The organism is Psychrobacter sp. Ps4, from assembly GCF_022129285.1.
In the GTDB taxonomy this organism is placed as follows: domain Bacteria; phylum Pseudomonadota; class Gammaproteobacteria; order Pseudomonadales; family Moraxellaceae; genus Psychrobacter; species Psychrobacter immobilis_A.
This window is the reverse complement of sequence record NZ_JADQAK010000005.1, coordinates 1-57,671: the sequence shown is the minus strand read 5'-3', so window position 1 is coordinate 57,671 and position 57,671 is coordinate 1. Positions and strand designations below refer to the sequence as shown.

General features: G+C 42.8%; 51 protein-coding genes and 2 tRNA genes (1 of these 53 running past the window's edge). 28 read left to right on the top strand and 25 right to left on the bottom strand.

Annotated elements, in window-relative coordinates:
- The 4 genes from I3252_RS04520 to I3252_RS04505 all read right to left on the bottom strand — a co-directional run.
- Window positions 1–580 carry the 5' portion of an NADP-dependent oxidoreductase gene (locus I3252_RS04520; protein ID WP_201552328.1) on the bottom strand. 425 nt of this gene lie to the left of the window's left edge, so the window shows 580 of its 1,005 coding nt (coding positions 1–580); the start codon lies at window positions 578–580; its stop codon lies beyond the left edge, outside the window.
- Between the two features lie 87 nt (window positions 581–667).
- Window positions 668–1,426 (bottom strand): endonuclease/exonuclease/phosphatase family protein, encoded by a 759-nt coding sequence (locus tag I3252_RS04515; RefSeq protein ID WP_045443058.1) that lies wholly within the window; start codon window positions 1,424–1,426, stop codon window positions 668–670.
- Between the two features lie 4 nt (window positions 1,427–1,430).
- On the bottom strand, window positions 1,431–2,090 hold the full coding sequence (locus tag I3252_RS04510) for a hypothetical protein (protein ID WP_201552326.1): 660 nt from the start codon (window positions 2,088–2,090) through the stop codon (window positions 1,431–1,433).
- 282 nt (window positions 2,091–2,372) lie between these two features.
- Window positions 2,373–3,485 carry a hypothetical protein gene (locus tag I3252_RS04505; protein WP_045454884.1) on the bottom strand — a complete coding sequence of 371 codons (1,113 nt, stop codon included), beginning with the start codon at window positions 3,483–3,485 and terminating at the stop codon, window positions 2,373–2,375.
- A 455-nt stretch (window positions 3,486–3,940) separates the two neighbouring features.
- On the opposite strand from I3252_RS04505, the gene I3252_RS04500 reads away from it, so the two are divergent.
- The 4 genes from I3252_RS04500 (at window position 3,941) to I3252_RS04485 (ending at window position 7,650) form a co-directional block, all read left to right on the top strand.
- Window positions 3,941–6,127, top strand: coding sequence for a M3 family metallopeptidase (locus I3252_RS04500; protein WP_238034356.1), 2,187 nt, complete (start codon window positions 3,941–3,943; stop codon window positions 6,125–6,127).
- Window positions 6,128–6,385: a YheV family putative metal-binding protein gene (locus tag I3252_RS04495; protein WP_045443046.1), complete on the top strand. Its 258-nt coding sequence runs from the start codon at window positions 6,128–6,130 to the stop codon at window positions 6,383–6,385.
- A gap of 113 nt (window positions 6,386–6,498) precedes the next feature.
- A complete protein-coding gene (locus I3252_RS04490) occupies window positions 6,499–7,023 on the top strand; it encodes a hypothetical protein (protein WP_238034355.1) in 525 nt (174 codons plus the stop codon).
- A gap of 33 nt (window positions 7,024–7,056) precedes the next feature.
- Window positions 7,057–7,650 carry a hypothetical protein gene (locus I3252_RS04485; protein ID WP_238034354.1) on the top strand — a complete coding sequence of 198 codons (594 nt, stop codon included), beginning with the start codon at window positions 7,057–7,059 and terminating at the stop codon, window positions 7,648–7,650.
- 109 nt (window positions 7,651–7,759) lie between these two features.
- Here I3252_RS04485 and pnp read toward each other — a convergent pair whose 3' ends face one another.
- The 14 genes from pnp to tpiA all read right to left on the bottom strand — a co-directional run bounded on the left by pnp (window position 7,760) and on the right by tpiA (window position 21,669).
- A complete protein-coding gene (gene pnp / locus I3252_RS04480) occupies window positions 7,760–9,862 on the bottom strand; it encodes a polyribonucleotide nucleotidyltransferase (RefSeq protein WP_238034353.1) in 2,103 nt (700 codons plus the stop codon).
- A 747-nt stretch (window positions 9,863–10,609) separates the two neighbouring features.
- Entirely contained in the window at window positions 10,610–10,876 is a 267-nt protein-coding gene (gene rpsO / locus I3252_RS04475) for a 30S ribosomal protein S15 (RefSeq protein ID WP_045443035.1), read from the bottom strand.
- Between the two features lie 367 nt (window positions 10,877–11,243).
- Entirely contained in the window at window positions 11,244–11,420 is a 177-nt protein-coding gene (locus I3252_RS04470; protein ID WP_167541661.1) for a hypothetical protein, read from the bottom strand.
- A gap of 135 nt (window positions 11,421–11,555) precedes the next feature.
- Window positions 11,556–11,717 carry a hypothetical protein gene (locus I3252_RS04465; protein ID WP_238034352.1) on the bottom strand — a complete coding sequence of 54 codons (162 nt, stop codon included), beginning with the start codon at window positions 11,715–11,717 and terminating at the stop codon, window positions 11,556–11,558.
- A gap of 75 nt (window positions 11,718–11,792) precedes the next feature.
- The gene (locus I3252_RS04460; protein ID WP_238034351.1) at window positions 11,793–12,317 is read right to left on the bottom strand and encodes a type 1 glutamine amidotransferase domain-containing protein; all 525 of its coding nucleotides are present in this window, start codon (window positions 12,315–12,317) and stop codon (window positions 11,793–11,795) included.
- 376 nt (window positions 12,318–12,693) lie between these two features.
- Window positions 12,694–13,773: a tRNA pseudouridine(55) synthase TruB gene (gene truB / locus I3252_RS04455; RefSeq protein WP_238034350.1), complete on the bottom strand. Its 1,080-nt coding sequence runs from the start codon at window positions 13,771–13,773 to the stop codon at window positions 12,694–12,696.
- Window positions 13,774–13,789: 16 nt separating this feature from the next.
- Window positions 13,790–14,194, bottom strand: coding sequence for a ribosome-binding factor A (locus tag I3252_RS04450; RefSeq protein WP_045443024.1), 405 nt, complete (start codon window positions 14,192–14,194; stop codon window positions 13,790–13,792).
- A gap of 203 nt (window positions 14,195–14,397) precedes the next feature.
- Window positions 14,398–17,124 carry a translation initiation factor IF-2 gene (infB, locus tag I3252_RS04445; RefSeq protein ID WP_238034349.1) on the bottom strand — a complete coding sequence of 909 codons (2,727 nt, stop codon included), beginning with the start codon at window positions 17,122–17,124 and terminating at the stop codon, window positions 14,398–14,400.
- A 151-nt stretch (window positions 17,125–17,275) separates the two neighbouring features.
- A complete protein-coding gene (nusA, locus tag I3252_RS04440; RefSeq protein WP_055123697.1) occupies window positions 17,276–18,760 on the bottom strand; it encodes a transcription termination factor NusA in 1,485 nt (494 codons plus the stop codon).
- A gap of 158 nt (window positions 18,761–18,918) precedes the next feature.
- The gene (gene rimP / locus I3252_RS04435) at window positions 18,919–19,419 is read right to left on the bottom strand and encodes a ribosome maturation factor RimP (protein WP_238034348.1); all 501 of its coding nucleotides are present in this window, start codon (window positions 19,417–19,419) and stop codon (window positions 18,919–18,921) included.
- A 442-nt stretch (window positions 19,420–19,861) separates the two neighbouring features.
- Window positions 19,862–19,938, bottom strand: a tRNA-Met gene (locus I3252_RS04430).
- A gap of 125 nt (window positions 19,939–20,063) precedes the next feature.
- Window positions 20,064–20,147, bottom strand: a tRNA-Leu gene (locus I3252_RS04425).
- A 186-nt stretch (window positions 20,148–20,333) separates the two neighbouring features.
- Window positions 20,334–20,642 carry a preprotein translocase subunit SecG gene (gene secG / locus I3252_RS04420; RefSeq protein ID WP_025652589.1) on the bottom strand — a complete coding sequence of 103 codons (309 nt, stop codon included), beginning with the start codon at window positions 20,640–20,642 and terminating at the stop codon, window positions 20,334–20,336.
- Between the two features lie 214 nt (window positions 20,643–20,856).
- Complete coding sequence (gene tpiA / locus I3252_RS04415; protein ID WP_238034347.1) at window positions 20,857–21,669, bottom strand: triose-phosphate isomerase; 813 nt, start codon at window positions 21,667–21,669, stop codon at window positions 20,857–20,859.
- A 627-nt stretch (window positions 21,670–22,296) separates the two neighbouring features.
- On the opposite strand from tpiA, the gene pilB reads away from it, so the two are divergent.
- The 4 genes from pilB to coaE all read left to right on the top strand — a co-directional run bounded on the left by pilB (window position 22,297) and on the right by coaE (window position 27,362).
- The gene (gene pilB, locus I3252_RS04410; RefSeq protein ID WP_238034346.1) at window positions 22,297–24,006 is read left to right on the top strand and encodes a type IV-A pilus assembly ATPase PilB; all 1,710 of its coding nucleotides are present in this window, start codon (window positions 22,297–22,299) and stop codon (window positions 24,004–24,006) included.
- A gap of 393 nt (window positions 24,007–24,399) precedes the next feature.
- Window positions 24,400–25,623: a type II secretion system F family protein gene (locus tag I3252_RS04405; RefSeq protein ID WP_201602652.1), complete on the top strand. Its 1,224-nt coding sequence runs from the start codon at window positions 24,400–24,402 to the stop codon at window positions 25,621–25,623.
- A 25-nt stretch (window positions 25,624–25,648) separates the two neighbouring features.
- Window positions 25,649–26,551, top strand: a complete 903-nt coding sequence (locus I3252_RS04400) for an A24 family peptidase (RefSeq protein WP_238034345.1) — start codon at window positions 25,649–25,651, stop codon at window positions 26,549–26,551.
- 124 nt (window positions 26,552–26,675) lie between these two features.
- Window positions 26,676–27,362, top strand: a complete 687-nt coding sequence (gene coaE / locus I3252_RS04395; protein ID WP_238034344.1) for a dephospho-CoA kinase — start codon at window positions 26,676–26,678, stop codon at window positions 27,360–27,362.
- On the opposite strand, the gene rlmB is transcribed toward coaE, so the two are convergent.
- Both rlmB and I3252_RS04385 read right to left on the bottom strand, forming a co-directional pair.
- The gene (gene rlmB, locus I3252_RS04390) at window positions 27,325–28,095 is read right to left on the bottom strand and encodes a 23S rRNA (guanosine(2251)-2'-O)-methyltransferase RlmB (protein WP_238034343.1); all 771 of its coding nucleotides are present in this window, start codon (window positions 28,093–28,095) and stop codon (window positions 27,325–27,327) included. The two genes, coaE and rlmB, sit on opposite strands and share 38 nt — an antisense overlap.
- 212 nt (window positions 28,096–28,307) lie before the next feature.
- Window positions 28,308–28,643: a pyrimidine/purine nucleoside phosphorylase gene (locus tag I3252_RS04385; protein WP_238034342.1), complete on the bottom strand. Its 336-nt coding sequence runs from the start codon at window positions 28,641–28,643 to the stop codon at window positions 28,308–28,310.
- A gap of 732 nt (window positions 28,644–29,375) precedes the next feature.
- On the opposite strand from I3252_RS04385, the gene recN reads away from it, so the two are divergent.
- From recN to I3252_RS04340, 9 genes are all read left to right on the top strand, one after another.
- Window positions 29,376–31,055, top strand: coding sequence for a DNA repair protein RecN (gene recN / locus I3252_RS04380; RefSeq protein ID WP_238034341.1), 1,680 nt, complete (start codon window positions 29,376–29,378; stop codon window positions 31,053–31,055).
- Window positions 31,056–31,202: 147 nt separating this feature from the next.
- Window positions 31,203–31,766 carry a YqgE/AlgH family protein gene (locus I3252_RS04375; RefSeq protein WP_238034340.1) on the top strand — a complete coding sequence of 188 codons (564 nt, stop codon included), beginning with the start codon at window positions 31,203–31,205 and terminating at the stop codon, window positions 31,764–31,766.
- A gap of 108 nt (window positions 31,767–31,874) precedes the next feature.
- Window positions 31,875–32,402: a Holliday junction resolvase RuvX gene (gene ruvX / locus I3252_RS04370; protein WP_201581214.1), complete on the top strand. Its 528-nt coding sequence runs from the start codon at window positions 31,875–31,877 to the stop codon at window positions 32,400–32,402.
- 92 nt (window positions 32,403–32,494) lie between these two features.
- The gene (locus I3252_RS04365; RefSeq protein ID WP_238034339.1) at window positions 32,495–32,974 is read left to right on the top strand and encodes a hypothetical protein; all 480 of its coding nucleotides are present in this window, start codon (window positions 32,495–32,497) and stop codon (window positions 32,972–32,974) included.
- 60 nt (window positions 32,975–33,034) lie between these two features.
- Window positions 33,035–33,361, top strand: a complete 327-nt coding sequence (tusA, locus tag I3252_RS04360) for a sulfurtransferase TusA (RefSeq protein WP_238034338.1) — start codon at window positions 33,035–33,037, stop codon at window positions 33,359–33,361.
- Window positions 33,362–33,481: 120 nt separating this feature from the next.
- Complete coding sequence (locus I3252_RS04355) at window positions 33,482–34,684, top strand: class I SAM-dependent methyltransferase (RefSeq protein ID WP_238034337.1); 1,203 nt, start codon at window positions 33,482–33,484, stop codon at window positions 34,682–34,684.
- A 24-nt stretch (window positions 34,685–34,708) separates the two neighbouring features.
- Window positions 34,709–35,647 (top strand): site-specific tyrosine recombinase XerD, encoded by a 939-nt coding sequence (gene xerD / locus I3252_RS04350; protein WP_087814894.1) that lies wholly within the window; start codon window positions 34,709–34,711, stop codon window positions 35,645–35,647.
- A 2-nt stretch (window positions 35,648–35,649) separates the two neighbouring features.
- Entirely contained in the window at window positions 35,650–36,786 is a 1,137-nt protein-coding gene (locus I3252_RS04345; RefSeq protein ID WP_226950278.1) for an SEC-C metal-binding domain-containing protein, read from the top strand.
- A gap of 140 nt (window positions 36,787–36,926) precedes the next feature.
- Window positions 36,927–37,535 carry a methyltransferase gene (locus I3252_RS04340; protein ID WP_193216891.1) on the top strand — a complete coding sequence of 203 codons (609 nt, stop codon included), beginning with the start codon at window positions 36,927–36,929 and terminating at the stop codon, window positions 37,533–37,535.
- A gap of 78 nt (window positions 37,536–37,613) precedes the next feature.
- On the opposite strand, the gene lptG is transcribed toward I3252_RS04340, so the two are convergent.
- Window positions 37,614–38,840: an LPS export ABC transporter permease LptG gene (gene lptG / locus I3252_RS04335; RefSeq protein ID WP_238034336.1), complete on the bottom strand. Its 1,227-nt coding sequence runs from the start codon at window positions 38,838–38,840 to the stop codon at window positions 37,614–37,616.
- Window positions 38,840–40,135: an LPS export ABC transporter permease LptF gene (gene lptF, locus I3252_RS04330; RefSeq protein WP_238034335.1), complete on the bottom strand. Its 1,296-nt coding sequence runs from the start codon at window positions 40,133–40,135 to the stop codon at window positions 38,840–38,842. Before lptF ends, lptG begins: the two co-directional genes overlap by 1 nt.
- 565 nt (window positions 40,136–40,700) lie before the next feature.
- Between lptF and I3252_RS04325 the strand changes: the two genes are divergently transcribed.
- The 5 genes from I3252_RS04325 (at window position 40,701) to sstT (I3252_RS04305) (ending at window position 46,553) form a co-directional block, all read left to right on the top strand.
- Window positions 40,701–41,321 (top strand): cysteine hydrolase family protein, encoded by a 621-nt coding sequence (locus tag I3252_RS04325; RefSeq protein WP_238034334.1) that lies wholly within the window; start codon window positions 40,701–40,703, stop codon window positions 41,319–41,321.
- A 190-nt stretch (window positions 41,322–41,511) separates the two neighbouring features.
- The gene (locus I3252_RS04320) at window positions 41,512–43,191 is read left to right on the top strand and encodes a leucyl aminopeptidase (RefSeq protein WP_201602616.1); all 1,680 of its coding nucleotides are present in this window, start codon (window positions 41,512–41,514) and stop codon (window positions 43,189–43,191) included.
- A 36-nt stretch (window positions 43,192–43,227) separates the two neighbouring features.
- Window positions 43,228–43,716 carry a DNA polymerase III subunit chi gene (locus I3252_RS04315; protein ID WP_238034333.1) on the top strand — a complete coding sequence of 163 codons (489 nt, stop codon included), beginning with the start codon at window positions 43,228–43,230 and terminating at the stop codon, window positions 43,714–43,716.
- Window positions 43,717–43,932: 216 nt separating this feature from the next.
- Window positions 43,933–45,135, top strand: coding sequence for a serine/threonine transporter SstT (gene sstT, locus I3252_RS04310; RefSeq protein ID WP_045442977.1), 1,203 nt, complete (start codon window positions 43,933–43,935; stop codon window positions 45,133–45,135).
- A 215-nt stretch (window positions 45,136–45,350) separates the two neighbouring features.
- Window positions 45,351–46,553: a serine/threonine transporter SstT gene (sstT, locus tag I3252_RS04305; RefSeq protein ID WP_060490156.1), complete on the top strand. Its 1,203-nt coding sequence runs from the start codon at window positions 45,351–45,353 to the stop codon at window positions 46,551–46,553.
- 93 nt (window positions 46,554–46,646) lie between these two features.
- Here sstT (I3252_RS04305) and I3252_RS04300 read toward each other — a convergent pair whose 3' ends face one another.
- Window positions 46,647–46,970 carry a chaperone modulator CbpM gene (locus I3252_RS04300; protein WP_060490155.1) on the bottom strand — a complete coding sequence of 108 codons (324 nt, stop codon included), beginning with the start codon at window positions 46,968–46,970 and terminating at the stop codon, window positions 46,647–46,649.
- A 92-nt stretch (window positions 46,971–47,062) separates the two neighbouring features.
- A complete protein-coding gene (locus tag I3252_RS04295) occupies window positions 47,063–48,046 on the bottom strand; it encodes a DnaJ C-terminal domain-containing protein (protein ID WP_045442971.1) in 984 nt (327 codons plus the stop codon).
- Between the two features lie 572 nt (window positions 48,047–48,618).
- On the opposite strand from I3252_RS04295, the gene I3252_RS04290 reads away from it, so the two are divergent.
- The gene (locus I3252_RS04290) at window positions 48,619–48,981 is read left to right on the top strand and encodes a septal ring lytic transglycosylase RlpA family protein (protein WP_045442968.1); all 363 of its coding nucleotides are present in this window, start codon (window positions 48,619–48,621) and stop codon (window positions 48,979–48,981) included.
- Between the two features lie 111 nt (window positions 48,982–49,092).
- Here the strand turns inward: I3252_RS04290 and I3252_RS04285 are convergent, their stop codons facing one another.
- Window positions 49,093–51,114 (bottom strand): ATP-binding cassette domain-containing protein, encoded by a 2,022-nt coding sequence (locus I3252_RS04285; protein WP_238034332.1) that lies wholly within the window; start codon window positions 51,112–51,114, stop codon window positions 49,093–49,095.
- A 467-nt stretch (window positions 51,115–51,581) separates the two neighbouring features.
- Between I3252_RS04285 and erpA the strand changes: the two genes are divergently transcribed.
- From erpA to mpl, 5 genes are all read left to right on the top strand, one after another.
- Complete coding sequence (gene erpA / locus I3252_RS04280) at window positions 51,582–51,962, top strand: iron-sulfur cluster insertion protein ErpA (RefSeq protein ID WP_045443732.1); 381 nt, start codon at window positions 51,582–51,584, stop codon at window positions 51,960–51,962.
- 349 nt (window positions 51,963–52,311) lie between these two features.
- Entirely contained in the window at window positions 52,312–53,886 is a 1,575-nt protein-coding gene (gene gshA / locus I3252_RS04275; protein ID WP_201615142.1) for a glutamate--cysteine ligase, read from the top strand.
- Between the two features lie 83 nt (window positions 53,887–53,969).
- On the top strand, window positions 53,970–54,497 hold the full coding sequence (locus I3252_RS04270; RefSeq protein ID WP_238034331.1) for a disulfide bond formation protein B: 528 nt from the start codon (window positions 53,970–53,972) through the stop codon (window positions 54,495–54,497).
- A 488-nt stretch (window positions 54,498–54,985) separates the two neighbouring features.
- Window positions 54,986–55,624, top strand: coding sequence for a copper resistance protein NlpE N-terminal domain-containing protein (locus I3252_RS04265; RefSeq protein WP_087814970.1), 639 nt, complete (start codon window positions 54,986–54,988; stop codon window positions 55,622–55,624).
- Window positions 55,625–56,050: 426 nt separating this feature from the next.
- Window positions 56,051–57,556 carry a UDP-N-acetylmuramate:L-alanyl-gamma-D-glutamyl-meso-diaminopimelate ligase gene (mpl, locus tag I3252_RS04260; RefSeq protein ID WP_238034330.1) on the top strand — a complete coding sequence of 502 codons (1,506 nt, stop codon included), beginning with the start codon at window positions 56,051–56,053 and terminating at the stop codon, window positions 57,554–57,556.
- Window positions 57,557–57,671 lie beyond the last annotated feature (115 nt).

The window sequence follows — 57,671 nt, the reverse complement described above, 5'->3', positions numbered from 1 at the left end:
TGACGGTCACCTTGATATTGTTTTTAGCCACTTTATCCATGAGCAGCTGAATCAACAAGTGACCCACGCCGCCTGCTGGCGCGTTTATCACCACATGCTCACCATCTTGAATATCTGCAAACTCTACAAACTGTATCGCCGTCTGTCCGATACAAGGCAGCGCACCTGCTTGCTGTAACGTGACAGAATCCGGTACTTTTGCCAGCATGTCAGCATCGACTGCTACATACTCTGCATAACAGCCACCATGAAAAGTCAGGGCAGCGACCTGTGTACCGATAGTAAATTGCTCACTACGACTATCGACCACAGTGCCTGACATATCAAAGCCCAAAATTGCAGGCTCATTTTTATCAAACTTTTCTTTTTGAATGGCATCAGCGCCCCAGCCTTTGCCTTGACGTGTTTTGTAATCGACAGGATTGATACCCGCATAAGCAACTTTGACCAATACCTGATTATCTGTCAACACAGGAATGGCCACATCCTCTTGATAGCTCATCACTTCAGGTTCGCCAAACTCAAGCATGAGTACGGCATGTTGGGTCGTTGGTAGCGGATTATGAGAAAGAGTAGACATCGTTATATATCCTTATAGGTATCTATTACTTTATATTTGCATTCAATTTTATTTTTAGTGAATAACTTAAGCTTATCTAATAATCATTTATAAGTGTGCCAATTCCGCACTGAGTGGCAGATGATCAGACAGTGTCGACCATGGTTTGCCCGTATGCACCCAAGCATTTTTCACTCTTAGATTACGCACATAAATACGATCTAAGCTCAGCACAGGAAGCTTGGCTGGGAAAGTTGGCAGCAGTTTGCCATGACAATGCTTGAAAGCTTCGGTCATACCCAAGCTAGTAGCTAGCTTATCACAAGACATTTTTTTCCAATCATTAAAATCTCCTGCCAAAATCAGTGGTTGATCAGGTGCAATCTCATTACGAACATAGTTGGCAATGGCTTCATATTGCTTGATGCGATCACGCTCAAACAAATTTAGGTGTGCACACAGTACAACCACTGGTACATCCCATCCAACTGGTTGTACTTCGCAGTGCAAGACGCCACGCTGCTCAAGCTTATTAACGGTGATATTGACGTTATGCTTAGGATCCAATGGAAAACGGCTCAATACCGCATTGCCATGATGACCATTTTCATACTCTGAGTTTTTACCATAGCTATTTTGCAGCTGTAAATACTCACCAAACCATTCATGTTGCGATTGGTCAGGATATTCGTTGTACTGCATATTGCGCTTAAGATTCTGACCTTGCACTTCTTGGAGACATAGTACATCAGAGCCAATGATATCAAGGGCTTGGGCGATACCTTGTATTTTAACTTGGCGATTCATCGGCGACATGCCTTTATGAATGTTATAGCTGGTTAGCACAAAAGAGGTTGTGGTAGTCATAGAATTAGTCATCATACTTAAAATAAATGGAACATTGGCTATCTCGCCACACTGATTGCAAGTGACGCCTAAATACTGATTTTTGAGGAGCTGATAGCGCTGATTGCTGTAGTAATTTTTCATCAACCTTATAGTCGCCACCATAATAACCAGTAGCATCAACTGGCTGGTCTGTCTTGGCGTTACAAATTGCAGAGTTACCACGGACAGCAAATTTTTGCTGCCCTTCGTACATGATTACTTTCATCTCATCATAACTTACGTCACCACGGCAACCGAGATAATAAGGCACACTCACTTCGACAACACCGTTATTATTAATATCAGTCACTACGGCGGTGTTTTTAGCGAATTCTGCGATTACATCTAACCCATCGCAGGGTACATAGTCATATATTTGCCATACACGTAAAGCCTCTTGTTCATCTATAACATATAAATGCGTGAAGACCTCTCCTGCTGGCTCGTCAGGGCTATTGGTTGAATTGAAACGCTGTAATTGAACCAAATACTGTTCTCCTACTGTGCCAATCCAAGAACGAATAGCAACAATATCTTTGGTCTTTAGCCTCATTTTATTTTTTTTAGAGTCTATTTGATAATAGTTTTGAATAGAAGGCGGCAATTGACCCCATGATAGATGGCTCACAGATATATTATTCATATCTGTCTCTGCCATACTGAGACTGGAGCTAAAGGCTATCATTACTGTGACGCTAAATAGCATAAGAGTATTTGGTATGTTATTTCGCATCATTTAACAACCTAAGGCAATCAAGTATAAGTTTTAGATAAAGGATTAATATATCATCAATGTAAAAAGAGCATTGATTCTTATCGAACCAATGCTCCCATATTATACCTATCTTCTATCAATGGCGAATTCGCAAAGGATTGTCATCACTAGGCACTATCTAGCTAGCAATTAATAGCCACTATCTATCAACTAATAGCGTGTCACCAAAGCAATTGGCTGATCTTCGCCCATAATATCTTGTGGCATAAATACTGCTTCGCCACCATTATGAATGACATGCTCAATGATTTCGCCAATGGCATCATCAGTAACGCCTTCTGAAGCCGCATCATCTGCAAGACTCAAAGTCTGTGCCTTTTCATCAATTTTGGCCGATTGTATATAACCACGACGGACATAAAGTGTCTCGCCTGCACCTTGGAAGGCACTGCGGTAGACTTCTTGTAGATCTGTTTGTAACATATTGGCACCGCGTGCTTTATCAATCTCACCCATGGCAGCTTGATGCAGTGATGTACGATAGCCTTCCACCGCCTCTTGCACACTATTGATAATATGCTGAGCACTACCATCTTCTAGATTGGTCGCATTTGACACTGTGGCAATGATATTGTCTGGACGATCACAAACTTCTTTATAGTAGCCGATATTTTTAGCATCGCCAACTACGACCAAAGGCATTTTGTGCTCACCCCACAACTCTTGTACGCTTTTATCCACCTGATTAAAAAACTCTTTTAGATAGCTGCTTTCATTATTAGATGAGCGATCTGAGCCACCGTCGCCTGTCGTATACAAACCATTGTTTTCAATAGGAAATGGAATATTATCCATGTTTTTTTGCAGGTCGTCGTCCTTATCGAACTCTCTCACTACGCGATCATTAGACGCTTCAATCAAGCGGGCATTATCACGAGTGAGCACCAAGGTGTAATAATGGACCGCGCTTGCCATATCACGCACCAAATCTCGAGTCGCAAAACGATGTGAAATCACCACACGCTCCGTGGTGTCAATCGGCATACGGATAACTTGCACATCCTCAGTACTAGCAAAAATAGCCAAGGTATCAAGATTTAAGTTGTGATTTAGCTCTTTGGTTTTATCATGGATCTTATCGAGTATGGTAGTCGCTGTGCGCTTATCGTATTCGTTGGTTAAGCGTTCTTCAGCCACTTTTAATTGGTTCTTCAGGGCAATGGGATCTTGATCATTAGCAGGATGCTCGCGATGAGTCTTAACAAAGATACTAACCGCAGGATTGGCTTTGGTTTCACGTAAACTTTTGAGAGTCGCTTTCATTTATTGCTCCTTGTTTTATTATCATTTACTTTTAACATTGTGATTTTTAATATGAATCAACTGATTCATAGTTTTTGCTATCAATAGCGCTTAATCTTTTTATTCCATTGCCTTGATGCTAGCAGTCAAACCTCACTCGCTGTAGGGTTAATTTGCAAGCAAATGATAGCGCTTTGTAAGTAGAACACTCTGTATTGTTCTAAAAGACTGACTGATCCCTTTTAAACCCCTTAAATATCCACTATCTTCTCGATTCACTTTCTTTATAGTCAATGATTAGGTTGTATTTTCGTCAAACGAACCCATCTTTTATATAGCTTATCGATAAGACAGCAAAAAAGAAAAATAACACAACGCTAATGATGTTCTAGATGTCACGGCAAGCCAATCTCTTATATAAAGCGACGTTTACTCAATAATAATTCATTCACTACGATCAGATATCGGATACTTTTATGAAAACCCTTCCTACAGATTTACGCCTTGTCGATTTTGACAACGTTTCGCCAAGTACATTACAAAGCCATGTCATCAGTGCAATCGATGCAGCCAATACATTTTTAGATGAGATGAGCGCAGATACTGATAGCCATAACAGCGCTGCTAATATCAGTGCTGAGCAAGCGCTGGCTGATATTATGACTTTTGATCATATTAATCTGGCATTGGATCGCAGTTGGGGTATTTTATCGCACCTGAATAGCGTCATGAGCAATGATGACATTCGTCATGTCCATCATGAGCTACTACCCACATTATCTGCTTATGGCACACGAGTGGGACAGCACCAGCCGCTATTTAATCGTTATCAAATTATCGTCAATGACACAGCATTTTTTGCTACGCTTGAGCCTGCACGAGCGCGGGCTATTGAGCTTGCGCTACGCAGTTTTGAGCTGTCAGGTGTCGCATTACCAAAAAATGAACAAGAAAATTTTGCGGCTATTCAAAGTGAGCTTTCTACCTTATCAGCGACCTTTTCAGATAACGTATTGGATGCCACCCAAGCTTATGCCTTACCGCTGCAGCAAGAGCAATTGGCAGGTCTAACCGAAAGTGGACTGGCGCTACTCGCAGATGTTGGCGAACAGTATAAAGCGCGCGCGCTTGCCAACGGTACGCTCACGCAAGTAGAAGTCGATGCGTTACCAAGTTCTTATTACGTGGCAAGCTTAAACATTCCTGTTTATCTTGCCATCATGACCCATGCGGATGACCGCGAACTGCGCGAGATCCTATACCGCGCTTATGTTACCCGTGCTTCTGAGTTTGATGCGCATACCAATGCCAAAGGTGAGTCGCTAAACAACGCCGATATCATGAGTCAAATCCTGCAATTACGTGAGCAAAAAGCCAAGCTATTAGGTTTTGGCAATTATGCAGAAGTCTCACTATCGACTAAAATGGCAGATAACGTGGCAGAAGTAGAAACCTTTTTACGGAGTTTGGCCACGCAAGCAACTCCAGCGGCTAAGCAAGACTTAGCTCAGTTGCAAAAGTATGCGCAGGATTACGGTATTGAGGAGTTACAGGCGTGGGACAGTGCGTATATCGCCGAAAAAGTAAAGCAAAGTGAATTTAGTTTATCGCAAGAAGAAATACGCCCATATTTTCCACTGCCAAAAGTAATTGGCGGGTTATTTGCCATCGTTGAGCGTCTATACGGTATCAAAGTCCAAGAGCAAACGGCATTCGTATCACGCTGGCACGATGATGTTAGCTTTTATCAGTTGTTTGATGCTGATGATAACGTGCTTGGTGGTTTTTACTTTGACTTATTTGCTCGTAGTGGTAAACGCGGCGGCGCGTGGATGAGTGGTTTTCAGTCGCGTTATAGTTATGATGAAAAAAATCATCAGCAATTGCCCGTCTGCTTTATGGTGGGCAACTTTACCCCTGCCCTCGATGGCAAACCAAGTCTATTGACTCACGATGAGGTACTGACGCTATTCCATGAGTTTGGTCATGGTCTCCATCATTTATTAACCCAAGTGACGGTCGGTGATGTCGCTGGGGTCAATGGCGTTGAATGGGATGCGGTCGAGCTGCCCAGTCAGTTTATGGAAAACTGGGCATGGGATGCCGAAGGTATTGCGCTGATTAGCAGCCACGTCGAAACGGGTGTGCCATTACCAAAAGACAAACTTGCAGCGTTATTGGCGGTGAAGAATTTCCAAAGTGGCATGCAAACCCTACGTCAAATCGAATTCGCACTGTTTGACTTATTGATTCATGCGCATACGCCAGCGCTAGATTATGACGGTATATTAGCCACGCTAAATACCGTTCGAGACGACATTGCTATCATGCAGACACCTGACTACAACCGTTTTGCCAACGGCTTTAGTCATATCTTTGCAGGCGGCTATGCGGCAGGTTATTACTCGTATAAATGGGCAGAGTTGCTATCGGCAGATGCCTTTAGCAAGTTTGAAGAAGAAGGTATTTTTAACCCAGTCACTGGTAAAGCCTTCCGTGAGACAATTTTATCCGTTGGTGGTAGTTTCCCTGCCAAGACCAACTTTGAAAACTTCCGTGGTCGCAGTGCTAGTATCGATGCGTTGTTACGTCATAGCGGTTTTGCTGATACTAAAAAAGGCAGTGCTGCTGCTAATGCCTCAACAACACATGGGATGATTTAAATGCGCTATCAATCAACGCGACCAAAGCGACAGTTTTTATCCGGTGTTCGCTGCCCTAAGTGTCAAGCGATGGATGCGGTGGTACAAATAAACGTCGTCACCCCAGAACCTGATGAGTATATTGAATGCACATTATGTGGACATAGCGAACATCGCCCTGATCCTGATGCAATCAGTGCCAAAAACCATGCTGAAGACCAAATTGCACGTGATATTATGGCTACTGGTACCAGCGGCACAGTAAAATTCAAACCTTAAATATTAAGCGTCAAGTCTTAATAGCTACCAGCCTATCTAGCAATAGATAGGCTTTTTATTTTGAGTTTGCTATAGTATGGCTACTTATATTTCTAACATAAATCGACTATAGTATGAAAAGCCAAAAAATGCGTCGTCTGTCAACCAGGTCACTGAAAAAAAAGTCCAGTAAGTCACGCCAGAAATGGTTGTCAATTATTATATTAGCGGCATTACTAATTGGCTACTTGGTCTGGAAAAACAATTCGATAGACACTAATACTGCGCCTATCGAAAGTACACCGTCGACTACCGAACCAGATAGCGCTACTCAATTAGATGCTACGCCCTTAGGTAATAATGACAATAGTTCAAACAATAGTGACTTAACGTCAAATACTAATGAGACAACCACAGTCAATCAAATACCTAATGCTGATGCGATCTTAAATGCGGCTTTGCCAGAAACAGATAGTCTTGCCAAAGAGGAAATAGATCGCTTAGAGGACGAGCGTAAGCGCTTAGCTGAACAAGAAAAATTGGCTGCTGAACAACTGACGATGAACAAGCAATTAACTGATATGAAAGCAGAGCAAATCGCCCTACTTGAACAACAAATAGCGCAATTAGAAGCCGAGACAAAAGGCGACAAACAGTAGCTAATTATTTAGACTTTTATCAAGGGGCTGACAATGGCGACTTTGCAACTTACCCACGCCCCTATCTTAAATAGTAGCGCGCAGCTGCTTATTCTACCAGTCAATACTGCAGGGATTCTTTTAGATCCTGTTCTCACAAAAGCTAAAACTTTATTTGCTGATAATTATCAACGTTACTATCGCGCATGCCGCGATGGCAGTCTGAGTGTTGGCAGCTGCTTACTGCATAAACGCGCGCTTGAGCAAGCTGGTTTAAACATCAGCAGTAATGGCAATCAGCCCAGTTATATCGCTAATCTTGTGGTATCAAATCATCCTTACCACCCCACACGGTCACAATGGTTAATTGCCGCGTTGAATGATTTATCTGAGCAGCTTATCCCGCTCATCCGTTATCAAGGTATTCGTAGAATTGCCCTACTGGCACGTCCCCTTATTCATAACCACTTACGAAATGAGACAGCCAACGTTTCTAACGCAGCCAATTTAGCAAACGCAGGCTCACTTGCGTTAGACTGGCACGCTGATATCTTACCGTTACTCTTACAGCAGCACCTACAAGATTTGCCTAAAGTTCAAATCGATATTCATCTTCCTAAAGACTTTGATATAGGCCAGTTACTTTAATAAGATATTCTACTGCAAACAAGATTTTACACCCATAAAAAAACCGCCTTAAGCACTCTTGACGAGAGACTTAAAGCGGTTTTTATATGTTGACTATATTAGATATCGATTAGCTTTGCTCGATACCTTTCATAGTCAATTTAATACGACCACGGTTATCGACGTCTTGGACGAAGACTTTAACGATCTGACCTTCTTTTAGGTAGTCAGAAACATTCTCAACGCGCTCTTCAGCGATTTGTGAGATATGTACCAAGCCATCAGTGTTTGGCAAGACGTTAATAAACGCGCCAAAATCAACGATACGAGCAACCGTACCTTCATAAGTTTTGCCCACTTCAACTTCTGCAGTCAACGCTTCGATTCTACCGATAGCTGCTTTAGTTGCCGCTTTGTTTTCACCAAAGATACGAATCGTGCCGCCATCATCGATATCGATAACTGCACCAGTCTCTTCAGTTAACTGACGAATCATCGCGCCGCCTTTACCGATTACGTCACGGATTTTGTCCGGATTGATTTCGATAACCGCATAGTTTGGTGCATGAGCGTTGATTTCAGTACGGCTCTCAGGCAATACTTTATTCATCGCGTCCAAAATATGGATACGACCAGCATGGGCTTGCTTAAGCGCTTGCTCCATGATGTCAGGCGTAATACCTTCGATTTTGATATCCATCTGCAGCGCAGTAATACCATCTTTAGAACCAGCAACTTTGAAATCCATATCGCCAAGATGATCTTCATCACCTAAGATGTCTGACAGTACAGCGAAACGCTCACCTTCTTTAACCAGACCCATGGCGATACCAGCAACTGGTGCTTTTAGTGGAACACCAGCATCCATCAATGCCAAACTTGCACCACAAACAGACGCCATAGAAGATGAACCGTTTGACTCAGTAATCTCTGATACCACACGGATGACATACGGGAAGCGTTCGCTATCCGGTAGCATCGCTTGTACACCGCGGCGAGCTAGACGACCATGACCGATTTCACGACGTTTTGGAATACCTTCGCGTCCCGTCTCACCAACTGAGAAATGTGGGAAGTTGTAATGCAGCATGAAATGGTCACGGATCGTGCCACCTAGTGAGTCAATCATGTTGACGTCACGGCTGTTACCAAGCGTGGTCGTAACCAATGCTTGCGTTTCACCGCGTGTGAACAATGCTGAACCATGCGTGTATGGCAATATACCAACTTGTACGTCGAGGGCACGAACAGTCTCAAGGTCACGACCATCAATACGCGGCTTACCTGACAAGATATTGTCACGAACCGTACGATATTTAAGATCATTATAGATTTCTTTAAGCTCAGATACTGTATCAGCGTAAGTTTCTGACTCAGCATCACCAGCAAGTGCATCAATAATTGACTGCTTGATTTCATCAAGCTTAGTGTAGCGCGCTTGCTTATCAGTAATCGTATAAGCGTCAGCAACTTGCTCGCCAAACTGCTCTTTCATGCTGCTGGTAAGCGCTTGATCACGCTCAGGGGCAGTATACTGCTGCTTAGCAGTACCGATTTCTTCTGCCATTGAAGCAATGTTATCAATAACGATTTGCTGTTGCTGATGACCATATAATACCGCGCCTAGCATTTGATCTTCTGACAACTCAGCTGCTTCTGACTCAACCATTAGTACCGCAGATTTCGTACCAGCCACAACCAAATCAAGATCACTCTCTTTAAGCTGCTCAATCGTTGGGTTCAGGATGTACTCGCCGTTGATAAAGCCAACACGTGCCGCTGCAACTGGACCATTGAATGGCGCATCAGAGATGGCCAATGCCGCTGAAGCACCGATTAGGGCAGCGATATCTGCAGACTGAGTCTTATCTGATGAAACAACTGTCGCAGTGATCTGAATTTCGTTAACGTAACCTTCAGGGAATAGAGGACGAATCGGACGATCGATTAAGCGCGAGGTTAGGGTTTCGAACTCGCTTGCACGACCTTCACGTTTGCCATAGGCACCTGGAATTTTGCCCGCTGCATACATTTTTTCTTGATAGTTGACCGTTAGCGGAAAGAAGTTTTGACCTTCTTTAGCCTCTGACTTTACCACTGCTGCGACAAGTACCGTAACGCCGCCCATATGTACTAAGATAGAGTTTGCTTGACGAGCAATACGACCCGTCTCGATCACAACCTGTTGGTTGCCATACTGAAATTCACGCTTAATGGTGTTAAACATTGTCATATAATCTTCCTAATGTTGACTGACGAAAGTAATATCAGCATTATAAAAAGCTGATATTTTTCATTAAAATTCTGTGTATGTGACTACTAGTGTATATGACTAATAATTGACAGTCTTTCTCTCAGAAATCATCTCAACCAGTGCCAATAACATTACCTAGTTATTCCATATGCCTATCGGTGCTAGACATCGTACTATTGTGTATATTTGGTCATTCAATTTTGGCTTTACTATAAATATTATCAAAAAGACCTTAAGTCAAAAGACTTCGGTGCTAAAAACCCTACAGGCTATTTTTCTGCGCTTTTGAGAGTCAGGTATTAGCGCAGCTAGCTATTCTATAAGCTAAGAAACAGGTATTTTATAAATAGTCACCATATATATAGTAGATATATTATCAAACTCACAAGGCATTATTTTACAGTGATTTATAGCCATTGACCAATGAATTGCGGAACACAGCAATTATCGATAGAAAACACTTAGCTCTAGGCTCTAGTATTACTGTTTTTACGAAAACTTCTATTACCTACTTTGAATTGGTCTTTATAACCAATGCTATCCAAAATCAATCTTGAAAATGAATAAGCATAAAAAAACGGCGTGAAACTATTCCACACCGTTTTTAGAAAAATCTATTTTATCGATAGCAACACGCAAGTTCCAAGCGATTCAGCAAAAATTCTAAAATAGCACCATATGAGGGCTTCTTTTATTTTAGCATCCACTCGTACTATTGTCGTTAGATTAACGACGTAGACCTAACTGGCTGATAAGCGTGGTATAACGACCAAGATCTTTACCTTTTAGGTAATCAAGCAATTTACGACGCGTGTTAACCATACGGATAAGACCGCGACGGCTATGATGGTCAGCTTTATGTGCTTTAAAGTGGTTCTGCAAATCGTTGATACGAGCACTCAATAGTGCTACTTGAACTTCTGGAGAACCAGTGTCATTTTCGCCACGTTGGTATTGAGCAATGATTTGTTCGCGATCGGTATTAGTTAGCATAAATATCTCCGGCAATGCTAAAAGCTTTAAGACATTCTCGAATTTGAGTAAGATCTAAAGCAGTAGAATAGTAAATAAAATAGCCTGCACGTCATTCAGGACAACCCTGCATTACTAGAGTTGACCTAGTGTACGACAAGCTAATGAGTCATAACGACCATTTAGAATAAGCTGCGATGAGAGAGCACTTAATATAACTATCCGTTTTGGACAGCCCATGAAGCACGATGTCTTATCTCAACCTAATGTAAATGTGACGGTGATTATAACAAAAAACTGCTGAACTAGCAGCAGTTTTTCATAATACTTGTAAAATCAGATTTATTTTTTATAGTTAACTCATCTATCAATAGGCAAAAGAATTTGCTTATTTCTTAACGTCATCTTCCGTCGCGTTACCGCCTAGTTCATCATCTTCAAGCGGTGCAGCTGTGGTAACTTCTGCTAAACTATCAGGAGTAGCATGCTCGCTAGGATTGATGTCTTCTGCAAGCCTTTCAATCTCTTTTTCTTGCTCATTCATGTTATTCAATGAATTACTCATATTAGCTCCTGAATTATTATTTTTTGAAGTAGCTGTTTTATACTTTTTACGTTGAGATGCAAATGTCATCAGTGATATTGAGATGATAAGCAAATATATCAGTGTCACCTTATTATGGATGACACTTTACGTACTCTACTTGTCTTCTTTAGCATTTCCTAGGTTGTCCGCAATACGATCTGCTGCGGCTTCACTATCTTCAGTATGATTGTTCTCAGTTTGGTTTTTAAGCGCTGCAGTTGCTGACTCAGAACGTTGTTGCTCAAGCTTGGTATCGTTTGGATTAGAATTTGACATAATATTTTCCTCAGTTACGGTTGTGAACGTTTAAGAAATATAAATAATTAATTATTCAGTAAATGGGTAGAAAAATTAAGATAATGCCTTATCAATAGCATCAACGAAATTGCTGATATCATCTGGATTACGTGAGGTAATCAAATTACCGTCTACCTGTACTGTTTGATCTACAAATTTTGCACCAGCGTTTTCTAAATCTATCTGCAGCGTATGATAAGCAGTGAGCGTTTTACCTTTGGCAATACCTGTATTGATAAGTGCCCAAGGAGCATGGCAAATGACAGCTAATGGCTTGCCTGCATCATTGATAGCATTGATAATACTATGAGCCTCTTCATTGCCACGAATCGTATCCGCATTGACAGTACCACCTGGTAATACCAACGCATCATAATCAGAAATGTTTGCGTCTTTTGCAAAAATATCAGCAATAAAGGTGTCGCCTTTGTCTACATCTTGCTGCATGGCTTGCACTTCTTTTTCTTTATTTGTGGTTATAAGAAGTGTCTTGTAACCTTTATCTTTGAGTTGATTATTAACCTCTTCGTATTCTGCTTGCTCGAAGTTATTGTGTAGTAAAAAAGCGATAGTTTTCATGATATTCCTTTTTTCGTTATGAGTGATTTTCTTTTAGTTGTTTTATTATTCATACTTTATTTTTATGAGTCGTTATTATTATTGGCTATATAGTCTTCCTCTGACCCATCTTGTTCCTATTAAATATTCTCTTTCGAACCTAGTTTTTATTTTTGATATATGACTTTTTATCTTATTATTTTTTTATGTTCTTATTCTTAGAGTCTTAGTTAGATTTATTTTTCTATCCAGACTTCCTATCCGGTAGATCTAAAGTACAAAAAAAATAGGTTCCACCATAGGTGAAACCTGCAATAAAATGTGAGGATATGTGATTAGTGTAAACTATTAGTAAGCTAAATCGTGTTCAAACGAGGGTTATATAAGAATCGTAACATTAACGCTGGATTAGCTTTTTAGGCTGCAATCTACCGTTGAGACTTACGGCACCCAATCCAAGAAACTGACCTTGCTGATTTATCAAACGAATATCAACTGGAATCTCATGGATCAAGGGTTGTTGATCATCGTCACTACTCACAATATCACTATCTAGTTGGATATCGTCGTTTTCTGACACAGACGACTGATGACTGATACTAGTTGAAATATAGTCGCGCAGACTGTCTGTCAGTTGCTCAAATACATTCAAGCGTTGACCCATGTGTATACGCTCACACTGCTCAAACGTCAATACCATCTCAGCTTCAATATTAATGCAAGCATCTACCGGCATCAATTGCTCTTGCCTGTTATCAAACGCTAATGCTTCCAAGTCTGACAAAGTAATCGCATCATTGATTTTGAAATCACCAACCTGCGTACGGCGTAATGCAGTCAAATGCCCTAATGTACCCATCGCTTTGGCGATGTCTTCACCGAGTACACGCACATAAGTACCTTTAGTACAGGTCACTGTCAATTGAATTCTCTCATGATCAAGCGCTTTTAAATCAATGGCCTTGATTACAATATCTCTAGGCGCTCGTTCTACCTCAATTCCCGCACGAGCATACTCATAGAGTTTTTTGCCATCTTTTTTTAGTGCAGAATACATCGGTGGTATCTGCTGCTGAGCACCTAAAAACTGCTGGGCGACTTTGTCTAAAAGTACATCATCAAATTTTGGAATGGGTGCCTTAGCAGTGATTTGTCCATCGGCATCACCAGTATCAGTTTGACCACCAAGTAGAATAGTTGCTTGATAGGATTTGTCCGCATCTAGCTGATAATGACTAAATTTCGTCGCTTCACCCATACAAATCGGCAATAGACCGGTTGCCATTGGATCAAGTGTCCCTGTGTGCCCCGCTTTTTTACTGTCATGATTTGGCGACTTAAAAAGATACTTCACCTTCGATACGACTTGCTGAGAGGTCATACCTTGAGGCTTGTCGACTAAAATAACACCCGAGACTTTAATCTTGTTAAAGTGATTACTAGACTTTTTATCCGCTTGCGTAGATGCGATAGACATAACGACTTTTACCCTTCTACTCTTCGTTTTCTTGCTCGTCAGACTCATTTTCTTCAGTCTTAATAACTGCTTTACTGATTAAATCCATCATGTAATTACCACGAGCAGTCACTTCGTCATAATGAAAACGCAAGCGTGGTGTGGTACGTGTTTTGAGACTATGGCTCAATTCAGTACGCAAAAAGCCCGCCGCTTTATTAAGTACTTTGATACTCTCTTCATGATTGGTCTTATTCATGGAATCGTTAAGCTCAGGCTCCATGATGGTGACATAGACATCAGCATATCCTAAGTCAGGACTAACTTTGACACTAGAAATAGTGACAAAACCAGTTAAACGAGGGTCATTGACTGCATCACGGATGAGAACAGCAAGCTCACGCTGAATTTGGTCGGCTAAGCGTTGTAGACGTTGGTTCATATTTTTACCTTACTTTAATATGGCTTATTTTCACTGATTGATATATTGGCTCATTAACAAATTTTAGGACTAATAGTTGGTAAAAAAGGCCTAGCAGGATGTACCTGTTAGGCCTAAGTACAGCTAGATATTAAGAAGATACTAACCTGCTCAGCTGATTAAGCATATTGCATGATTAGATATCCTGCTATCGAACTGTAACGTTAGATAGTACGTGCAAACTCTTGGATTTCAAAGACTTCGATCTTATCGCCAGCTTCGACATCATAGCCACGAACAGCCATACCACATTCCATACCAGTACGTACTTCATTAACGTCTTCTTTATAGCGACGCAATGATTGCAATTGACCGGTAAAGATAACTTGGTCATCACGCAATACGCGGATCGGTTTGTTGCGATAAATTGTACCTTCAACCACCATACAACCAGCAGCAGCACCGAACTTACTAGAACGGAATACTTCACGAACGTCTGCAACACCAAGGATTTTCTCACGATGTTCTGGCGCAAGCATACCACTCATAGCTGCTTTCACATCATCAATCAAACCATAGATAACGCTGTAATAACGGATATCCATATTGGCGGCATCCGCTTTGCGACGTGCGGTCGCATCAGCACGAACGTTGAAACCTAACAATACCGCTTCGCTAGATTCTGCAAGTGTCACATCAGATTCAGAGATAGGACCAACGCCTGAGCTGATTACTCTGACTTTAACTTCATCAGTTGATAGCTCATTCAATGCAGAAAGTAGTGCTTCAAGCGAACCACGAACATCGGTTTTCAATACGATATTCAAGAATGACACATCGCCTTGTTCCATCTGATCAAACATGCTTTCTAAACGCATGGCATTCTGACGTTCAAGTTGACGCTCACGCTCACGGTTGCTTCTAAACTCTGCCACTTCACGAGCTTTTTTCTCGTCGGTTAAGACTAAGAACTCGCTACCAGCTGCTGGCGTTTCAGGTAGGCCTAAAATTTCTACAGGGATAGAAGGACCTGCTGATTGAATACGCTTACCATGTTCATCAGTCATCGCACGAACTTTACCATAATGCTCGCCTGCCAAGACCAAGTCACCTTGCTTCAATGTGCCTTTTTTAACTAAGACGCTAACAACTGGACCGCGCCCTTTTTCAAGTCTTGATTCAATGACCACACCTTGAGCAGCGCCATCTAACGGTGCTTCTAGCTCCATTAGTTCAGCTTGTAGGCTAATAAGTTCTAACAGCTCATCAATACCATCACCGGTTTTGGCTGAGATGCGAGCCATTGGGGTATCGCCGCCCCACTCTTCTGAAACGACTTCTTTAGCAGTCAATTCATTAAGGACGCGATCTGGATCAGCGCTTGGCTTATCCATTTTATTGATTGCAACGATAATTGGCGTACCAGCAGCACGAGCATGATCAATAGCTTCTGCTGTTTGCGGCATCATACCATCATCAGCGGCAACAACTAACACAACAATATCAGTCGCCTGTGCACCGCGTGAACGCATAGCACTAAACGCCGCGTGACCTGGAGTATCAAGGAAGGTAATCACACCACGATCGGTTTTAACGTGATAAGCACCGATATGCTGAGTAATACCACCCGCTTCACCAGTTGCCACTTTTGTTTCACGAATTTTATCGAGTAGCGATGTCTTACCGTGATCGACGTGACCCATGATCGTGACGACTGGCGGACGAGTTTGAACGTTACTGCTACGCTCATCAACGGCGTCTTGTAGATCGTCTTCAACCTTAGTATCACTAACCAGCACTGGATTGTGACCCATCTCTTCAACGAGCAAACTTGCTGTCGCTTGATCAATCGTATCTGACTCACGAGCCATCTCACCCATTTTCATAAGCAATTTGGTGACTTCGCGCGCTTTAACTGCCATACGTTGAGCAAGATCTGCGACTGTAATTTGTTCGCTAATCTCAACATCATAAACAATTTTTTCGACAGGTTTTTCGAATTTATGCTGTGATGCTTGCGTTGAACGCAAACCGTTTTTACGGTTTTTGATCTCACGCTCATCTTGATTCTTACGACGACCACGGCCACGAGCACTAGTACTACTGGTGCCACGCTTGATTTCACGACGTTCTTTTTCAAACGATTCTTCTAAGGCATCACCAACCAAACCTTCAGCGAGTGGCTCATCTTTACGAACTTCAGAAGCAGGCTGATCTGTATATTTTCCAGCCATTTTACGCATTTGTTCAAGCGTACGTTTCTGTGCTTCTTCAGCTTGAGCGCGGCGTGTTTCTGTTTCGATTTCACGTAAACGAGCTTCTTCTTTCTCACGCATTTCGCGCGCTTTACGCTCAACCGCCGTTTCAACTTTCGGTTTCGTCGCTGCAATTTTTTTCTTCGGTTGGTCTTTAGGTTTTACTTCGACAGTGGTTTTGCCACCTTTTTTCACAACCACTGAGGTTGAGATATCGTCGTTTTTATCATCTGACTTTTTGCTAGAGCCTAAGCTTGCACGCATTGCCGCCAAGGTTGCAGCTTGACGTTCTTCAGATTTTTTCTTAGTAGCAGCACGCTCTTCAGCATCTTTAGCAGCACGCGCTTGCGACTCAATCATCGCTTGCTCACGCGCAGCCAACTCTTCAGCCATTTTTTCTGGATCAGGCTTTTCAAATACTTTCTTTTTACGCACTTCCACATTGACGCTCTTAGATTTACCTGAAGAGCCGGTCACGCGCGCAGTGCTAGTTGTCTTAGATTTAAGACTAATACGACGCTTTTCTTGCTGACCATGACTTTGCTTTAAATACGTCACCAACTTCTCTTGCTCAAGCTCAGTGACTAGGTCACCCTCTGCACGAGCAGGCAGTCCAGCATCTACCAATTGCTGTTGTACAGCACTTGCGGTTTTGCCTACCATATCTGCCAGTTCTTTGACGGTCTTATCTGCCATTTATTATCACCTACTGTCTATTATTTGCTATATGTTCAATTCAGTTGTTGGCTACAAATGATTGGGGTAAGGCTGGTATTGGTACTGCGTTCATACCAGCACTTTATTATCGATAGCATATCACTAAAAGACAGCGATATGCAGTTACCGCTTATTCATTGAACCAAGATTCCCGAGCTTTCATGATGAGTTTTCCTGCGGTTTCAGAGTCTAAACCTTCGATATCTTCGAGATCGAAGACTGCTTGTTCTGCCAAATCATCAACGGTAATAATGTCTTTTTGTGCCATTTTATAGGCCCAATTGACTGTCATACCTTCAAGCTCTTGTAGCTCTTGACTTGGCTCTTTCATGTTCTGTTGTTTGACCAGCTCATCAGCGATGACGACTTCTTTTGCACGCTCTTGAATCATCTCAATCGCTTCATCGTCTAAACCTTCAATATCGTAAAAGGTTTCAACTGGTACGTAAGCCACTTCTTCAATACTGGTAAAACCAATATCGACCAGTGCTTGCGCTAAGTCTTTATCTACTTCTAAACGTTCATAGAATAATTCGATAAAGGCTTTCGATTCGTTTTGTTGACGCTGCTGATATTCTTCTTCTAGCATCATATTAAGCTTATAGCCCGTTAGCTCAGACGCTAAACGTACGTTTTGACCTTGTGAACCGATCGCACGCGCCAACTGATCATTGGTGCTAAAGATAATATCAGCCGTTTGCGTATCTTCATCCAAGATGATGCTACTGACGTCAGCTGGCTCTAAAGCACTGATAATGAACTGTGCTGGATCATCTGACCACACCACCACATCAATGCGTTCGCCATCAAGCTCCTGCTGTACGGCTTGGATACGTGTACCACGCATACCAATACAAGCGCCAACTGGATCGATACGATGATCGTTGGTTTTCACAGCTATTTTAGCACGAGTACCCGGCAAGCGCGCGACGTTGCGGATTTCAATAATTTGTTCGGCAATCTCAGGTACTTCTTTTTGCATCAATGCTGAAAGCATTTCAGGATGAGTACGAGACAGTAGCAACTGAGCGCCGCGGTTTTCACGGTTGACATGATACAAAATGGCATTGATACGTGATTTTGCACGTAATTGCTCACGCGGCAGCATCTGATCACGTGACAAATAGCCTTCGGCATTGTCACCTAGATCAATGATATAGCCATCACGAGTCTGCTTCTTGACTTCACCATACATCATCTCGCCAACACGTGGCTCAAAAGCATCTGCTACTAAATTACGCTCAGCTTCACGAATCTTTTGGATGATGACTTGTTTGGCTTGAGTCGCAGCAATACGACCAAACTCAATCGATTCAATCTGTTCTTCTTTGACATCACCGATTGACCATTCTTCTGGATCAAGATCGCTGATGGCTAGCTGACAAGCAGGCATTTCATGGTCTTCATCTGCAACCACTGTCCAGTAACGATAAGTATCATAATCGCCCGTTGTACGGTCGATAGCAACCCGTACTGCCACTTCTGGCTGTTCGGTGTATACCTTTTTCTTAGTCGATACCACCAAAGCATCTTCTATCGCTTCAAAGATATCTTCAGGATTTAAGCCCTTTTCATTACTGACAGTTTCTACTACCGTTAAGATTTCACGACTCATGCTATACCTGTCCTATCATTTTTAATTGACTTAAATTTTATAATTTATGTATTGCTATTATATTTTCACCGTAAGCTATATAAGCTGTTTGGATATTAAAATGCTGATGGATGATTTGTTACTTCAAGTTTTCAAATCAAACCAAGCTGTACAAAAGCTTAGGCATCTTCATAAATCAAATTGCCTTTATCAATATTACTCAGCGCAATCTCAAACTGTTGACCATCGCTTGATGTCAGATTTAAGACATTTGCATCGATACTATCTAAAGTACCTGTCGCTTTGCGACGTTTTTGATCACCTTCACCAATCGCTTGTATTAGACGCAAGCTGACGGTTTGACCAACATAGGCATGCATCTGCTCATCGGAAAAGAATGCACGGTCGAAACCTGGTGAAGAAACTTCTAAGATAAACTCACCAGCAATCGGATCATGAACCTCAAGAATACCGCTCACTTGATGGTTCACTGCTGCACAGTTTTCAATGGTTACTTGTTTATTTTGGGCCTGCTCTTCTGGCAATGCCTCAATATAAATGCGTAATAAAGAGCGATTACCTTGCGGTGCAAACTCGATACCCCATAATGCCACATCGCAAGCCGCGACGGCAGGAGCAATAATATTAGTCAGTTCTGTAACTTTGGTTGAAAGCTTCATAATCTATTTATCTTTTCCTATTCACGTATCTATCGTACTTAGTAAACCGCGTAATTGTCGCTCACTCATGAAATTTATTAGTAAGAGACACAGTCATTATATTATCTTAAATCACAAACATATTATTTTATATGATATGCGCTTATATAGGGATGAGCACAAAAAACATCAAGCTCAGCCAGACAATGCTTTTATTATTCACAAAGCAGTACTATCGATAAAGGAGTGAGGAATAAAGGATAGTGTGCTTAAGAAGCAGCGCGCCGATAGCGGCAGGTGACAACCAATAACGAATAATATCGCACTCTATAGAACTAGAGCTTAGCATAAGTAGGATAGATACCGCGATACCACTGACCGTCAGATACAAAAAAACCCACAAACATAATGGTGGGCTAATCGTTACTGACAAATTTAGTGTACAAAACATCAGTATAAAAAGTGGTAGCGGGGGCTGGATTTGAACCAACGACCTTCGGGTTATGAGCCCGACGAGCTACCAGACTGCTCCACCCCGCATCAATCTATGGTGCGTATTATAGGGGGGTTTTATATAAGTGTCAATCTTTATTTTAAATAAATAAAACTAAATTTCTTACCTATATTACTAACGCCGCACTTAATACGTTACAACTTTAAAAACTTGGTGCGATTGGGGGGACTTGAACCCCCACAGCTTGCGCCACCACCCCCTCAAGATGGCGTGTCTACCATTCCACCACAATCGCATTTTTCACTGCTCTATTATTACTATCTAATCTATCATAATAGATGCTTAAGGTAGGCATCGATAGAATCAGACTGCTAAAACAGAAAAGCATTGTAAATCTAACGCCTCAAAATAGCAAGAGCTGCCTCAATTAAAAGGCAATGACTAAAGACAGCTATTAAAGGCAAGTGTCTTTAAAATACAGTTATTGAGGATTCTGTGTCAATGGACGCGGCGTTTGTGGCGCTGACACAGGGGCATCTAAACGGAACTGATCTTCAGCCTGTTTGCGCGCGTGAACGGCTAGCGTCATACTGGTGATAAAAAATATTACTGTTAAGACTGCTGTCGCACGCGTTAAAAAGTTCGCTGTTCCTGCCGCACCAAAGACCGTACCTGACGAGCCAGCGCCAAAAGAAGCTCCAGCGTCTGCCCCTTTACCATGCTGTATCAAAATCAAGCCGATCATGGCAATCGCCACGATAATATGCAGGGCTAATATAAACGTAAACATGGTGGCCTCTTTTGCCGCGTAATGACGACTGATAACGGAAAATAAATCTTACGGTTAATAGGAATAGCAATTGACGGGTAATGCTGCCAAATCGATTATATAAATAAGGCGCATTGTACACGATTGCAAGGGCACTGTTAAACCTACTTTTGCCAACTGATAAAGACATTTTATAATCGAGACCGCCATGAAATGCACGTTTTATCTCTATTAACTAGTCTTTAGCTCGACTAAAGGCATTGGCAATTGCCAAAAAACTCTCTACCTTTAATGATGCGCCGCCAACTAATGCCCCATCAATCATAGGATCTGTGGCAAAGCTCTCAGCATTGTCCGCATTGACACTACCACCATATAGCACACTCATTACCTTTAGTGATTCTGCAAAGCCTGTGATGGTTTGCTTAATATGCTGATGCGTTTGACTGACTTCGCTCACGGTTGGGACTTTGCCAGTACCAATCGCCCACACTGGCTCATAAGCAATGATCAGTCGATTAGATAGTGATGATATGAGATCTGGTTGGATAGTAATTACTTCTTTTATTACTGATAACTGAGTGTCAATTACGTCAAGGGTTTGCTTATCATCATATTGAGCCTGAGTTTCACCAATACAAAATACCACGCCCAAACCTTGGGTGAGTGCGTGAGTCACTTTTTGCAATAACGTATCGTGAGACTCGCTATGATACTGGCGACGCTCAGAATGACCCAGTATCGTCCAAGTTGCCCCAGCGTCTGCTATTTGCTGTGCTGAGCATTCACCCGTATAAGCGCCAACACTGGCACTATGCGCACTGACGTCTTGCGCTGCACTCAATATCGAACTACCGGCTAAACGCGCACTGACAGCTGCCAGATGAATACAGCTTGGTGCCACCATCAACTGACAGCGACTATTTGACCGTTCTGTGGCGGCTTGCTCTTTAGCATCAATTGTAGTCAACAAATTATTCAACAACAAATCGACGTCGTGACTCGTTGCTGGATTTTGTTTCCAATTACCAATTACCCAAGCTTGCATACTCATCTACCTTGTTTCATCTATTCTTGCCAATTTGGCTAATATGCGCGCCAGTATAACAAATAATTCTCAAGTGCTATAGTATGCTGCCGCCAGCAGAAAAACAGATAGTCAATGCAAATATTTACTAGGGCGTATCCTCACTCTAAAAAATGATGATAAAAATGAGATAAATTACTGTCAAACAAGGAAAGTAGCGCAGATATTGATAGGCTATTTAACGATGTTTAGCAAAATTCAGCCATTTTCAGCTTATTTAGAGGATAGTCTATTAAATTGAGGATACGCTCTAGACGTTGTCTCAAGCTATGATTTTTTGGGTCAAGCACTCAATCGCCCATATAAAATCTTTAAACTCAAGTAATGTTTTATAGTATTGTGTCTATATATAACAGAACATTATCAATAATCTAATGACCAAGCTACTGATAACCTACACTATTAAAACGCTTTCTCTGCTAAGTCTCTTGCAAGAGCATCTCTGCATTGACTGTTATTAATGATAGCCTAAAGGCTAACAATGACTTATAGCAGGTATCTGTTAAAATTTATAATAGTAAATGGCTCTCAGAAGTATATGGATTTCAGACAAATATATAGCATATTGGGTACTAAGGAGAAGTCGTAATGTCTATCACCACGAGCAAATATGGTGGTTTAGCGCACCAGCTAATCAGCGAAGGTATCGTCAGCGAAGCGAATATGAAAATCGCGCAGACCGAATCGCAACAGCAACAAGTAGGACTAGTGCCCTACCTAGTCGACAATAAATTGGCAGATGCTTATCATCTTGCGCAGATGTTGTCACAAGCTTTTGGTGATCCTCTTTTCGACCTTGATGCCTTACATATTGATGTCATTCCAAAAGACTTAGTAGATGAAAAAATCGTTCGTAAATTTAATGCGTTACCACTATTCAAACGAGGACAGCGTTTATTCGTCGCATTAAGTGATCCAACTCGTGTGGATGCAATTGACGCTATTGCTTTTAATTCACGGCTGTCTATTGAAGCTATTGTCGTCGAAGAAGATAAGTTAAAAAAGCGTATTGAAAGTCTTTACGCTGATACCATGCAAAATTTTAATAGTTTCTCTGATAGCGATTTAAATATTGGCTTTGATGAAGGTGAAGAAGAGGAAAGCGAGACCAAGCTTAGTGATAGCGTCGAGGAAGCACCTGTTGTAAAATTTGTTAATAAAATGCTGGTTGATGCCATTCGTATGGGCGCCTCTGACTTGCACTTTGAACCCTATGAAAAAACCTATCGCGTTCGCTTTCGTGTCGATGGGGTAATGCAAAAAATGGCCAATCCACCTGTACAACTGGCTGGGAAAATTGCAGCCCGTTTAAAAGTCATGTCGCAGATGGATATTTCAGAGCGCCGTGTGCCACAAGATGGACGTATCAAGCTTAAGATATCTAAAGATAAAGCCATCGACTTTCGAGTAAGCTGTCTGCCTACCCTATTTGGCGAAAAACTTGTACTTCGTATTTTGGATCCCTCTTCAGCGATGTTGGGTATTGAAGCGCTCGGCTATGAATCTGATCAGCAAGATATGTTTTTAGAGGCACTGCATAAACCGCAAGGTATGTTGCTTATCACGGGACCAACTGGTTCTGGTAAGACCGTGTCGCTTTATACTGGTATTAATATTTTAAATACTGGCGCGACCAACATATCCACTGCCGAGGATCCAGTGGAGATTAACTTGGAGGGGATCAATCAAGTCAACGTCAATCCAAAAGTGGGTCTAACTTTCGCAAATGCCCTCAAATCTTTTTTACGCCAAGATCCTGATATCGTCATGGTTGGTGAGATTCGTGACCTTGAAACTGCTGAAATTGCAATTAAAGCAGCGCAAACAGGGCACATGGTGCTCTCAACCCTACATACCAACTCAGCACCTGAAACACTGACGCGGCTGCGTAACATGGGTGTGGCCTCCTTTAATATTGCGACTTCAGTGAACTTGGTTATCGCCCAGCGCCTAGCACGACGTTTGTGTAAAAACTGTAAAAAACCTATTAACATCCCTAAGCAAAGTCTGCTTGAGCTCGGCTTTACAGACGCTGATTTGGACAATCCAGACAACATCATTCACGAGCCAGTAGGCTGTAATGAATGCCGTGAAGGTTATAAAGGACGAGTCGGTATCTATGAAGTCATGAAAGTCAGCCCTGATATCTCACGCATCATCATGGAAGACGGTAACGCGATAGATATCAAAGACGCTGCACTCAAAAATGGCTTCCGAGACCTGCGTCGCTCTGGGATTTTAAAAGTCTTACAAGGCGTAACCAGTATTCAAGAAATGATGCGCGTCACTTCTGAGTAAGAATACTGGCTATGCGCATGTTGCATACGCACAAAAATACAGACACTGCTGATCACTAAAGAGAAACGTTCAAAATGATTAACTCAACTACTTTTTAATCTTGAATTGTCGAAAAAACAGCTTTTAGTAATGCACTAATAAAAGGGGGTTTGGAAATTTAAAACTGTCCTTATATGAGTAATGCCATTATTTATATGAGGACTGAGATGATGGGCGTTAATTGTACGGACTTTTATAAATCAGCAATAATTTCTACCAGATATACTTAAATATAAAACAGAGTTATACTGGTTTTTTACGTTAAAATAAAGCATGCCTCTTTTATGTAATGAGTCAGGCATCGTTGTACATCTTTGCAATATCTATATTAGACAATATTTTGAGGGTAGTAACATGGCAAAAGCGAAGACCGACATGCTGTTAGACTTTGTCTATGATGGGGTGAATCGACGCGGACAAAAAGTAAAAGGGGAGACTACCAGCCGTAGTTTAGAGTTAGCAAAAGCAACTTTACGCAAACAAGGTATCAGCGTTAAAGGTATCAAGAAAAAACCAAAGCCACTTTACACTTTCAAAAAATCCATCAAACCTATCGATATTGCCATTTTTGCCCGTCAATTAGCTACCATGATGAAAGCGGGTGTGCCATTGACTCAATCTTTTGAGATTGTTGCTGACTCACTTGACAATCCAAGTATGAAAGACTTGGTATTACAAATAAAATATGACATTGAAGCGGGTGGGACTTTTGCTTCAGCATTACGCAAACACCCGCGTTATTTTGATGATCTGTTTTGTTCACTTGTCGATTCTGGTGAGCAGTCTGGTGCACTGGAAACCATGCTTGAACGTGTTGCTACCTATAAAGAAAAAAGTGAATTACTTAAAGCCAAAATTAAAAAAGCAATGAAGTACCCTATCGCGGTTGTCGTTGTCGCTATTATTGTGACTATGATTTTGCTAATAAAGGTCGTGCCGGTATTTTCAGAATTATTTGGCTCATTTGGTGCAGATTTACCTGCATTTACCCAAATGGTTGTTAATATGTCTGAGTGGATGCAGGTATGGTGGTTCATTCTAGTTGTTATTATTGGTGGTGCCATTATTGGTTTTTCGGAGGCCAAAAAACGGTCTAAAAAATTCCGTGATTTTTTAGACCGTGCAGTATTAAAAGCTCCAATATTTGGAAATATCGCTTATCAAGCGGTTATTGCCCGTTTTTCCCGCACACTATCGACTACCTTTGCTGCGGGCGTGCCGCTTATTGACGCTCTTGAATCTACTGCTGGTGCAGCAAATAATGTCGTATTTTATAACGCTATTCAGCAAATCAAAAATGATGTTTCTACTGGTCAACAATTGCAGTTTTCAATACGCTCAACCAACCTTTTTCCGAGTTTAGCCATTCAAATGGTTGGCATTGGTGAAGAATCCGGTAGTTTAGAAGAGATGTTAGATAAAGTTGCTGTCTATTATGAAAATGAAGTAGACAACGCCGTTGATGGATTGACCAGCTTAATGGAACCTTTAATCATGGCGGTGCTCGGTGTATTAGTTGGCGGCTTGGTGATTGCCATGTATTTACCAATATTCCAAATGGGCTCAGTAGTAGGCTAAAAGCTATTTAAAGGACAGCTACTTCATGCAATTTATAGAGTTATTACAAGACAATATGCCTATCGCTTTAGGCATATTCGGCCTATTAGGTCTTTGTGTTGGCAGTTTTTTAAATGTGGTGATTCACCGTATTCCGCTGATGATGGTTTATAGCTGGCGACAAGAGTGCAGCCAGTTTATTTTAGAACAAGCAGACATGCCTCGCGAACACACTCTGCCCCTAACAAATATCGTAGCAGCTGACAAGCCGATTACTTTGAGTCGACCAGCCTCACGCTGCCCTCATTGCGCCCACAAAATAAAGTGGTACGAAAACATACCGTTAATTAGCTGGTTAATACTACGTGGCCGTTGCTCAGAATGTAAAGCTGGGATTGGACTGCGTTATCCACTGGTTGAGCTAGCAACAGCCCTACTATCAATGTTAGTAATTTATCAGTTTGGCGTAACTGCAGCTGGCTTGTCAGCCCTGATTTTGGTATGGACGCTGGTCGCCTTAACCGGTATTGATTTTGATACCCAATTACTGCCGGATCGCTTGACCTTTCCATTAGCGGGTTTAGGATTAGCAGTGAATTCACAAGGTTGGTTTGTCTCACCTACCCAGTCAATTTGGGGCTTATTGCTAGGATTTTTGTCATTGTGGATAGTGGTTAAGATATTTTATCTACTCACTAAAAAGCATGGTATGGGGCAGGGAGATTTCAAATTATTGGCAGTATTAGGTGCTTGGCTTGGACCCATGATGTTGCCATTGATTATTTTATTGTCTTCTCTATTAGGCTCAATCGTTGGGATTATTTTGATGAAGAAACAGGGTGAAAGCAAGCCGTTTGCCTTTGGTCCTTATATCGCTATCGCTGGTATTGTTGCTTTATTATATGGCTCAGATATCGTCAACTGGTATCTCGGCATGTATACTTACTAAATTGTCCTAGAAAGTATTTCGGTCGCTCCTTTTCAAGCAGACACCAAATCTTAAAATAGACACTAAAATACTTCCTTAGCTTATAACCATCACTGTCATTATATCGAGCAGATAAGTCATTATTATGTCAAAACAATCATCTTCACCTTATTCTCATAAGCCCCAGACCCCGCAAAAGAAAAGCAAAACCTTAGTAGTTGGCTTAACGGGTGGTATTGGTAGTGGTAAGTCCGCTGCGAGTGCTTGGTTCGCTGAGCAAGGCATTGATATTATAGATGCGGATGTGATTGCCCATGAAATCGTCGCTAAAGGTAGCACCACTCTGCACAAAATCCAGAAAAAATTTGGTGATTGGGTGTTGAATAGTGATGGATCAATGGATCGAGTGGCAGTAAGAACGCACGTCTTTTCACATCCTGAGGCATTGATTGAGTTAGAAGCAATCACTCACCCAGCGATACGCGAAGCAGCAAAAGCACAGTTAGCAACCAGTACTTCGCCTTACGTGATATTGTCAGCGCCTCTACTTATTGAAGCAGCAGAAGCAGGGCTTGCCAATTTATGCCAACGTATCTTAGTAATGGATGCCACCGAGGATACGCAGATTGCGCGTGCCAGTCAGCGCGACGAACAAAGTATACAAAAAATCAAAGCCATCATGGTGAATCAGCTGAGCCGCGAAGAGCGTAATCGTCATGCAGATGATGTGGTGCTCAACGAAAGTGATCTTGCGGCTCTGTATGTGCAACTAGCGCCATTACACCAAGAATATCTTAAGCTTGCCCAGCAGCTAAAGTACGCTGTCGATTGACTTCATACAGCGCCATACCAGTGGCAACACTCACATTTAGACTTTGAAGGTTGCCATGCTCATTTCCTGACATCGGAATATACACCAGCTCATCACAGCTCTCCATAGTCAGGCGACGCATCCCCTCACCTTCTGAACCCATGATAATGGCTGTTTTGCCAGTCAGATCAGCAGCATGAATTGGTTTGGCATCCGCATTAAGCGCTGTACCAAACACAAATACCCCGGCATTTTTGATTTGCGTGAGCGTACGTGCCAGATTGGTAACACTAATAATCGGCATCATCTCTGCTGCACCGACCGATACTTTAGACACTGTTGGTGTCAGACTTGCCGCATGATGTTTCGGACAAACCACGGCATCCACACCCATCGCCACTGCGGTACGCAAGCAAGCACCAAAGTTATGTGCATCCGTAATTTGATCCAAGACCAGTAATAAGCATTGGTCACGCCCAGCAAGGGTAGCAAGCAAGCCTTCATCAGCAAAGCCTAGAGGACGCGCATTTAGCACCACACCTTGGTGCTGCGGGCTGCCACACAATTGCGTGAGTTTGTCTTTTTGCGTGGGTTGGATACTGATACCATTGTCACGTGCTTGCGCCATAATCGCTTGTACATGGCTATCAGTCTCACGACCTTGCTGCACAAACAAGCTTAGCCCATCTAAAGGACGATATTCGAGTAAGGCATCAATCGCATGAATGCCATAAAAATAGGTAGGTTTTGCCATAATAGGCCTATTGATTATAAAGTGGGTATCGCGCTATATGATAAAAACTAGGCGATAAAAAGAGATGACAGTAATTGTATCAATAAATGGATATCTGCATATAAATAATATCAGCAGAAAAAGAAAAACCTTACCAATCCGATAAGGTTTTTCTTTTTTTGAGTAAAAGGCTTTTTGCTGTCATCAATCACTTAATAACAGCTTTAGCAAACTTACCCTTCTAAGTGGCAGATATATTGAACAATTTCTTCTGTCCGCAAGTTAAAGCCACTATTGCCTTCAACCACGAATGATTGACCAGCGCGGTAATAGCTGAATTCTTCGTCACCATTAATTTTGACCTCACACTCACCGCCCGTGATTTCGATACGCTCGGAGGTATTGGTGCCAAAATGATAATGCTCAACCAAATTATCACAAGGCAAGATAACGCCCAATGTTTTATGTCGACCATCTTCGAACATAATAGTGTGGCTTGAACAACGACCATCATAAGATACCGTCGCTTGAGCATTGACTGTTACATTAGTAAATTGCGCCGCTGTCATAGTGGCTTCCTTATCAAATAATCATTACGAAACTAAAAAATAAGTAATTGGTTAGAGTACCGCCAGAGTTGCGTCGTTAACCGACACCTCTGTACTACGTACTGTATCCTTCTATACTAGATATCTGTGCGCTAAAGCTAGCCACAGGTTCTATGAAAATACTTTAGAATAATGACCGAGTGGCATACTCTTCCAACTATACGCCTATCATTTTACAAAATTATGACTCGTTATCATGTATTACACTGCACTAATCTAATCAGAAGAGTTTATCATTATGTGAGATTATGCTACCACATTATATCTATAAAGTTTGTTAAAGCGACTAGGAAAATGCTGTTTGATGCGAATCTTAAACTTACTTACTCACCTTTTTTGAGTCAGCACCTGATCGCTACAATTGGGCTATTTTTATAAGTTTAATTCGCAACCATGCTTAGTATACAAGCATCATTTTGACAGGCTTAATCATCTTAATGATTGATATTGTGAATATTATGATGATGACTCATAGCCAGTCTTTGACAGTTTTATGGTAATCTTCCAACAATCAAATCTATTATACATCGCTTGAAAGTTTGTATTTAAGCGCGTTTAACACCATACTATTTGCCTATAATATTTATCTCATTAACACGGTTAAATGAATAATTTCATTCCCTTATCTACCCTATTTTATATATGGCTTCTTGAGATGTATATGAAGTCTATTGTCTGTCATGAGAGGCGTTGATGCTAGTATCATTAACTTTACATCAGTTTGCGTTGATCGCTCAGCATGAGCTGAGTGTGGCTGAAGGCTTCAATGTCATCACTGGTGAGACCGGTGCTGGCAAATCGCTATTACTCGATGCGCTGTCTTTATGTGTTGGTGAGCGCGCAGACAGTGCGATGGTCAGACACGGGGCGGCGCAAGCTGATATTTATGCGCAGTTTGATGTGGAGCATAACAGTGTCATCGCTGAGTGGTTCGCTAAAAATGATCGACCATTAGAAGAACCTGAAGTCCTCATTCGTCGTCAGCTCAGCAATACCGGACGCTCAAAAGCGTGGTTAAATGGCACGCCTGTCAGCTTGGCGGAGCTCAAAAGCTTAGGCGCATTGTTAGTTAATATCCATAGTCAACATGCTCAGCAAGCGCTCCTCAAGCCGCAGTTTGTGGTGCAATGGCTCGATGAGATGGCACAAATTACGTCTCTAGCTTTACAAACTGCCAGTAGCTATCAAGCTTACATGCAGCTCAAACGCCGTGCTGACGACATTGCGAGCCGTGAGGCTCAGCGCCAAGACCGTATTCAACTATTGCAAAGCCAACTTGCTGATATTGCGCCGTTATTGGCGGTTGATTATGCAGAAGTTGAAGCAGAGCACGAAGAGCTGTCTAATATCGAAGCCCTCATGATAGAGGCCAGTCATGGCTTGCATCTGCTCGACAATGACACGGATGAACCAGATGTTATGACCTTGCTTGGGCAGGCGATTAAGCTTTGTGATAATCAAATGAGTGTCAGCCAAACCTTTGAGCAAGCCTCCGAGCAACTACATTTAGCACAGCAACAAATCACTGAGGTAACAGGCTTGCTGTCAGATTATGCTGAGCAACAGTTGCCTGATCCTGAGCGTTTGCAGACATTAGACAGTCTTATCAGCTTAGGACATCGCTTATCACGTAAGCATAGCTTGCCAACGAGCGACTTAATCGATGAAGCAAAGGGCTGGGAAGCGCAATTAGAGCAGCTAGAAAACGAGCCAAGCAGTGATGCGATGGCAGCGCAAATTGAACAGGCATGGCAAGACTATCTTGCACTCGCCACTCAGTTAAATAAAGAGCGCTCGAAAGCCGCGCCGATCGTCAGCAAACAATTAATGCAGCAGCTACAACCGCTCGCGCTACCCAATGCCCGCTGCGAGTTTGTCTTTACCAAAAAAGCCGATGCTAGCCAATATAGTGCGCAAGGTTGCTATGATATTGATTTATTCTTTAGCGCCAACGTTGGTATGCCGATGCAGCCGCTATATAAGATTGCCTCAGGCGGTGAGCTGTCACGAATGGCACTGGTGATGCAAGTGCTGCAAGCGACCAATGCCGATAATAATGCCGCCAAACCGATGCTAGTATTTGATGAAGTCGATGTCGGTATCAGTGGCGGTACGGCGCAAGTGGTCGGTGAGCTACTGCGCACGCTTGGGCAGACGCAGCAGCTACTGGCCATTACTCACCAAGCGCAAGTCGCAGCGCAAGCACATCAGCATATCTTGGTACAAAAACATCATGACGAGCAGACCGAGAGCGAGCTATTAATACTGACCGATAGCGCACAAGTCGACGAGCTGGCACGCATGTCTGGCGGTGTGATCATCACTGACGTCACTCGCGACCATGCGCGTAGCTTATTGACCGATGTGAAATAAAAGCTTGGTCATTCATCAACCAGTTGTGCAGCGCTGTGTCTCATCACTGCTAAATATTTGCTTTGGTTGATTTTCACCTCAGTATCGCCATATAGTGGTGTGTCATTTCTGTTATTTTACCTTCAATATTAGGGTGCGTTTGTCTCTATGTCTAAAGCCAATTTGACCCATCATTTTTTAATCGCTGCACCAGAACTGTCAGACCCACGGTTTGAGCAGGCGCTGATTTATATTTGCCGTCATGATAAACATGGCGCACTCGGTCTGATGGTCAATCGTCCATTAGAGCAGGCACGCGTGGGCAAACTGCTAGAAGATTTAGACATTGAAGTGACGTATGCGCAAGTGATGGAAGATGTGGCATTAGACGGTGGCCCGATGTATCCAGAGGTTGGCTTTGTGCTGCATACGGGGCAGCCTGAGTGGGCATCGTCTTTTGCAATCTCAGAAAACGTCTGTATTACCACCAGTCAAGATATCCTTAAGCGTATCGCCGCAGGTCAAGGCGTTGGTCACTATCAGCTGTGCTTGGGTCATGCCAGCTGGGGTAAAAAACAGCTCGATCAGGAACTTAATAATGGCGATTGGCTGGTCTGTCCTGCTGATCTGAATTTATTGTTTGATACGCCATTCGAAGAACGCTGGCAAATTGCCGCGGATAAGATTGGGGTGAACTTTGATTACCTTAGTAGCGATATTGGTCATGCTTAATGATTGGTTATGATTGTTAAATTATCCATTTAAACCAAAACTGCATTTAAATTAAAGCCGTTAAGCTAAATGAATCACGCCCAATAGAAATAGGAAGTATGCATAATGATGGTAGAGTCTGATACGAGCATTAAAATCGAAACTGCTGACACTATTGTGGCGGAACCCGCTATTAAGCCTCATCTTATTTTGGCGCTCGATTACGGGGTAAAAAAGATGGGCATGGCGCTGGGTAACACCATTACTGAGACTGCGCGTGCTTTTGATATTTTAGCGATGAATAATGGTCAGCCTGATTGGGACAATCTGCTCGGTATTATTAAAGTCTGGGGCGTGGCAAAAGTGGTGGTTGGGTTGCCACTTAATATGGATGGCAGCAGCTCAATGCTGTCTAAGCGTGCGCACAAATTCGCTCGTCGTCTAGCACATAGAGTCATGGAACAGCATCTACCAGTGGTCGTGAGCCTGTGTGATGAGCGCCTAACCTCAGTGGCAGCGCGTGAGATCGCGTGGGATAATGGTTGGATTAAGCATGAACGCGACCCAATTGACGACATCTCTGCCTGCATTTTGATGTCGACTTATTTCGCTGACCCCAGTAGCAGTATCGCCATCGACGCTATCAAAGCCGATTAAATCAGCGATAAACCTGCTGTTAAAGCACTCTTAATTAAAACACTGCCAATTCTGACATATCGTCACTCTACACGGATAAATACCTGATTATTATGACCACTGTCTCAGACCACTCCCTGCAAAACAAATCGCAACATGGTTTTGCGCCGCTTGCCATCGCCCGTATCAAAGGCGCACAGCGAGCGAATCAAATAGCGATTTATCTCATTTATGCCGCTATTCTCGCCTTTATGGTCTTTGGCACCATTGCCAGTATCAAAGCCTTTCATGACAATCAACTGCTTTATCAACTTTTCTATAACTTGCCTTATGCCTTGGTTGCGCTTACGATTCCTATTACTATTTATGATGCGCTGGTGATTTATCGTTATCGATTAAACCAAGCGTCAATGATTGCCATGAGCATTGGCGTATCGACCATCATATTGATTGGTGGGCTATTATTCGCTGATACCGTATGGTTGGGGCTATCCTGTTGGTTGGGTGTGGCCTTTTTATTCAAAGTAAGTTTTAAGCGCTTTTTTAACTTTTTAGAAGCAGAAAAAAACACTGACATCACTGAAGAAGCGTAAAGCATACTTATAAATGACGCAAAAAACTTTTACCTTATATTATCGATTTAAATGACTACTATGAGCACTTCTACCACGCAAACGACGATCAATCATTATTTAGATACTCAAGGGCTGATTTGTCCTGAGCCAGTCATGATGCTGCATCGAACCATCCGTAACGCTGATGCTGGCGAGGTGATTGAAATACTCGCCACCGACCCAGCCACCACTCGTGACATTCCTAATTTTTGTCGTCATTTGGGACACGAGCTTGTGCAGCAAGAAACGCTTGCTGAAAATGTAAATCTAAACGTCGATCCCGATGAAATAATGGTCGCTGGCGATGAAGATGCACCAATCAGCGCCACGCTTTATCGCTATCTGGTTAAGAAAAAAAGCGCTTAAATGTACTCAAGTGACCGCAGCAAAGCATTGATCACAGCAGAACATTGACAGCGCAATAAACAATATAAAGATATCTTTGCATTCTAAGCAAACTATCATTCACAAAAGGTAGGCTATTACGTGTTACAAACAGAAAAGCAGTATGTACAATGGCAAGAAAACGAAACGCTACATAATGCTCTTTGGTTGTCTGAAAGCAATCATATGCCGCCTGCGCGCATTGTGTTGGTCGATGATACAACGACCGCAGATGATGCTTACCGCTTAGCTTGCGAAGGTAGCTCACTGCTGTGGCGCGGTGATTTTCATAATGCACGCCAGTTGCTACAAGCGCTCGGTCGTCGCATAGATCGTACCAATGAGCGCTCTGAGCTGCGTAAAGCAAAAAAAGCGGCTAAGTCTATAACAGAATCTGATTCAGTCAGCTCTAAAGAAATACCTAATTTATTTCATCAACAGCGCCAACTGCAAGCGCAGCGTTCGCGCATATTAAGCCGTTTGCTATTAGAGCTTGATGCCAACTATGTCAGCCAACTACGCCGCGCGCCCGATGTCAGTGCAGCCTGTACAGCAGCTTTTGGCCCTTTAGATAAGGCGATGGATGAGTCTTGCGTGCTGTCGTTTCGTGACTTGCAAGGCGCACTTGGTGCGGCAGGATGGCGCGAAAAAGGCGTCCCAATAGACAGCTTAGGGTTATCAATTTTCCCGCATTATGGTGTGTTTGCACCAACCCGTCATGAATATGTACAGCTATTGCTCGATGCACCGCTACCAGCAAGCCATGATGTCGCCTATGACATCGGTACCGGCACGGGATTGCTGGCAATTATCTTAGCGCAGCGCGGTGTTCCGCAAGTGATAGCAACGGATTTAAATCCACGTGCTTTGGCCTGTGCCAACGAGAATTTTACACGATTAGAGTTACCTGCCGTACAATTGCAGCAAGCGGATTTGTATCCGACTGATGCACCACTCGCCAATCTGATTGTATGTAATCCGCCTTGGTTACCTGCTAAGCCAAGCTCGTCTCTTGAGTACGCCGTTTATGATGCCAAGAGCACGATGCTTCGTGGGGTATTGCAAGGTGCCAAACAGCACTTAGCTGAGCAAGGAGAGCTTTGGTTGATAATGTCAGACTTAGCTGAGCACCTGCAACTGCGCACCCGTGATGAGTTATTAGGCTTGTTTGCTGATGCTGGATTGGCGGTAAAATATCGTCTGGACACCCAACCTAAACATGGTCGCAGCCAAGATGGTACAGACCCTCTACATGTCGCTCGCAGTGCTGAAGTCACTTCATTATGGTGTCTAACGCTTATCTAACATTCACCCATCGAGTACCAAGTTATGAGCCGTGATCGTGCCGTGCAACAGCGCCAACCTAAGGCGCTGGCAGTAGATGACGAACCCAGTTATGTGACTGAGTTTCGTCAAGCCATGTTGGCACGTGGTCTAGCGACTCGTACTCGTAATGCGTATGTGCGCGACCTGCGCTCATGCGAGCTGACCAATCCTATTGCCCTGACACGCTGGCAGCCTGATGACGTGCTGCACTGCTTATCAACCCTGACTCAAGAAGGCAAAACCCCACGTACCCAAGCGCGTATGCTCTCAAGCTTGCGCCAGTTCTATCTGTGGATGATTGCGAGCAATCTGCGTGAAGACAATCCTTGTGAGCGCATCAAAAGCCCAAAGCTGGGTCGTCCATTACCCAAAGACTTAGCAGAAGCAGATGTCGATAATCTACTTGCTGCGCCCGATACCAGCACTGCACTTGGACTACGTGATAAAGCCATGTTAGAGGTGCTATACGCCTGCGGGCTGCGTGTGAGCGAATTGATTAATCTCTCATTAGAGCAAGTCAATCTAAACGCTGGCTGGCTACAAATAACGGGGAAAGGCAATAAAACTCGACTGGTGCCATTGGGCGAATATGCAAACGATGCGCTAGAAGATTATCTATCTCATGCTCGTGGTGATTTGATTGCACATTTGAAATCAGGAAATTGCCAAGCGGTATTTTTAACCGCGCAAGGTGGCTATATGACGCGGCAGAACTTTTGGTATTTGCTCAAAAAGTATGCCAAAGTCGCCAGTATCGATAAAGAGCTATCGCCGCATACCCTGCGTCACGCTTTTGCCACGCATTTGCTGAATCATGGCGCGGATTTGCGTAGTGTGCAGTTATTACTTGGGCACAGTGATTTATCAACCACACAGATTTATACCCATGTAGCGACGGCGAGATTGCAGAAATTGCATGCGGAGCATCATCCGAGAGGTTAGCTATGATGACATTTGATATCAATGAAATACTCAAATTGGGTCGTAATGATCAATGTTGGTGTGGTTCAGGCTTGAAATTTAAACGTTGCCATCTAGATCGCGAAAATCAAAAACCTATTTCTACAGGCGAAGTAATTGAATATGAGCAAAATATATCAAAGAGAGAAGCTTGCTATGCACCTCAAGAGTTACAATCAGAATGTACAAAGATAATAAAAGCTCATACTGTCTCCAAATCTAGTGGATTAACTGATATTGCCGATAGTACTAACCACGTTTTAGGTTTAAAACAGAATTTAGCGAATTATAGAAAAAATAAAGGAAAACTAAGGTTTGAAAAAATAGGTATAAGTAAAGCTTCTACTTTCAAGGGCTTCTGTTCAAAGCACGATAAACAGTTATTTTCATGCTTTGAGGATATGCCATTTTTAGGAACACAAGAACAGTGTATAGCACTAACTTATAGAGCAGTAACTAAAGAGATTTATGCTAAAGAGAATGCTTTAGAGGTCGCAGATTTTGTCAAAAACATGGATCGAGGAAGACATCTTGTATTTCAAATAAACATTCAAGAACAGAATTTCTTTTATCAGTTAGGCTTAGAAGCAGCAATTAATGACTTATATATAATTAAAAATGATATAGATTTTGAACTTTTAAGCAAAGGCAGTCGCTCTTATAATTTCTTAGTTATGGAGTCCTCATCACCGATACCAATTACAGTTTCATCAGCAGTTAATCCTACACAAGACTTCAATGGAAAACACATACAAGATTTATCAAATTTAGAGGTAAAGCCTGAATACCTAGTATTCAATGCTTTTTCAAGTAATAGGAAAGGTTTTGTAGTTTTTAGTTGGTTAAAAAAAGCAAAAGTGATAGATAATTTCATTAACTCTTTACTAGAGATAGATAAGAAAGATATGTTCAGCTACTTAGTTAACTTCTTCTTTAGCTCTGCTGAGAATTCTTTTATTTCTCCTGATTGGTGGAGAAACTTAAGTGATATACAGCGTGACAAAATTGAAGAGCTTTTCAGTATAGGCTCAGATTTATTTGAAGATGTACCTAGAAATATTCTTGCTGATAATAGTGTTAAGTTTTCAGGTTGGAATATCGAAGATATTTATAAAGCCTAGCCTACGACTAGACCCAACCACAATTTCCCACAATAGCATGCTGCAAACCTACCCTTTTCTCGTTACAATACGCGTATGATGTGCACGCTGCATAACTGAGCAATGCACCACCTTTTACTTATCCATTATCCGAGAAGCTCATGAGCCATAGACCACCTGCTGACCTACTAAAAAATGCCCAACATTGGCGTGAAGATATTAACTTTCGCCAAGACGTACTGGGTAAGCCATTTGATTTTTCGACCACATGGGGCATTTTTTCACCGCAAAAGCTCGATGACGGTAGCTTGATGCTGCTTGATTATATTGACTTTGAAGCGGATGACGATTCGATCGATTTGGGCTGTGGCTATGGCGTCCTTGGCATGACGGCGGCGCGTGAATGTCCGAACGGTCTGCATACCTTGATTGATAAAGATTTTATGGCGGTAGAATATGCACGCCTAAATTGTGAGAAGAATGGTCTAAAAAATGTCGATGTGCATTTATCGAACGGCTTTAACCATGTGGCAAAAGACAAAGACTTTAGCTTGGTAATGTCAAACTTGCCAGCCAAAGTAGGTAAAGAACAGCACTATTTATATTTCCTCGATGCCTATGCCCGTATGCGTAAAGGTGGGCGTTTTTATGTGGTGACAATCAATGGCCTACGTCAGTTTGTGAAGCGCTCGTTTACCGAAGTGTTTGGCAATAGCGACAAAATAAAGCAAGGCAAAACCTATACGATTACGATGGCGACCAAAGACTAGATTTTTGAAGATGACACAAATAAAAGCCCGCTAAAACATATAGTTTTAGCGGGCTTCTTTATGGCAAATGATATCTCGCTACGTCTGCCGTTTAAGCAAATATCCACCCAATATCGCACTAGCGATAATAGGCAATAGCACCATTAATAACGGCGAAAATCCAGTCGCCAATGAGACAAAGCCAACCAAGTCTTGCACATAACTAAATAGCAAGCCAAACAATAATGCCACGACGATACGCAAGCCCAAGCTATGTGTACGCAGTGAGCCAAAGACGAATGAGCAAGCAACAATCACCAGCGATAAAATTGATAGCGGTGAGAGCAGTTTTTGCCAGAAAGCCAGCTCATGACTTAACGAGCGCGTGCCTTGTTGACGCATAAATTGACGATGCTCATACAACTGAGTCAATGACAAATCTTCGGCTTTACGGGTAAGCAGATATACCGATTCAGGGGCAAAGGGCAGGCTTAAAGTATCTGACGGTGAGATGGCTTGGCTACTCTCAAAGCCCTGATTAATCATCAGCTTGGTCATGTTGTTCAGCTGCCACTCATAGCGATATTGCTCGCTCGGTTTGCTGCTGGCAGGATTAACAGGTTCACGACCAATATATTTACCACCCTCAGCGTGAATGGCCGTTTGCAGATTGCCATTATTGTCTAAATGCCAGCGTTTAACTTCGCTGATATTACCTTGCACATCAGCATAATCGATATACAAAATATCGCTACCATCTGGCTTGGCACTGCCGTCTTTTGTACTCTCAAAGCGTGGCTGCAACGTCCAATAACCGCGTACCGAGGTGACCAATGAACTGCTGTCTTCATCGTTGATTTCTTTTGCCAATTGATTAGAGTGCGGCAGCACGAACTGATTGATAATCAATGCGAGCAACACAAAAATCAAAGCAGGCTGCAATACCCAACCGACGATACGATAAACGCTGACGCCAGCGGCGCGCATCACGACCAGCTCACTTTTATTGGCAAGCAAGCCCAAGCCAACCACTGCACCTAGCAATGCGCCAGTGGGAATAAATTGCTCTAAAAAATAAGGCGAGCGATAAAAAATATACTTAATCGCCTCGCCCATCGTATAGCTATCATCTAACGAATCCAGCTCAGACAAATAAGAGAATACCAGCTGTAATGCCCACAAGCCTATGACAGCTCCGACGATTGCGAGCAAAGCGTTCAGCTTGACGTAACGGCTCAGCACTTTTAGTTTGGCAGGTTTGCGAGCGTGCTTAGCATGAGCGTTTTGCGAGTCAGGATTGGAAGATTTAGAAAATAAGGCACTCATTAGGACTGCCCTCCTTGTGAGCCACTGCTCTGATGATCGGCAACCGTTAAAGGCGTGTTCTTCGGTTTGCGAAAGCGTAATCGATGCTGCACACGGCTGCCCCAATTCATATAAAGCGCCAATGCCATAAATCCTAAAATGAGCCACGCATATGCCCAGACGCTCACGCTGCCTTTGCTAACAGCATTTTTGAGTGAAATAATACCCAGCGCACAGCTGACAAACAATAAAATAGAAGGGAATAGGCGTAACCAGCGACCTTGACGCGGACGTACTTGCGCCAGTGGTACAGCGAGCATTGGTGCAATGATCATCAACCACGGCAATGCCAAACGGTAGCCAAGCTCACTTTGTGCCACACGCAGCGAGTTGCCACTACTTGCCGTACCACCCATCGCGGCTTGCCATAATGGTCCAATCGCTTGCGTTTCGATATTATCTTCAGTGATGACTTCTTTTGAGGATTCTGTCAAAGTAATGCGGTAACGATCAAAGCCCACTTGATTGTATTTCAGACTGCCAGCACCGACTTCATAACGACGCCCTTGGAACAAGTCCAATTGGGTCACACCGCTATTACCCGTGTCTACTTGCTCGGCACGCTTAGCCAACGTAATAGTATCTTTACTGATGTTGGTATTATTAGTAATCGCAGTTGGCATATTTGGCATGTCTGAAATATTTAATTGCTCAGCCGTTTCTGGATTGATGGTATTTTTAACATCGACAGCAGCCTCTTTAGCAGTGTTGTTTTTAGCAGCACTGCCCTTTTTTTCAGGCTCAGATTGAATCAATATCACATCTTGCAATTGCTTTTTATCATCACTCAAGCTGCCCACATACAAATGATAATTGCCACTACTAATAAATTCATTGGGACGAATTAAATCAAAAGCGCTGGTCAATGCCTGCTGTTGCCAGACACTTTCCGATGAGCGTACGCCCCACGGTTTACCAACGATGGATAAAGCCGCTTCACCAACGAACAACGCCAAGATTAAAGGCGTCATAAAACGGGCAAGTTTACCACGCGACACGCCGCTGGCATTAATGACCGCCATTTCTTGGTCAACGTACAAACGCCCGAATACCAACATTAAAGCGATAAAAAATGCTAATGGCAGGATAAGCTCTAAAAAGTAGGGCAAATTATAACCAATGATGGTAAATAATAAGCTGATGTCCAAGTTGCCTTCTGCGGCAATCCCAAAGTAACGGATCAAACGACCGCCCAGCATCATCACCACTAAAAACCCCAAAACCAATGCGGTCGTTGAGGCAACTTGTTGAGTCATATAGCGGCGTAATATCACAATGGGCACTCTTTTAAAAAGGTTGATAGTCGCACGATTTATCGCAGCTTTATTGGCAAACACTGACAATTATGGATCGCTCTAAATACAATAGCTGATACCGATAACTGAACAATAGAAATACAAGACCGTGCTGCTCAATCAGATACTTAAACAGCCCTAAAAGCAACGGCAAAAGATATGAAAACATCTGCGAGACGGGTTAGCGACATGCTGTAAAAATTAGCGATAAAGATAACCGCTAATCCTAGCATATTTTGCTCAAAAATGGCTGTGAAATGTGTTTGCAAACATTGCGTCCATCTTGCTATAACGCTGTATGACTCACTAATAATAGATAAGATATGAAAAGAATAATGAGAACTTGACTCATTAGTTTATCTTATCTAAAAAGCCTTTTTATTAAGTCTTTGCATGATATTTTTTACTTGATGTCATTTGGAAACCTTTGTGTGTCATTCGTATCACTGCCCTCGCACCATTAGGATTACTTGTTAAACTGAGAAAACTAAAAATTCCTAATTATCTCGCCCAATGGAGAATATTAATGACAAATAAACTCGGTTCTACCCCTTCTACTTTACTTGAACTTGCTGGCGGTCAATTTGATACGCTCGATTGGTCAAATTGCGCCGTGGTTTTTATTGACTATCAAAACGAATATGTCGATGGTGCGATGCCATTGGGGCAAGCTGGTACGAACGCCATTACAAATGCGCGTCTATTGCTAGATAAAGCTCGTAAACAGAACGTCCCTGTCTTCCATATCGCGCATCACGGCGCAGATAATGGCAACGTTTTTGATCCCTTATCATCTAACGTCGAGATTATCGCTGAATTACAACCAAAGGATGGCGAAACCTTCATCGTCAAAAAAAATCCCAATGCGTTCCATGATACCCAGCTTCAAGCACTTATTTCAGCTGCACAAAAACAGCAAATTATTTTTGCAGGCTTTATGAGTCATATGTGTGTTAACTCAAGCGTGAGAGCCGCCTTTGATTTAGGCTTTGACAGTTTTGTTTGCCATGATGCTTGTGCCACTCGCGACCTGCCTGACTATAAAAAAGAGAAAATCAGCGCTGATATCATGCATGCTACCGCGATGGCAGCACTGCAAGATAGATTTGCCGCTTTAATAGCAACCGATGAGTTAGTTAATAGCTAGTAAACGGTTCGAACCCATGACCTAAACCTTGCTCACTGCGCACTCACCTCGCAATATGCTACACTATTGCGATTGCTTGACTGGCCAAACAATCTGATAATTTAACAGGTATCAGCAATTAAAAAAATCTGCCATTTTCATAGCGTTAACGTCATAACTATAATGTCATAACCCCAATAAGGATAAATATATGAATATTAAATTAACCCAAACACTGCCAAAAACCCATACGCAAAAAATCCTCAAAAAAGAAGCGAAAAGTAAAGACGCGGCCTGCCTTGTCGTTTTAATTGATGATCAAAAAAACATCTTAGCTGAGTCAGTATTGAGCGATTATCAAACCCGCATTGAGCAATTGATTGAAGTATCACACTTTAACGGCAAAGCTTGTGAAACCGTCGCTGACTATGCTTTAGCTGGAGATAAAAAGACCACCAAAGAAAATCCAGTACAGCTATTATTGGTCGGTGTGGGTAATGTTGATAAATTGCGTCATAGCGTTCTAGAGAAAATTGCTAAGACCATTTATAAGAGCACCCAAAAACGCGTCGACTCTATCACTGTAGCGCTGGGCGATAGCTTAGAAGAAAACCAGTTTAGTCAATTTGCGCTGAGCCTACTGGCAGCAAGCTATCGTTTTGACAAGTACAAATCTGAGCAGCAAACGCCTGTTTTAACGGATATCTACTTATTGGCAGAGTCGTCTTTAAAAGATTCGTTAGACTTTGCACAAGCGGTCTTTACTGGTCAAAGCTTGACCCGTGATGTCGCTAATGAGCCGGGTAACATCTGTTTCCCAGCATATATGGCTGAGCAAGCACAGGAATTAGCAGCCACTTATCCTGACCTCTTAAAAGTAACGGTACTTGGCGAAGACGAGATGTCAGCACTGGGTATGAACTGCTTCTTATCGGTCGCGCAAGGCTCTACTAAAGAAGGCAAGCTGGTACTGATGGAGTATCGCGGCAAGTCTAACTTTAGCGCCAATACTGATGGTGATACTAGCAAAGCCATTACCAACAGCGCAAAAGTAGCTGGCGGCCTCAAAGCGTTGGCTGACAAATTACCAACCAAAGCTGCTAGCAAAAAAGCCGCTAAAAATGCTGAACAGAATAGCGAAGACAATGCCAATGCTGCAAATAATGATGCGCCTATCGTGCTTGTTGGTAAGGGTGTCACCTTCGATTCAGGTGGTATCTCAATCAAACCGGGTGCGGCGATGGATGAGATGAAATTTGATATGGGCGGTTCTGCTGCGGTACTCGGTACCCTGAAAGCATTATGTGAAGCGCGTCTACCGATCAACGTCGTCGGTGCGCTAGCTTGTGCTGAAAATATGCCATCAGGAGAGGCAACGCGCCCAGGAGATATCATCATAGCAATGAACGGTAAGTCCGTTGAAATCCTAAATACCGATGCTGAAGGTCGTTTAGTATTGTGCGATACCTTATGCTATGTACAGAAGTATTATCAGCCAAAAGCCATCATTGATGTCGCAACCTTGACTGGTGCTTGTGTGGTTGCGTTGGGTCATGTACGCTCGGCAGTCTTTAGTAATGACGAAGATGTGTTGTTTGACTTAGAAAACGCCAGTAACCTATCAGGCGACCTTATCTGGCACATGCCGATGGATGACGAATATCAAGCGCAGATTGACTCCCCTATCGCTGATATTCAAAATATCGGTGGTAAAGGTGCTGGCGCTGTGACTGCTGCCTGTTTCTTATCGCGCTTCATCGAAGAAGGTCAAGCATGGGCGCATTTAGACATCGCTGGTACGGCATGGATTTCAGGTCAAGACAAAGCCGCGACTGGTCGTCCTGTGCCATTATTCATGCAATACCTAAAAAATAGCGCAAATATGGCATAATCTATTGATGAATCATCACTCAATGAAAACCACTCTATGAAAGTTAGCTTTTATGTATTAACTGAGAATAAAGCCCAAGATTTCTTGGGCTTTATTTGTCAGCTGACCCAGACGGCGCTCAATAAAAGCAGCCAGTCGTTATTGATTCTTATCGAAAAAGACGATGCATTGCTGTCGACGCTTGATGAAGCCCTTTGGGCACAAGACGATACGAGCTTTATACCGCATCAACGCCTTTTAGATTCTAATCCTGAAGGCACTGATATTGACGGTGTTCATACTGATATTAATAATCAATTATTAGCACCAGTGTTGCTTGCCAGCTATATGCCAGCCGATTTTAAAGGGATCGTACTCAATACTACGATACTTCCCGTTAATGACTTTATAAATGCTACCAGCAATACGTTGCCCACTCGTATTTTAGAGCTTATCAAACCTGATACGGTCAGCACTGAGGCAGGCCGCGCTAAATATAAGCATTACCAGCAACTCGGCTATGAGCTTACCCATTTCAAAGTTTAGTTTTCTATTACAAAATCAAACGCCAGTCATGGCGTTTTTTTGTGCTTAAATGTCGACTTTTAAAATTCTTAGAGGCTTATAAGTACGTTATATTTGCCTACTGCCTTATAAAATCTGTCAGTAGGCGCTTATCACAAAAAATGCTAACATCCTTCGGTCGTTAAGCTAACGATTGTTAAGCTAATATTTATTTCCAAATGGACTAAAGGGGTAAAAATGCATTCATTAATAGCGATGTACCAACGAATCGGATTGGTAACGCTGATTGTTATCGGTTTAGTACTAGGTACTTTGATAGGATGGCTGGCGCCAAGTGTGGGTATTGCCTTAGGGATTTTGGGGACCCTGTTCGTAGGTGCCCTAAAAGCCGTTGCCCCTATATTGGTGTTTTTCTTAGTGATGGCTGCTATCTGTCAACATCGTAGCGGTAATAAGGTCTATGTAAAACCGGTGCTGTTTTTATATCTGATAGGCACTTTTATAGCCGCTTTGGTCGCTGTTGGTGCCAGCTTTTTATTCCCCACCGAACTGACGTTAGTGAATGCGACCATCGAGCAAGTACCGCCAGCAAACTTAAAAGAAGTATTGAACAATTTATTACTCAGTCTCGTCGCCAATCCAGTTGCTGCCCTAGCCAATGCTAATTATATCGGTATATTAGCTTGGGCCGTTATCATCGGCATTGCGCTACGACAAGCTGGCGAGACGACTCGCAGCACTGTCAATGACATTGCAGATGCCATCTCAAAAGTAGTCAAATGGGTCATCGCACTAGCACCTTTTGGTATTTTGGGATTAGTCGCCAATACCGTCGCTGATACTGGCTTTGCTGCGCTATTGGGCTATGCACGAATTTTGCTAGTATTGATAGGCTGCATGTTGTTTATTGCTTTGGTGACGAACCCTCTCCTCGTATATTTCAAAACGGGTAAAAACCCTTATCCACTGGTATTCACCTGCTTACGTGAATCTGGCATAACTGCGTTTTTTACCCGTAGCTCTGCTGCCAATATTCCTATCAATATGAACCTTGCCAGCAAATTAGGCTTACATGAAAATACTTATTCAGTCACCCTGCCATTAGGCGCCACTATTAATATGGCAGGTGCAGCGATTACGATTAATGTCTTAACCCTTGCAGCCGCGAATACACTCGGTATTGAAGTGACCTTTGGCTCAGCATTACTGCTCAGTATAGTCGCTACGATTAGTGCTGGCGGTACCTCTGGCGTTGCTGGTGGCTCATTACTACTCATTCCTTTGGCGGCCAGTTTATTCAATATTCCTGATGACATTGCGCTACAAGTGGTGGCTATTGGCTTTATTATTAGTGTGCTGCAAGATTCTGCAGAGACCGCATTGAACTCATCAACAGACGTCTTGTTTACTGCCGCTGCTGATCCAAAATATGCACGCTAATGTTGGGTGTGTTAAAGACGACCATAACAAGCCAATCACCTTAATTGATAGGTATACAAATAAAAAAAAGGCTTAACTGCCCTTTTTTTGGTTATAATTTACCCATTTTTATTCTGTTTTACGAATCTTACCTTTATATGAGTATGAGACTAGTAAAGCAAAAAACATAAAATGGCTTGATCTCTTTTATTATTCATTAGATTGTCGGGGTAAGGATGTATTCATTTTTTGCGATGTATAAGCGCATTGGTCTAGTACCACTTATTATTATCGGTTTGATAGCGGGAGTATTGATAGGTTGGTTGGCACCAGATATCGGTATTGCCTTAGGATTGTTGGGTACCTTATTTGTAGGAGCACTAAAAGCCGTTGCACCGATACTGGTATTTGTGTTGGTCATGGCGGCCATTAGCCAACATCGCAGCGGTAATGAAGTTTACGTCAAGCCTGTGCTTATCATGTATATGTTTGGCACTTTTTTAGCCGCACTAACGGCAGTTGGCGCGAGCTTTTTATTTCCGACAGAACTGGTATTGGTCAACGCCACAATTGAGCAAGTCCCACCAGCCAACCTTAAAGAAGTACTGACCAATCTACTGCTAAACCTGGTTGCCAATCCTGTTAATGCCATCGCTGAAGCCAACTATATTGGTATTCTAGCGTGGGCAATTATCATCGGTTTCGCACTGCGCCAAGCCAGTGATACCACACGCGCTGTGGTCGGTGATTTTTCTGACGCCATCTCCCAAGTGGTGAAGTGGGTCATTGCCCTAGCACCTTTTGGTATCTTGGGTTTGGTCGCCAACACCGTCGCTGAGACAGGCTTTGCGGCTTTGGCAGGTTATGCGCGTATCTTGATGGTACTGGTCGGTTGTATGCTATTTATCGCTTTGATTGCTAACCCTATTATTGTACTGATCAAAACGGGCAAAAACCCTTATCCGCTAGTATTCAAATGCTTGCGTGAGTCAGGGATTACCGCATTCTTTACGCGTAGCTCGGCTGCTAACATTCCAGTCAATATGAACCTTGCCCGCAAACTGGGTCTACACGAAGATACTTATTCGGTGACGATTCCACTGGGTGCGACCATTAATATGGCCGGCGCGGCGATTACAATTAACGTCTTAACGCTTGCAGCCGCGCATACACTCGGTATTGAAGTGACCTTTGCCTCAGCACTGCTACTCAGTTTGGTTGCAACCATTAGTGCCTGCGGTGCCTCTGGTGTCGCTGGTGGTTCATTATTGCTTATACCATTGGCAGCGAGCTTATTTAGCATTCCAAACGATATCGCCATGCAAGTGGTAGCGATTGGCTTTATTATTGGTGTGATACAGGATTCGGCAGAAACGGCGTTGAATTCTTCAACGGATGTACTGTTTACCGCAGCCGCTGATCCAAAATATGCGCGTTAAACGCTAAATATATTATTTGTAAAAAAAGGGTCTCATTTTAGAGACCCTTTTTTTTGTGCTGATTTTTTACGTACTGAATAAAGGGGAAATAAATTATTTTAAAGGATCGATTTCAATTTCAATCACTGGTGTCTGCATGTCTAATTGGCGTTTAAATTGGCGTAATTGTTCGAGCTCATCCAATAACTCAAGTATCAAGCCAATCGCAGGAACACTGGCTTCAAAGTCGCGGCTAAGGCGCGAGGCACGGCGCACTGTCGTCAGCTGATAACCAGTGAACTGCTCACGTTCCGGCACATCATATTCGATGATGTCCTCTTCAATCAATTCGATGACCCATTGGCGCTCTTGGCCACAGGCAGATACCAGCTCATCCAAGCTCATGATAATGTCGGTAAATTCAGGCGAGTGTTTCATAGCTATTATCCTCGTTTGCTCTTTATTTCATCGTTATCGTATGGTCTTCATCTCTATTACAATGTTTCAATGTGAGTAATTTTTGGTGGCCATTAACGACTAATATTGATATCGGCAAAGGCTTGTTTTAGTTGCTCATAAGCTTGGGTCGCAGCCTCAGTGCTGATATCAGGGTTCACGATGTTTAAGGTTAGATACAAATCACCCGCTTGCTTAGCAGGGATACCTTTACCTTTTAGACGTAAATTGCTACCAGACTTGCTGTTCTTAGGTACAGTCACAGCAAGCGTACCAGCTGGCGTACTGACGTTGATTTTTTCGCCCAACGCCGCTTCCCATGGCGCTATATTGACGGTTTGATAAACATCAGCGCCTTCGATACGGATATTGTCTGCATGACGGATTTTTACTTTTAAAAATAAATCGCCATTTTTTCCGCCACCAATACCAGCGGCACCTTGCCCTGCTAGGCGAATTTGCTTGCCATCAGTGATGCCTTTAGGGATTTTAATTTTCAGCGTTTTGTTGTCATACTCGACACTGCCATTCGGTTGACGAATAGGGACATTCAACTTAATGCTGTAGTCATCGCCGTTATAAACGGACGCCAAATCAACCGTAATCTCTGCATGTTGATCTTGACCTTTGCTATCTTGCGAGCCAAAACCACCACGCTGCGATTGTCCACCCGCTGAACCACGTGCACCGCGACCAAATGCCGAAAAGATGTCATCGAAGCGGAAGCCACCATCGCCATAAGCTTCGCCTTCACCAAACTGATCTTTGATATCTTCCCAGCGATAGCCGCCTTGCCCGCCACTTGCAGATTGACCACCAAAACCACCACTTTGACCAGCAAAGGGATTGTCTAACATGGCGTCATATTCGGCACGCTTTTCTTTATCTCTAATGGTTTCGTAAGCATTATTAATCTCAGCAATCTTATTGTCTGCATCTGGATCATCGCTCACATCAGGGTGATATTGACGGACAAGCTTACGGTATCTTTTTTTAATATCTGCAGCTGACGCGTCTTTTTTGACCCCTAAAATGTCATAGTAATTTTTCTCTGCCATGTTTTTGTCCTCAACATAAAAGCATGTTAATGATACTGGTATGCCCATTTTAAACGATATGGTATGGAAATTTATTCGACTGCGACATAACAGGTGGTAACGATAGTCTATCTAATAATGATAGTAATATAAAAATTCAATACCGTTATACAAATATTACCAGTAATAGTGCCGAACAACAGCAGTGTTTAAGTTGTTTGAAGCACTTAATACATTATGATTCGCCTTTGTCACTGCATTGGCATATTTCTCTATAATTCTGGCATTACTATTCTTTGATAGCCACAGACGTCATATCAATTTAACACTCGCCCTAATGAAAAAATAGAGAGTCAAGCCAAAAATACCATTAACAATGTAAATCATTATTTAAAACAATTACATACAGATCACTGGTATTCACTAGCTAGCGTGCATAAATGAGCATTTTGACCTTGGTAGTTCTTTTACAGAACCGTAAGAATATGACAAAGTATGTGTTGTAAAATGAATATATTGTTTATACTCATAGGGAGTATGAATAACATAGGCAAGTGTATCTGTCTATTTTATAAATTGCTTAAAGGTATTAAATGTCTTATTTAATCAAGTCTTTGGTTATCACATTATCACTATTGCTGAGTACCACAGTTTTTGCTGGAAACACCAGTTATTATGGCAGTCAGTTCCACGGTAAACGCACTGCTAGTGGTAGTATCTTCAACATGAACTCTTTGACCGCTGCGCATCGCACGTTGCCGTTTGGTACGAAGGTACAAGTGACCAACAAGAAGACAAAGCAGAGTGTAATCGTAAAAATTACCGATAGAGGCCCTTTCATTCGGGGTCGTATTTTGGATTTATCGAAAGCCGCTGCTGGTCAAATAAACTGTCAGTTATGTACGACCACAATGGAAATACTGTCTTATGGTGATGGTAAATACCGTAAGGAATAACGTAATAAAAAAGGGAGAGCCAGCGCTTTCCCTTTTTTGTGACTGTCTTTATCAAGTAAAAATAGCTTAAAAAACAATCAAAACCTGCTATGTACTATAGCGAACAGCTCTCTACTCAAAACCCGCTTCCATTTCTTCTAATGTCGTCATCAAAAGTAATAGTTTTTCTTCATTGTCACTGTGCTGCTGCTGCAATGCCGTTTGCTCATTAAGTAATAACAGCAAATCAGACTTGCGACCTTCTTCGTACAAATCCGTATCAGCCAGTTTTTCTTCAAGCGTCACGAGCTGCTTATCAATTTTAGCCAATGCCTTTTCTATCTCTTCTATCTCACGGCGAATAGGCGCGGTGAGTTTGCGTTGTTCAGCCGCCAATTTGCGCTGCGCATCTTTACTAAGCGTAGGCGTCGTCGCTTTACTTTCTGATAAATTATTAGGTGCTTTATTACTCACTTGACCATTATCTGTTTCACGTGAAACGAATTTCTTACTCTCTTTTTTACTTTTCTTCTTACTGGTACTTTTATCTGATGAGTTCTCTTGTTTACGCTTTTCTGCCAGCCACTTACCGTAGTCGCTGATGTCACCATCAAACTCCTCGATTTGACCATCATGTACCAAAAACAGCTCATCACAGACGTTGGCAATCAACTCACGATCATGCGAAACCAGTACCACTGCCCCCTCAAATCCTTGCAAGGCGATGGTCAGCGCTTGGCGCATTTGTAAGTCCAAATGGTTGGTCGGCTCATCGAGTACCAGAACGTTCGGACGTTGCCAAACAATCAATGCCAAGGTCAGACGCGCACGCTCGCCACCTGAGAATAGCTCACTCGGCGTATCGATACGCTCACCGCGGAAGTCGAAACTACCCAAAAACGAGCGTAGCATCGCATCAGAGGTTTTACCGGCTAGACGACGCAACATCTCTATCGGTGTTGCCTTGGCATCCAAGATATCCATTTGATGCTGGTTGAAGTAGCCTAATTTCAGGGTATCCGAAACACGATACGTCCCTGTTAATACGCCAAGCTCACCGACCAATGCCTTAATCAATGTTGATTTACCTGCGCCATTCATACCTAGCAAACCAAGACGCGTATCCGGCGTTACTTGCACATTGGCATTATATAGAAGTGGCGTATCGCTATAGCCAATATCCGCTTTGGTCAGCTCAATCAGTGGTGAGCTCATATTTGCTGGCTCATAAAAGCGGAAAGAGAATGGGTTATCCGCCATCATTGGTGACAGCTCAGCCATGCGCTCAAGCTGCTTGATACGGCTTTGTGCTTGCTTAGCCTTACTGGCTTTGGCACGGAAACGACGAATAAAGTCATCCAAATGTGCTTTAGTCGCTTCTTGTTTTTCAAACGCTTGCTGCTGCTGTGCCATACGTTCGTGACGCGTGCGAATAAACTGCTGATAGTTACCGGTATAAAGGGTGATTTTTTGTTGTTCGACGTGCAAGATATGACCAACCGTGGCATCCAAAAAAGCTTGGTCATGCGAGATGACGATGACCAGACCAGTATAGGCATTGATCCAAGTCTCTAACCAAAGAATCGCATCCAAATCCAAATGGTTGGTCGGCTCATCGAGTAACATTAAGTCCGCACGGCTCATCAAGGTTTTGGCAAGGTTTAGACGCATGCGCCAACCACCCGAAAACCCTTCTACGGGTAATTCATGCTGGCTGGTATTAAAACCAAGACCTGCCATGATTTGTGCCGCTTTAGTCGGTGTACGATAGCCATCAATTTCATCAAACTGCTGATGCAATACCCCGATCTGCTCATCACTGACGCTACTCAAATCATTCAAAGAAGCATTAATCTCATACCACTGCTCATCACCGCTCAATACATAATCAATCGCAGACTGCGTCGTAGCGCCGACTTCCTGAGCCATGTGTGCCACATGCCAGCTATCAGGAATACTGACTTCACCTCTATCAAGCGTGACCTCGGTATCTCCTCTGCCCATTCGCGTCAACAATAAGGCAAATAAGGTAGATTTGCCGGTGCCGTTGTTGCCCGTCAAGCCAACTTTGTGGCCCGGATGTAGCTGGAAGCTTGCCCCTGCAAACAACTCACGACCATCACGGCGAACACCAACGTCTTTAAATTCGATCATATAATCTCTTCAACTCAACAGTAATATAAAATATAAGGCAATAAAAAACACACATCTGGCATGTTAACTGGCGGCTATTATTTCAAACGCTTGCCCCATAGGCAAACGATTAAATAACTATTTCAAAACCAAGTGTTTATTCGCACAAAAAGTCTTTCTCTTAGCATGAGTTTATGGGGATAATAACTGCTAGTATCAATCAGCCACCTTCAGCCAGTAGCGTCACTCTTGACAAACGAATCAATACCCCCATTATGATATACTGCGATGAGATAAGTGCCCGTTATCAACCAAATCGTTGTAATGACACAGATATCATATTTATAATGCGCCATTAGTCATACCAATAGCAGCGCCATAATAACAGCACCCAATTGAATCAAACGCCGTGCGTATCTTTATTTGCAACTATTTCATTGCAAACCCTAACTGGACGACCGCATTTGATCCTAGCAACTGAGGTAGATATGAACGAATCAGCCAACCAATTTAATCCAAGCGCCAGCCAGCCAGTAGACCCAACTGTTTTAAGCTTAACCGATAGCGCTGCACAAAAGGTGCGCCGTCTACGTGAAGAAGAAGGCGATAGCGATCTGATGTTACGTGTCTATGTGACGGGCGGCGGCTGCTCAGGTTTTTCTTACGGCTTTAACTTCGCCAATGAGCTGAATGAAGACGATGCCAATTTTGATAATGACGATGTAACCTTGGTCGTCGATTCACTAAGCTATCAGTATTTACAAGGCTCTACCGTTGACTATACTGAGGGATTAGAGGGCGCACGCTTTATCGTCACCAATCCAAATGCCACCACCACGTGTGGCTGTGGCTCATCCTTCTCTATTTAAGTTGGCGAGACGCATGACTTTTGATCAAGATACCTTCCTCGTTAGTCAACGCTATCATAAACAGCTTAACGTCGTACTTTTGAAGCATCTATCTCGTAGGTAGATGCTTCTTGTTTTATGCGTTTTTTAGAAAACAGTAACGCGCTGTTCATAAAATTTTTTATTGAAATACCTATTAAAATCAAGATGAATGAGCGCCTGTAAAGCTTATCGTATTTGTAATTGTCCGTGGTTTTCAGGGCAGCTTTGAGCTAAACTGACGGCATTCTTAATCCAATATTTACCTTCATTATGGTCAAACGCCAGTCGTGTTTTGTGCCGCCATAATAAATAACAATAGATGACTATTATGAGTAATTTTGCGAGTAGCTTTGTGAATTTTGACATTCCTAATTGGTTTGATAGCAAGCATTTAACGGGCATGCTCCGCGGTATCGAAAAAGAAGGGCTGCGCGTAAGACCCGATGGCTACTTGGCTCAGACACCGCATCCAGCCAAACTTGGCTCAAAGCTCACCCATCCGTTTATCACAACTGATTATTCAGAAAGCCTACTTGAGCTAATTACTGACCCCAAAACCTCACCAAAAGAGACGCTAAACATGCTGCGTCAGTTGCATGTATTGGTCTATCAAGCCATGCCTGAGGGTGAGCTGATGTGGCCGCTGTCTATGCCTTGTATGCTGTCATCGAATGATGAAGACATCCCACTGGCTGATTATGGCAGCTCTAATACAGGTAAGCTCAAGACGCTATACCGTAGCGGGCTTGGTATCCGCTATGGTCGGCGCATGCAAACGATTGCAGGTTTACATTATAACTTGTCTTTTGGTGATGGACTATTTGAAGTCTGGCAAGCTGAAATGCCTGCTGCACAAGCGCAAACGCTGACAGAATTTAAAAACGAAAAATACTTAGGGCTTATCCGTAACTTTAAGCGGCTGACCAGTTTGGTACTGTATTTACTGGGTGCTAGCCCTAGCGTTTGTCCTTGTTTCTTAGCTGGTCGTGAGCATGATTTAGAGCTGCTAAACGACTCAACCTACTATAAGCCTGCTGCCACCAGCCTACGTATGGGCAAGCTTGGTTATACCAATAGTGTGCAAGAACAGCTCGATATTCGTTATAACTATCTGCCAGAGTATGTCGATGGACTGCGCCGTGCGATTCAGACTCCGCACGAAAGCTTTGCCAAGCTTGGCTTAGATGATGCCGATGGCAACCCTATCCAAATCAACAATCATATTTTACAAATAGAAAATGAATACTATAGCCCTATTCGTCCCAAACAAATCGCGATGAGCGGCGAGACACCGACCGAAGCATTAGAGCGCCGCGGTATCGCCTATGTTGAGTTCCGTGCAATCGATCTAGACCCTTATAGCGATGTCGGTATTCGTCTATCTAGCGCCTGTTTCTTAGAGGTCATGGCGCTGTACTGTCTGCTGAGCGACTCACCTGATCTATTACCTGAGGAAGAAGAGACCTTAGCCATCAATCTTGAGCGCGTGGTAAACGAAGGTCGCCGCGAAGGCTTACACATTATAAACAACGGCGAAGAGCAACTGCTTGAGAGCTGGATGCTGGTGCACTTAGAACGTATGCAACCACTTGCCGCGCTACTTGATGCGCATTATGGCGGCAACGATTACCGAGCAGCAGTCGCGTTAATGCAAGGGAAAGCAGGGCACTCAGAATCGACCATTTCAGCACAAGTGAACTCTGATAGTCAGCGTTTAGGCAGCTTATGGCAGCTTGGCTTTACCTTGGCGCAGCAGCATCGTGAGTCTTTATTACAGCAAACGCTTAGTCCAAACACTCAAGCCAAATATGAAGTGTTGGCAGAAAAATCAATATTACAGCAAGCTGAGATTGAAAAAGCCGAAACTGAAGATTTTATGGAATTTTTACAGCAATATCGCTAAGCTTTGATTGCTGAGTTTTGAGTACTAAATTCTGACCGCCACTTAACGTGTATAGATGACTACTTTATAAGAGTAACTGCCCGATGCTAAAGCTGACCACTTACCGCAATTTGCAAATATTTTTGGTGATAATAGCCGTAATAGGTATGAGTTTTGCGCTGTTTTTTTTACAGCGCTATATGGGATTTTCGCCTTGCCCATTGTGTATTTTTCAGCGTATTGGCCTCATAATCATGGGCAGTTTTGCTTTGATAGCCGCATTATTCAACCCTAAATCTAAGGCAGTTAGACTGGTATTGTGGCTTGGTAGCTTAGCAGGTATCGGCTGGGCGACCACCGTGGCTGGACGACATGTTTGGCTACAGCATCTGCCTGCCGATCAAGTACCTTCTTGTGGTCCGGGGCTGGATTATTGGTTAGATACGCTACCGATTTTGCAAGTATTTAAAGAAGTTTTTGCAGGTTCTGGCGAATGTGCCTCTGTTGAGTGGACATTTATGGGTCTGAGTATTCCTGAACAATCTTTGATTCTATTTAGTCTGCTATTGGTGGTACACGTGTTGATATTATGGCGCATTTTACGACCTGTTGCCCCTAGCCGCCTTGCTTGATAGCGAATTAGCCCCTACGTTGCTTTTTGCTATATCCTTTGTTTTTGCTAGATCCATTTTTCCAAACGAACAGGCGTGTTTATTACTAAACGTCTGTTCTTTAATGAGCCACTATTAAATATCTCCGATAATTTTTGTTCGTCATATCTATCAATGTTAAACCATTATTCTTAGCTCTTGGCTAAACCTATCATAACAAAAAGGCCACAGAGATATCTTTAACCTTTGATATCTTGACACAGTTTATTTGCTTTTTGATGGGTAAAATAGCGTTTTAAATATCCATCACTGTTGACTGATTGGCGATAGGCTACCGATAGCTTCTTCTCGCCGCCTAGCCTCAGATGGCACTTGTAGTCTCGTAGTCTTCTACTCTAATTTAAACATTTATACTTCCTATTATCCTTCCTTTTTGACAACGTATTGAGTTGTCGATAGTGTCGATAATCTTTGGAATGACTATTAAAAAACTGTTTTTTGGTGTGACCATGATATATTTTTTGCCTACTTGTTCTAACACGCTAACTATCCTCAAACGCGGTGGTCGTTGTTTGCTAGCGCTGCCCCTCTGTGTGCTGCTCATCGGCTGTGATAGTACCTCGTCTAGCGGCGATAAAGGTATGACGACTAAGGTCGCCCCTATCGATCATGTAGAAGAGAACAGCGCACAAGCTAGCGCAGAGAACTTGTCAGAGACCAATCTATTAAATGCGGGTAGTGAGCTAGATAAAGTGTCAGAAGGACAATCGCTGATTGCGGCTGCCCAATCGAGTAACGGTGCATATCCACATCAATCGCTGACACGCTCAGAGCCGCGTAATGGCACGTTACAAGCCACGTTAATGGGCGATTATGGTGGCATGGTACCCTGTAAATCTTGTGATAGCACGGATATTACATTGAATTTATTCGCTGATGGTTCAGTGCTAAAAACCAGTATAGATAACAATCCCGAAATGCCGAATGCACCCCTGTTTGAGCCTGGTGTTTATCGTCAAGACAATGATATGATTACGATTGTCTATGAAGACAAAAACATTGAAGCGTATCATATTCAAGACAATCATCTTGTCTTAATGGATGAACATAAAAAACCTAACAATGACTATACCCTGTCGCGTAAATAATAAAATAGCGGCATAAACATTTAGATGCTCTAAATTTTAGGTGCTCTGAATATAGTGATGCTCAATGAGCAAAACCATCCTTTTAATAACGCCTACTTGTTGGGCGTTTTTTATTGGTCATCATGCGGTGTTTACTTTACAATAAGTGCTCGTTTTCGACGCTGCTATTTGGCGATCCTATGCTGTTTTTGTGACAGAATATAGTGTCGAAGCAATATAAAGTAGAGGTAAGGCAAGCGGGCGTCAATAGTACGTTTGGTACATGAAGCACGGTTAACATCGTCACCATTTATAATATTTTAATTATAGCCAAGACTGATGATCATTAGGTTGAGCGTATCCTAGAATAAACCACGGTTAATATCGGTAACTTTTGGGATAATGCTCCATTTTTATTCTTTTAATTTAAGCTCGTACGGAACGTCTATGCATATTCATATTCTTGGTATTTGTGGTACTTTTATGGGCTCACTGGCATTGCTAGCGCGCGAGCTTGGACATACGGTCACGGGCTCAGATGCCAACGTTTATCCGCCGATGTCCACCCAACTGGAAAACGCGGGCGTGACCATTGAGCAAGGCTATCTGGTAGAGCATTTACAACCAGCACCAGATTTAGTCGTCGTTGGTAATGCCATGAAGCGCGGTATGGATGTCATCGAATATATGCTGGACACAGGTCTACGCTATACCTCAGGACCACAGTTTTTATCTGAGCAGGTATTACAATCGCGTCATGTGATAGCCGTTGCCGGTACTCACGGTAAAACCACAACGACGACTATGCTCGCTTGGATATTGCACTATGCGGGTATCGACACTGGGTTTTTAATCGGCGGTGTGCCACTGGTTGATACCACTGATGAGCATTTACAGCACGTCTTCGCTCACAGCAGTTATTTGGGTGCGGATAAAATTGATAATGACGATTCGGTAAATACTGGCTATTTCGTTATCGAAGCGGATGAATACGATTCTGCATTTTTTGATAAGCGTTCAAAGTTCGTTCATTACCGTCCGCGTACGGCTATTTTAAACAACCTAGAATTTGATCATGCGGATATTTTTGCGGATCTTGAGGCTATTCAGACCCAATTCCATCATATGGTGCGCATGATTCCAAGTACGGGCAAAATCATTATGCCCACAGCGACTGCCAGCTTAGAGGAGACGTTAGCGAAAGGGGTTTGGACACCCGTTTGGCGGACCGCAGTATTGAATTCAGCGGCAGATAATACCCACGCAAAAGATAAGCATGTGAAAGATAGTAGCGATTGGCAGGCTGAGCTTATCAGCGAAGATGGTGGTCAATTTGCGGTTAGTTTTGCGGCTGATATTGCTGATGAAGAAGCCACGGGAGTCGTCGATTGGTCGATGAGCGGCATGCATAATGTGAATAACGCCTTGGTTGCTATCGCAGCGGCTTATAACATCGGCGTCAGTGTAAAAACTGCGTGCGCGGCGTTATCAGCATTTGCTGGCATTAAACGTCGGATGGAGCTGATTGGCGATGTCAATGATATCTTAGTCTTTGATGATTTTGCCCATCATCCTACAGCCATTACTACTACTTTAGATGGTGCCAAGAAGAAACTGGTGAACAGACGCATTTGGGCGATTATTGAACCACGTAGTAACACCATGAAAATGGGCATTCATCAAGACAGCTTGGCTGAGTCTGCTGCTCTCGCCGATCATACCTTATGGTATGAGCCGACAGGACTGGAGTGGGGTTTAAAAGAAGTCATTGAAAATGCCAATAGCGCAAATCCTAACATGGGTAACCAACAGGTGCTCTCTAGTATCGATGCTATCATCAAGCATATCGACACGCACGCAAAAGCGGGTGACGCCATTGTGATTATGTCGAATGGCGGTTTTGAAGGTATTCATCAACGCTTATTAACTGCGCTACGTAATAAAGCCACTTAATAAAGCTACGCAACAAATAATCTAGCTGGTCTAGTTCTAGTGTCAAATAAGAGCGTTGCTTATAGTCAGTTCTTTTTAAATAAGATACAATCGTTTTAAAACAAGCGAAATGGCA

Coding starts and splice junctions, on each gene's coding strand:
- I3252_RS04515 (WP_045443058.1), bottom strand. CDS start 1,426: ATGACTACCACAACCTCTTTTGTGCTAACCAGCTATAACATTCATAAA.
- I3252_RS04510 (WP_201552326.1), bottom strand. CDS start 2,090: ATGAATAATATATCTGTGAGCCATCTATCATGGGGTCAATTGCCGCCT.
- I3252_RS04505 (WP_045454884.1), bottom strand. CDS start 3,485: ATGAAAGCGACTCTCAAAAGTTTACGTGAAACCAAAGCCAATCCTGCG.
- I3252_RS04500 (WP_238034356.1), top strand. CDS start 3,941: ATGAAAACCCTTCCTACAGATTTACGCCTTGTCGATTTTGACAACGTT.
- I3252_RS04495 (WP_045443046.1), top strand. CDS start 6,128: ATGCGCTATCAATCAACGCGACCAAAGCGACAGTTTTTATCCGGTGTT.
- I3252_RS04490 (WP_238034355.1), top strand. CDS start 6,499: ATGAAAAGCCAAAAAATGCGTCGTCTGTCAACCAGGTCACTGAAAAAA.
- I3252_RS04485 (WP_238034354.1), top strand. CDS start 7,057: ATGGCGACTTTGCAACTTACCCACGCCCCTATCTTAAATAGTAGCGCG.
- pnp (WP_238034353.1), bottom strand. CDS start 9,862: ATGACAATGTTTAACACCATTAAGCGTGAATTTCAGTATGGCAACCAA.
- rpsO (WP_045443035.1), bottom strand. CDS start 10,876: ATGCTAACTAATACCGATCGCGAACAAATCATTGCTCAATACCAACGT.
- I3252_RS04470 (WP_167541661.1), bottom strand. CDS start 11,420: ATGAGTAATTCATTGAATAACATGAATGAGCAAGAAAAAGAGATTGAA.
- I3252_RS04465 (WP_238034352.1), bottom strand. CDS start 11,717: ATGTCAAATTCTAATCCAAACGATACCAAGCTTGAGCAACAACGTTCT.
- I3252_RS04460 (WP_238034351.1), bottom strand. CDS start 12,317: ATGAAAACTATCGCTTTTTTACTACACAATAACTTCGAGCAAGCAGAA.
- truB (WP_238034350.1), bottom strand. CDS start 13,773: ATGTCTATCGCATCTACGCAAGCGGATAAAAAGTCTAGTAATCACTTT.
- I3252_RS04450 (WP_045443024.1), bottom strand. CDS start 14,194: ATGAACCAACGTCTACAACGCTTAGCCGACCAAATTCAGCGTGAGCTT.
- infB (WP_238034349.1), bottom strand. CDS start 17,124: ATGGCAGATAAGACCGTCAAAGAACTGGCAGATATGGTAGGCAAAACC.
- nusA (WP_055123697.1), bottom strand. CDS start 18,760: ATGAGTCGTGAAATCTTAACGGTAGTAGAAACTGTCAGTAATGAAAAG.
- rimP (WP_238034348.1), bottom strand. CDS start 19,419: ATGAAGCTTTCAACCAAAGTTACAGAACTGACTAATATTATTGCTCCT.
- secG (WP_025652589.1), bottom strand. CDS start 20,642: ATGTTTACGTTTATATTAGCCCTGCATATTATCGTGGCGATTGCCATG.
- tpiA (WP_238034347.1), bottom strand. CDS start 21,669: ATGCAAGCTTGGGTAATTGGTAATTGGAAACAAAATCCAGCAACGAGT.
- pilB (WP_238034346.1), top strand. CDS start 22,297: ATGTCTATCACCACGAGCAAATATGGTGGTTTAGCGCACCAGCTAATC.
- I3252_RS04405 (WP_201602652.1), top strand. CDS start 24,400: ATGGCAAAAGCGAAGACCGACATGCTGTTAGACTTTGTCTATGATGGG.
- I3252_RS04400 (WP_238034345.1), top strand. CDS start 25,649: ATGCAATTTATAGAGTTATTACAAGACAATATGCCTATCGCTTTAGGC.
- coaE (WP_238034344.1), top strand. CDS start 26,676: ATGTCAAAACAATCATCTTCACCTTATTCTCATAAGCCCCAGACCCCG.
- rlmB (WP_238034343.1), bottom strand. CDS start 28,095: ATGGCAAAACCTACCTATTTTTATGGCATTCATGCGATTGATGCCTTA.
- I3252_RS04385 (WP_238034342.1), bottom strand. CDS start 28,643: ATGACAGCGGCGCAATTTACTAATGTAACAGTCAATGCTCAAGCGACG.
- recN (WP_238034341.1), top strand. CDS start 29,376: ATGCTAGTATCATTAACTTTACATCAGTTTGCGTTGATCGCTCAGCAT.
- I3252_RS04375 (WP_238034340.1), top strand. CDS start 31,203: ATGTCTAAAGCCAATTTGACCCATCATTTTTTAATCGCTGCACCAGAA.
- ruvX (WP_201581214.1), top strand. CDS start 31,875: ATGGTAGAGTCTGATACGAGCATTAAAATCGAAACTGCTGACACTATT.
- I3252_RS04365 (WP_238034339.1), top strand. CDS start 32,495: ATGACCACTGTCTCAGACCACTCCCTGCAAAACAAATCGCAACATGGT.
- tusA (WP_238034338.1), top strand. CDS start 33,035: ATGAGCACTTCTACCACGCAAACGACGATCAATCATTATTTAGATACT.
- xerD (WP_087814894.1), top strand. CDS start 34,709: ATGAGCCGTGATCGTGCCGTGCAACAGCGCCAACCTAAGGCGCTGGCA.
- I3252_RS04345 (WP_226950278.1), top strand. CDS start 35,650: ATGATGACATTTGATATCAATGAAATACTCAAATTGGGTCGTAATGAT.
- I3252_RS04340 (WP_193216891.1), top strand. CDS start 36,927: ATGAGCCATAGACCACCTGCTGACCTACTAAAAAATGCCCAACATTGG.
- lptG (WP_238034336.1), bottom strand. CDS start 38,840: ATGAGTGCCTTATTTTCTAAATCTTCCAATCCTGACTCGCAAAACGCT.
- lptF (WP_238034335.1), bottom strand. CDS start 40,135: ATGACTCAACAAGTTGCCTCAACGACCGCATTGGTTTTGGGGTTTTTA.
- I3252_RS04325 (WP_238034334.1), top strand. CDS start 40,701: ATGACAAATAAACTCGGTTCTACCCCTTCTACTTTACTTGAACTTGCT.
- I3252_RS04320 (WP_201602616.1), top strand. CDS start 41,512: ATGAATATTAAATTAACCCAAACACTGCCAAAAACCCATACGCAAAAA.
- I3252_RS04315 (WP_238034333.1), top strand. CDS start 43,228: ATGAAAGTTAGCTTTTATGTATTAACTGAGAATAAAGCCCAAGATTTC.
- sstT (WP_045442977.1), top strand. CDS start 43,933: ATGCATTCATTAATAGCGATGTACCAACGAATCGGATTGGTAACGCTG.
- sstT (WP_060490156.1), top strand. CDS start 45,351: ATGTATTCATTTTTTGCGATGTATAAGCGCATTGGTCTAGTACCACTT.
- I3252_RS04300 (WP_060490155.1), bottom strand. CDS start 46,970: ATGAAACACTCGCCTGAATTTACCGACATTATCATGAGCTTGGATGAG.
- I3252_RS04295 (WP_045442971.1), bottom strand. CDS start 48,046: ATGGCAGAGAAAAATTACTATGACATTTTAGGGGTCAAAAAAGACGCG.
- I3252_RS04290 (WP_045442968.1), top strand. CDS start 48,619: ATGTCTTATTTAATCAAGTCTTTGGTTATCACATTATCACTATTGCTG.
- I3252_RS04285 (WP_238034332.1), bottom strand. CDS start 51,114: ATGATCGAATTTAAAGACGTTGGTGTTCGCCGTGATGGTCGTGAGTTG.
- erpA (WP_045443732.1), top strand. CDS start 51,582: ATGAACGAATCAGCCAACCAATTTAATCCAAGCGCCAGCCAGCCAGTA.
- gshA (WP_201615142.1), top strand. CDS start 52,312: ATGAGTAATTTTGCGAGTAGCTTTGTGAATTTTGACATTCCTAATTGG.
- I3252_RS04270 (WP_238034331.1), top strand. CDS start 53,970: ATGCTAAAGCTGACCACTTACCGCAATTTGCAAATATTTTTGGTGATA.
- I3252_RS04265 (WP_087814970.1), top strand. CDS start 54,986: ATGATATATTTTTTGCCTACTTGTTCTAACACGCTAACTATCCTCAAA.
- mpl (WP_238034330.1), top strand. CDS start 56,051: ATGCATATTCATATTCTTGGTATTTGTGGTACTTTTATGGGCTCACTG.